Consider the following 57,671-nt stretch of genomic DNA (forward strand, 5'->3'; position numbering starts at 1 on the left):
ATCATGGCCGCCCCGCGAAGACCTATCCGGCGCGGTTCCCGCTGCTGCGCCTGGACCGGATCTACCTGCGCAACGCCAGCAGCCATGACCCGCGGATATTGGGCACCCGACCGTGGACGCACCTGTCGGATCATTTGCCGCTGGCGGTGGAAGTGCACCTCTAAAGCCCCGAAGCTATCTAGCTCACCTGTCATTTGTGACAGTAGTCGCACTGTAAATCTATTGCTACGGTGGCAACGTTCGTCTCTGTTTGGGTACGGACACAGAGCCACAGTAGCCGTCGTTGCCGAAGGGTTTAGATTCGGGTAATCGCCTTCCCGATGCTGTCTCGCAACTCGCGCTGCCGAATGCGTCCTTGCCTGTGTGACGAATGAGGCCTGGTCGCCGATCAATACGCGGAGACAAGCATGAAGCTTACGACAACGATGCCAAAATACCGTTACGGCGCCTGCGCTGTTTCAATCTGCATTTTTCTCGGTTGGCCGCACACCGCCCACGGGAGTTGCACGCTGACACCCGGCGCCGGCAACGACAATTACCGGTGTGACAGTGCCAGCAGCGGTCCGCTAACCGACCTGTCGGGCAATAACAGTCTGACCTTTCCCGCCAATGGCAGCGGCACCATCAATGGCAACGTGACCTTCGGCGCGGGCAACGACAGCGTGGAGATGCATTCCGGCCTCCTCGCCGGCACCCTCAATCAGGGCGACGGTGCCGACACGTTGACGATCAGTGCCGGTCAGATCACCGGGGCTGTCAACCAGGGCAATGGCGTCGACGTTTTCAGCATGACCGGCGGCACCCTGCAGTCCCTCGCTCAAGGCGACAGCCGCGACACTTTCCGGATGACTGGCGGCACCATCGTCGGTGCGTTCGAGGATGGTGATACGGCAAGAATGACCGGGGGCAGCATCGGCCGGGTCGACATGAAACTCGATAACAACCTGTTCGATCTCTCCGGCGGGCAGATACTTGGCAACCTGGTGACCGGGTTCGGCACCGACACGATTATCGTCTCCGGCGGACGGATTGGCGGCAACGTCTCTGTCAGCGGAGGCAACGACAGCATCAGGGTGACGGGGGGCGAAATCGTCGGCGAGATACGCGCCAGTGCCGGTGATGACACGCTGCTCTGGGACGGCGGCGGCATCATTCGCTCGGCCATCCTCTTGGGGGAAGACAATGACAACGCAACCTTGCGCAATCTCGGTGAAAGCACCCTCGCCCTCAGCCCGACGCTCGATGGCGGCAACGGCAACGACCTGCTGACCTTCGATGGGACCACCTCGGCCGGCAGCAATCGCTACAGCAACTGGGAAACGGTCAACCTGAACAACGGCTCGCGCTTCGACCTGGACGGCACTTTCCGGCTGGGGGACAGCGTCAGCGGTACCGGCGTGTTCACTATCGACGCCAGCAGCACCTTGACGTCGGCCCAGGGCAGCATCACGCCTTTCACCGCTGGCCAGCGGGTAACCTTGAACAACGCCGGGGTGATCGACCTGAGCGGCGGCAATACGCGCACCAGTGACACCCTGACGGTTCAGGGCAATTACGCGGGAAACGGTGGTCAGCTTTTTTTACAAAGCGCGCTGGGTGACGACAATTCCGCCACCGACAAACTGGTGGTCAACGACGGGACATTGACGGGCAATACCCTTATTTCCGTCACTAATCTTGGCGGTGCAGGCGCCCTGACCCGTCAAAACGGCATCCAGTTGGTGCAAGCCCAGGGAACGGCTATCAGCAACAACGATGCCTTCGCGCTCAAGGGCCTGGTTTCGGCGGGCGCATACGATTACCGCCTGTTCAAAGGGGGCGTTACCGCCGGGAGTGAAAATAGTTGGTTCCTGCGTTCGGCCGTTGTCGCGCCAGCGGTGACGACCATTCCCAACCCTGATCCGCAATTGCCACCGATCACGGTGCCGGTGGTCGCCACACCGGTAGCGGCTCCCGCCCCGGCCGGTAGCCCCGAGATGCCGGCGTTGCCTGCCGCTGTGCCAGGTGCCGCGCCGATTGCCCTTTACCGTCCGGAGGTCCCGACCTGGTCCGTGCTGCCGCCGGCTGCCGCGCAATTGACCCTGGCGGCTTTAGGCACTTTCCATGATCGCCAGGGGGATCAGCGTCTGCTGACTGAAACCGGTACCTTGGGCGCTGGCTGGGGCCGGGTCTACGGCAAAAACTTCGACCAGACCTGGGCCGGCACTGTGACCCCGCGGCTCGACGGGTCGCTCAACGGCTTTCAGGTCGGCAATGACCTGTTTGGTTCACAACTGGCGGGCGGGCAAACCTGGCGCACGGGTTTCTTCGTTGGCCACAACCGCCTGAAGGGCGATGTCGACGGCTTCAACCAGGGCTTCAAGGGCAAGCGCGCCGGCAAGGTAGAGCTGGAGGGAAACAGCCTCGGCCTGTATTGGACGCTGACCGATCCCAATGGCGGTTACCTCGACACGGTGGCGATGTACAGCTGGCTCGACGGTGACAACCATTCCGAACGGGGCCTCACGCTGGACACCGAGGGCCATGTCCTGACCCTCTCGGCGGAGGCCGGCTACCCGTTCCCGGTCGCGGCAAACTGGGTGGTGGAACCCCAGGCGCAGGTGATCTACCAGAAAGTTGCCCTCGACAGCCAGGATGATGGAGTTTCACACGTGTCGTTCGACTCCGACAGCGCCTGGACCGGACGCCTCGGGGCGCGGCTCAAGGGTCACTACACAGTCGGCGGCCAGCCACTGGAACCTTACCTGCGCGCCAACCTGTGGCACACATTCTCAGCAACCGACAGGGTCACGTTCGACCACGCCGATCAAATCGAGACGCAGCACAAGTCCACACAGGCCGACATCGGAGTCGGGGTGATACTCAGTCTCGCGCCGTCGGTCAGCGTCTATGCCAGTGCCGACTACAGCGGCAATATAGACAGCAACCAGCAGCGTGCCCTGTCCGGCAATGCCGGTGTCAGGTTTAGCTGGTAGCGTTACACCGGGGTTACAGTTCGCGCTTTTTTGACGATTCGACGAACAAACAAGAGGTTAGAGAAGCGCCATAATTCAGTCACTTATAAACCTTAAAAATAGCAGTACCGCTCATCGGCCAATTTCTTGACGCAATGTCAAGGGTCTTCTTAGCTACAGGTTACTACCCCCGGAACCATACCAGGGGCAAGCCTCCAGGCACCCGCGACAACGGGCGGCCAGAGGTTTGCCCAACCCATTCGGTCGCCCCTCATTCGGGGTAGGAGAGACGCCAAAGCGAGATAAGGCATGCTATTGCAAGGAAGACCGCCATGAAAAAGTCACTCGGCCCACAAGCGATCAAATTCACGTTTTGCACGGTTTCGGGCTCTCTCCTGCTGTGCTCAGCCATGGAAATCCATGCCTCGCCTGAAGGTCGAGCAGTCACCCCCTGGTATGACCAGGAGGTTCAACGGCAGACCTTGCCCGCCCTCGCCGCAACCGATCCTGGCCGCTTCAATGCCCATCCCGACTTGCGCAGCTCACACCTCACTGTCGAAGATGCCGCGCCGTTGGCCTGGGATCAGCTGTATGGTCAGGCATCGCGGCAGGCACAAAACGATTATCTGGCTCAGGGCTATTCCATTCCGGACGCCAACATCCTCAAAGGCCCGGCGATCCTCACCCTGCAAAATGGCAGTGGTCATACCCAACGGGTCGGACTGATCGGCGGCACGAGTCAATTCCAGGGCACCGCCAATGGCTTGCTGACCAGTCGCGCCCTTGCCGATCCCCACACCGAAACCCTCAACCTGCAAGGCGAGAGCCTGGGCGCCTACTGGAGCCTGACCGGCCCCAAAGGCTGGCACGTGGACTTGAGCGCCAGTGGCGGCCGGGTGAACGGTTACAGCCGTGACGGCCAGGGCGCCCGGCAAGCGGCCGAAGGCAGCGCAGTGACGCTGTCGGTGGAAGGTGGTTTCCCGATCGGCCTGAGCGAAAACTGGGTGATTGAACCCCAGGCGCAGTTGATCAATCAACGGGTCACCCTGGACACCCCAAACCGGGACTCAAGAGACCCGTCGTCCAGTGACCTGACGTCATGGAGCGGTCGGGTCGGTGCAAAGTTGAAAGGCAGTTATGACATCAATGGCCTGCCCGTCGAACCTTACGTGCGGACCAACTTGTGGCACACGGTTTACACCGGCAATACCCTGACCCTCGATCAAGTCGACAAGATCAGCAGTAGCCGCTATTCATCGTCCGTCGAAGTGGGATTGGGGCTGGTGGCCAGGGTGACGCCCGCGATGAGTCTCTACGTCAGCGCCGATTACAGCAGTGATGTGGATGACAATGATTTGAATGGGTTGATCGGGAGTCTGGGGGTGCGGATGCGCTGGTGAAAAAATCGGGTGCTACCTGTTACTTTTTACAGTAGCCAGGATTCGGGTGGACAGGCATTGTAACAAGCAGTCCACCTTGATCAGGGCCAGGTATCAACTCGAAAGGTCAGGCATGACCTTTATGAGATAGTCAGTGACATTGTCTTCATCAACTCTCACTTCGACTTTCGTAGCGATTAACCCAAAGTCGTTCAGTATTCTTTGTGTGGATCGACCATTTTGCGTTTCATTCAGGAATACGTTAAGCATTTCGTCAGATCCACTTTCCAGGTTGTTTGTTTTTTTCAGTATGGCTTTATTCGACACATAGGACCTGACTATCGTAGAAGGAAGACATCCAAAAAAATGTTCTTTGTTCGCGATTCTAGTGTATTGGTAACGTACAACATCGTTCGCATAGTAGTCAGTGTTTGAGGGCGTTCGATAGTTCCCCATGAATGTCCACGTGTCTGGCTGGAATTCATTGGTGAAGCTATCGTCTTTGTACCTTGTCACAATTGAGTATGTTCCAATTTCGCTTCTCATATTATTTGTAACAAAATCAAAGCGTTTTCGTGAGTCTTTTATAGAATCAAGGCGCGCTTTTAAATTTTCGTTGAAATGGACCGCATGCCTCCAGGTCATTGACCCGCGATCGAGAAAAAGCGTCGGACCAAGACCCAACTCGGATGCCAAGGCCGCCCGATACACACCGGTCAAGGGGTCTTGTCGAACCAGCGCTATCCCGCCTTGGGCCAAGTCGACGTAATGGCGTCTTCCCAATGCCCTGAAACCTTGGGCATCTGCTGGCTGAAGGAGAGCCGGAGGGGTGAGTTGATAGCGCTCCAACGGCATCATACTGGAACGAATCTGCGCACCGTCTGCAACCGGCAGATCGGTAACGATGATTGCAGGGGCAACGGAGACGCTTGCCTGGAGCGGCTCGCCGTCCGCTGCTACAGGTACAGACTCGTGCGTAGACGCAGCACGCGGGACCTTGGCTACAGGCCCATTCTCATCATTGGTGAAGCCTCTGTCTTGCCGTACACGAGCGGGGGTTCGATCCTCGGGCGCCCGGGTTGGGGGCGTGAGTATGGGAGGTTTGCGAACAGTAATTTTCGGGGCCATAAAAACATCCTGGTGTTGAATGACATCCATCGCAAGAGCAGGATAGACGGCGCGGATGATGGTCTACCGCACGAGCGCTATTACAACAGCGGACAAGCCGGTTTTCGCAATGCATATGTACCGCACGAGATGAATATTTACGGTTGAGCATGGAGGCCCGCTGTATGCAGCCTCGACGAAGTTCACTGTTACTTCTTACAGTAGGCAGGAGCGTGGAGCTCGTGCATTGTGATGTGTAGTCCACTTTGATCAGGGTCAGCAGGGATGCCAACAAGCGCTTCGTCATACCCGCATACTGGCACACCGACCGTTCAGGCATATAAACGAAGATACGGCATCAGGCTTGAAGCGATTGCGGGCAAGTCGGATCACCCCACCGCCTTTCCACATTGGTTTTGTGTACGGCATCTATCCAATGTGAAATCGACGGTGCGGCGTTCCGACCTGCTCGCGAAAGACGCGACGCAGTGTTAGATTAACCCTCCGGTCGCAACATCAACACCGCCAACGGCGGCAGATTCAACACCAACGACAACGCCTGCCCATGGCTCGGCTCATCCTCGGTAAACGCCCCGCCACTATTGCCGTAGTTCGACCCGGCATAAGTTGCAGCATCGCTGTTGATCACCTCGCTCCAGCGCCCGGCAAACGGCACACCAATGCGATAACCCTCGCGCGGTACCGGCGTGAAGTTCGCCACCACCAGCACCGGCCGCCCGTCCTTGCTCCAGCGCATGAAGGCATAGACGCTGTTGACCGCGTCATTACCGATCAACCATTGGAAACCCTGCGGCGCGTCGTCCTGCTCGTGCAGAGCCGGCTCTTCGCGGTACAGCCGGTTCAGATCGCCGACCAGTTTCTGCACGCCCTTGTGTTCAGAGTACTGCAGCAGGTACCAATCGAGTTGCTGGTCGTGGTTCCACTCGCGCCACTGGCCGAACTCGCAGCCCATGAACAGCAGTTTCTTGCCCGGGTGCGCCCACATGAAACTCAGGTACGCCCGCAAGTTGGCGAATTTCTGCCAGCGATCGCCGGGCATTTTGTCGATCAGCGAATGCTTGCCATGCACCACTTCATCGTGGGAAATCGGCAGGATGAAGCGCTCGGACCACGCATACACCAGGCCGAAACTCAGTTCGTTGTGGTGATGGGCGCGGTACACCGGGTCCTGCTGGATGTAATGCAGCGAATCGTGCATCCAGCCCATGTTCCACTTGAAGTCGAAGCCCAGGCCGCCCTCCTGGGTGTTCTGGCTGACACCTGGCCACGCGGTGGATTCTTCGGCAATCACCAGCGCGCCAGGGGCTTCGAGGTTGACCACATCATTGAGATGACGCAGGAAGTCGATGGCTTCAAGGTTCTCCCGGCCGCCATACCGGTTGGGCACCCACTCGCCGGCCTTGCGCGAGTAGTCGCGATACAACATCGAGGCCACGGCATCGACCCGCAGGCCGTCGACGTGGAAATGCTTGAGCCAGTGCAGCGCCGACGCCAGCATATAGCCGTGCACTTCGGTGCGGCCCAGGTTGTAGATCAGCGTGTCCCAATCCTGGTGAAAGCCTTCCTGCGGATTGCCATATTCATACAGCGCGGTGCCATCGAACTGCGCCAGGCCGTGGGTATCGGTCGGAAAATGCGCCGGCACCCAATCGAGGATCACGCCAATTTCCGCCTGGTGGCAGGCGTTGACGAACGCCGCGAAGTCATCCGGCGAGCCGTAGCGGGCGCTCGGGGCGAATTGCGAGAGCAATTGATAACCCCAGGAACCGCCGAAAGGATGCTCCATGATCGGCATCAATTCGATGTGGGTGAAGCCCAGTTCCTTGACATACGGAATCAAGCGCTCGCCCAGTTCGTGCCAGGTGTACTGGCGGGCTACCTCGCCCAAATCATCCAGCTCGCACTGCCAGGACCCGGCATGCAGTTCGTAGATCGACAGCGGCGCGTTCGAGCGATGACGGTCGCCACGCGACAGCATCCAGTCCTGATCCTGCCAGTCGACGTTCAGTGGTGAAGCGACTTTCGACGCGGTGTCCGGCGGCAGCGAAGTGGCCAGGGCCATCGGGTCGGCCTTGAGTGGCAGGATGCCGTGACTGCCGAGGATTTCGTATTTGTAGGCCTCCCCCGCTTGCATGCGCGGGATAAAGACTTCCCAGACGCCGGTGGGATGGCGCAGACGCATGGGATGGCGGCGACCGTCCCAGTTGTTGAAGTCACCGACCACCGACACTCGCTTGGCGTTCGGTGCCCACACGGCGAAGCGCACGCCGTCGACCCCGTCGACGGTCTTCAGTTGCGCACCGAGGCACGCACTGAGATCGCGATGGTTGCCCTCGGCGAACAGGTACAAGTCCATCTCGCCGAGCAAGGGGCCAAAGCTGTAAGGGTCTTCGGACAGTTGTTCGCCACCGGCCCAGCGGGTGCGCAGCAAATACGGCTGGGCCCGATCGAAGTGGCCGACAAACAACCCGGGTGTCTGGGTGGCCTCGAGGTTGCCGAGTTCCTCCCCGGAGTCCCTGGCCACCACCTGCACGCTCAAGGCGTCCGGCAGATAGGCCCGAATGAATTGCCCGCCGGCGCCATCGCCGTGGGGGCCGAGTATTGCAAAAGGGTCATGATGCTCGGCACGTACCAGAGCATCGATATCCCGTGCCTTGGGCAGCAGCGCTTCTTTAGCGTGACCCTGTTCCCTGTTCGAGAAACTCATGACTACTCTCCATCAAAATCGGAAAAGGGTTTAAGCCCACTCAAAAGCCCATACAAACCGTGCAGCGGCACCGGCAACCAGGTGGGTCGATTTTCAGCTTCGTACGCCACCTCATAGGCCGCCTTCTCCAGGCCGAACAACGCCAGCGCGGCGTCCTCGCCTTCCGGATCTTGCCACGCATGAGCAAGACTAGCTGCCGCCAGCCGATAAGCGTCGACAAATGCTTGTCGCGCTTCATTCAAATAGCGTTCGGCGACACGCTGGCGAGCGGCCTGGGCTACATCGGTGTTGTCGACGTTGTGCACGTTGATCGTCATCGCCGCAGCGTAGTCGAAGGAACGCAACACTCCACTCACATCTTTATAAGGGCTGTGTTTGCCACGTCGTTCATGCAGCGGGCGCGCCGGTTCGCCTTCGAAGTCGATCAAGTAAGCGTCGCCCTTGATCACCAGCACCTGCCCGAGGTGCAAGTCGCCGTGAACCCGGATCCGCAGGCCACCGGCCGCCTTTTTGCCCAATTCCTGGACGTGGCTGAGAATGGCTTTTTTGTTGTCCAGTAAACGAGTGACCAGGGTTTTGTCCGCCGGGTTCAGTTCGTTTTGGTGCTGTTTGAGCAACTTCAGGGCGTTCTCCAGCTGTGCCGCCACATCCTTGGCCGAAGCCAGTGCCTCCTTCTGCGTGGTGACTTGCGGCGCGAAGTCAGGGTTGTCGGTCGGTGCCGCCAGCACCTGGTGCATTTCCCCCAGACGCTGGCCGAGCATGCCGGCGAAATCCCTCAGCTCGCCGAGGGCGTTGTAATGCTGCTCCTGTTCGGACATGGCATCGGCCAGTTCATCGCGCAACGCCCGTTCCAGATTGTTCTGCGTCCATTCCCAGGCATCGCCCTGATTGCTCAGATAGCCCTGGGCAATCATCAACAGATTGTCTTCGCCCGCCCCATCGCGGCGAATCACCGAGCCCAGCAGCGGCGAAATATTGGCGAAGCCGGCTTCGGTCAGGTACGCACTCATTTCCAGCTCCGGGTGCACACCCGACGCCACTTTGCGGATCAGCTTGAGCACCATGCTGCTGCCCACCACCACCGAACTATTGGACTGCTCGGCGGACAGGTAACGCACTTCCGGCTCAGCCGGGAGGCCAAGCCTGGCCAGTTCGTCGGTGGCTTCGAAACGGATCTCGCCACCGTCCGAAGGCAGCAGGGTATTGTTCTGCATACCCTGCAATACCGCGCGGATGAAGTTTTCCAGGGCGAACGCATCGGTGATCAAACCCACCTGTGGTCCGCGTCGCACCCGAGACAGCGCCAGTTGCTGAGGCAACGCAGGGCCGACCTGATCATCGGCAATGAAGCCGAACGGCAATTGGTAGCGACTGGTCTGGCCGCCGCTGGTGACTTCGATTTCGCTGAGCAGCACCGGATGCTGCGCATCACCGAAGCGCACGCCGTAGGCCAGGTGGACCTTGTCGATGGCCGCGTCCTTGCCCGCGAACCAACGGCGGTTTTGCAACCAGTTGGGCAAGATGCCCTGCTCCATCGTGCCGCGTGACGGCGCTTCGAGCAGTTCTTCCATGCGTTTTTTCAGTACCAGCGTCGTGAAGTCCGGAAGACTTTGCGCCGGTTCTACGTGCCAGCTGGGCATTTGATTCTCCGCAGCGAGTCCGAACCAGTAAAAACCGTAAGGCGCCAGGGTCAGCAGGAAATTCAGCTGGCCGATCGGCGGGAAGGCGTTACCGCCCAGCATCTCCACCGGCACCATGCCGGCGTAGGCGGACAGGTCCAGTTCCGCCGCTTGCGCGCTGCGCGAGACGTTGGCGACGCACAGGATGATTTCGTACTTGCCATCAGGCCCGCTGTATTCACGGGTATACGCCAGGATCCGGCGGTTGCTCGGCGAGAGCATTTTCAATGTGCCGCGACCGAAGGCCTTGGACTGCTTGCGCACGGCGAGCATGCGTCGTGTCCAGTTCAACAGCGAGTGCGGGTCGCCGGCCTGGGTTTCGACGTTGACCGACAGGTAGCCGTATTGCGGGTCCATGATCGGTGGCAGCACCAGGCTGGCCGGGTCGGCGCGGGAGAAGCCGCCGTTACGGTCGATCGACCACTGCATGGGCGTGCGCACACCGTCGCGGTCGCCGAGGTAGATGTTGTCGCCCATGCCGATTTCATCGCCGTAATACAGGGTCGGCGTGCCGGGCATCGACAGCAGCAGGCTATTGAGCAGCTCCACGCGGCGGCGATCGCGCTCCATCAACGGCGCCAGGCGGCGGCGAATACCCAGGTTGATTCGCGCCCGACGGTCGGCCGCGTAGTAATTCCACAGGTAATCGCGCTCCTTGTCGGTGACCATTTCCAGCGTCAGTTCATCGTGGTTGCGCAGGAAAATCGCCCACTGACAGTTGGCCGGAATTTCCGGGGTCTGGCGCAGGATGTCGGTGATCGGGAAACGGTCTTCCTGGGCCAGCGCCATGTACATGCGCGGCATCAACGGGAAGTGGAAAGCCATGTGGCACTCATCGCCATTGAGGCCCTTGGCGTCGGTGTCACCAAAGTACAGCTGGGTGTCTTCCGGCCACTGGTTGGCTTCGGCCAGGAGCATGCGGTCCGGGTAGTTGGCGTCGATTTCGGCACGAATCTGCTTGAGGACGTCGTGGGTCTCGGGCAGGTTTTCGTTGTTGGTGCCGTCTCGTTCGATCAGGTACGGAATCGCATCCAGGCGCAAACCGTCGATCCCCATGTCCAGCCAGTAACGCATGACCGACAGCACGGCTTTCATGACTTGCGGGTTGTCGAAGTTCAGGTCCGGCTGGTGCGAATAGAAGCGGTGCCAGAAGTACTGGCCGGCCACTGGATCCCAGGTCCAGTTGGATTTCTCGGTGTCGAGAAAGATGATGCGGGTGCCGTCGTATTTGTGATCGTCATCGGACCAGACGTAGAAATCCCGCGCCGCCGAACCTTTCTTGGCCTTGCGTGCGCGCTGGAACCAGGCGTGCTGATCGGAAGTGTGGTTGATGACCAGCTCGGTAATGACCCGCAGGCCACGCTTGTGGGCCTCGGCAATGAATCGCTTGGCATCGGCCATGGTGCCGTAGTCGGAATGCACGCCTCGGTATTCGGCGATGTCGTAGCCATCGTCGCGCCGTGGCGAGGGGTAGAAGGGCAACAGCCAGATGGTGTTGACGCCGAGGTCGGCAATGTAATCGAGTTTGGCGATAAGACCGGGAAAGTCGCCGATCCCGTCATTGTTGGAGTCGAAAAACGATTTGACGTGTACCTGGTAGATCACTGCATCCTTGTACCAGAGCGGATCCTTGATAAAGGTGGCTGCCTTGGGTTTCTTCGCCATTTGAAACTCCTGTTGAATTCAGTAAAGCCACTGGACCGGTCCCCGGTCTTGAACGCGATGATGATCCTGTGGGAGCGAGCTTGCTCCGGGCGGCGATCCGACGATAGCGGCATTACATTCAGCATTATTGTTGCCTGGCCCACATTCAGCATTATTGTTGCCTGGCCCGCCGCCATCGTCGGATCGCCGCCCGGAGCAAGCTCGCTCCCACAGGTTCTGCGTTTAAACAGTGAAGCGCCAGATCCCGAACGGCAGATGCGCCGGATCGATTCGCATGAACTGGTCCTTGCCGTGCCATGTCCAGCGATGGCCGCTCATCAGGTCCTCGCCCTGGCTGCTGGCGTCGTCGGGTAATCCCATTTCCCACAACGGTAATTCGAAATTCGCTTCCTGGACGTTATGCGGATCCAGACTCACCGCCACCAGAATGAAATTGCTGCCGTCGGCACTGCGTTTGCCGAAATACAGGATGTTGTCGTTCCAGGCGTTGTAGACCTTGAGTCCCAGGTGCGTCTGCAGGGCCGGGTTCTGTCGACGAATCCGGTTGAGCTGGGCGATCTCGGCAATGATATTGCCCGGTGCGGTGAAGTCCCGTGGGCGGATTTCATACTTCTCGGAGTTGAGGTATTCCTCCTTGCCCGGCACGGGTGCCGCTTCACAGAGCTCGAACCCCGAATACATGCCCCACAGGCCGGAGCCCATGGTCGCCAGGGCCGCGCGAATCAGAAAACCGGCGCGCCCGCTTTCATGCAGGAACGCCGGGTTGATGTCCGGCGTATTGACGAAGAAGTTCGGCCGATAGCACTCGCGCCACGGCGATTCGTTCAGTTCGGTGAGATAGGTCGCCAGTTCGGCCTTGGTGTTACGCCAGGTGAAGTAGGTGTAGCTCTGGGTGTAACCGACCTTGCCCAGTCGCGCCATCATCGCCGGGGTGGTAAAGGCTTCGGCGAGGAAAATCACTTCCGGGTGCAACGCCCGCACATCGGCGATCAACCATTGCCAGAACGGCAACGGCTTGGTGTGAGGGTTGTCGACGCGAAAGATCTTCACGCCCTCCTCGACCCAACCGACCACGATGTCGCGCAATTCCACCCAGAGGCTGGGAATCGCATCGGTGGCATAGAAGTCGACGTTGACAATGTCCTGGTATTTCTTCGGCGGGTTTTCGGCATATTTGATCGTGCCGTCCGGCCGCCAGTTGAACCAGCCCGGGTGCTGTTTGAGCCACGGATGGTCCTGGGAACACTGGATGGCGAAATCGAGGGCGATTTCCAGCCCGTGGTCAGCGGCAGCAGCGACCAGGCGGCGGAAGTCTTCGCGCGTGCCCAGCTCCGAGTGAATCGCCTCGTGCCCGCCCTCTTCGCTGCCAATGGCATAGGGGCTGCCCGGATCATTCGGGCCGGCGGTGAGGGAGTTGTTGGGCCCTTTGCGGTAACTGCGGCCGATCGGGTGGATCGGCGGGAAGTACAGCACGTCGAAGCCCATGTCCTGGATCATCGGCAGCCGCGAGTGCACATCGTTGAAGGTGCCGTGGCGGGCCGGGTCATCGGTGATCGAGCGTGGAAACAATTCATACCAACTGGCGAACTGCGCCAATCCGCGCTCGACGTCCAGCGGATATTCGGGGCTGAGACTCAAATAGGCGCGGTGATCGGCCTGGGCCATCAACTCGGCACTACGCTGGTGCATGAACAGCGCGACCTGCTCGGTTTCGAGCAGCCCGGACAATTCATGGTGCAGCGCCGCCAGGTCTTCGCTCAGCTGGCCTTCCGCACGCTCCGCCGCTTGCTGGACCTGGTTGCGGCCTTCTTGCAATTCCAGACTGACGGGCACGCCCGCCAGATGCTTTTTCTCGAGTTCATAGCGGAAGCTGGCGAACTGGTCGATCCAGGCTTCGATACAAAACACGTAACGGCCCTGCTCTACCACATGAAACTGGCCCTTCCAGCCATTATTGCCCAGGCTGGCCATGACCTCGCTTTGCCATGTCTCGTCGCCATCGGCACGCCAGCGCACTCGCACGGCCAGTTGATCGTGGCCATCGGCAAACACCTTGCTGGTCACCACCACGTCCTGCCCCGCCACGGCCTTGACAGCAAACTGCCCGCCATCGAGGATCGGCATGGTGTTTTCGATTGCGATGCGCGGTAGCAGTAAAGCCTGCGAAAGCGGCATATGCGGGTTGTAGTTGAGCTCTGTCGGTTTTTCAGCAGTCATCGAGCATCTCTCCTTTACGCCCCATGGACGCTCTTGTGCTTGGTTGCCATTCCCGCAGGGCCATCGGCCCCGGAATGAACTCACTTAGGTTCCGAGCGACGGGCGCGGGTAAAAGTTCACGGGGATTTGCTTGAGTCTTCGCGGGAATCAATTCGTTTGTGCAAGGGTCAACCTACTTAAGCACGTCTTACGCCATGTGCCACAAGGAGGCTTCAACGATGGTTATTCCCGTCCCGGCTAAAACACCCGATCCGAACATCGATGACCCGACGATTCCACCGACCGAACCGGAACCGGTGCCTGAGCAGGAGCCGCCGGGCACCACCCCGCCGCCGCGGGAAGAACCACCGGACACGATGCCGCCGGTGATCGTCACGCCCGAGTAAAAGCCCCGGCGCAATGATCGTTGCCACGCTGGTGCCGAGGGAACGATCTACTGCGCTAGGGCTTATCCTCGTCACCGTTTTTATCAAGCAGTTTCACGATCTTCGGCATCACACCCAGGATCATCAAGGCCAGCAAGGTACTGAGCACCGCCGTCGCCTCGCGTCCCAACCCGGCTGAAACGCCGATGGCCGCGGTCATCCACAAGCCGGCGGCGGTGGTCAGGCCCCTGACGTGGCCTTCATCGCCTTCCTGGTTTTTCAGGATGGTCCCGGCCCCGAGAAAACCGATCCCGGCGATTACGCCCTGTACCACCCGGCTCATGGCGTCGGCCTGGGAGCCGGACATCTGCGGCACCAGCACAAACAGCGCCGCCCCCAGCGCCACCAGCATGTGGGTGCGCACCCCGGCGGCCTTGCCCTTCTGCTCGCGTTCGAAACCGAGAATCCCGCCCAGCAGCGCAGCCATCAACAGTCGCACGGTAATGCGGGTCAGCTGTGATGCATCCGTGATGTCGGCGAACTCCGCTTGCAGGGTCACCCAAACCTCATGCCACCAGGCGTTCATGGTGCAGTCCTTGTAATGAATGGCTCGATTGGAGGATGGACCGCGGCGACCATTAATCGGTTGCACAGAACGATGTCCGCCCATGACGCCCTAACAGTCTAGAACCCGCCAAAAAAAGGACACCTCCCATGACGGTACGCATCGAAAACCAGACCTGCTTTTTTACCACCGAGAACGGCGAAGAAATTCGCCTGTGCCCCGATGTCACTGTTATCACTGACCCTGAAAAGGCTATGTCGGCGGTAGACATCAATGGTCAGCACATCTACATCACCGAAGCCGAAGCCGATGCATTGACCGTAGCAGGTGCCGTGGACGGTCGCAGGCATTTGAAGGCCACCGACAGTGATTCGGTGATTTGACAGATCCGCATCGAGAACGCCTCCCCGGCGCCTGATACAGGCGTCGGGATCGCGCTGCGCCAGCTGCTTCAAGTTGTCGCAGGCAGCGGCCTCCAGCCCATCTGATCCGCTTTTTATTGCAATAGCTGAGTCTGTTATGCAAACAGATCGGCGCTCATAGTGCTCCCGCCTGATGGAGGCTGATGAGCGACAGACCATGAGCGATAGAATCCCCGTCCGAACCCTGGAAAGCGTCCCGCCAGTACAAAGCTACGAGCCTTCGCGTCCAAAGATGAAGGCCAAGTCCAGCGACAACCTGATCCACACCCGCAGCTTCACCGGCCTGTTCCGCACCTTGCGCATGAGCGGCGCCGGTTTTCTGTTCCTGCTGTTCTTCGGCACCGTGTGGTTGAACTGGGGCGGCCGCCAGGCGGTGCTCTGGGATCTTTCCGAAAGCAAATTCCACATCTTCGGCGCGACCTTCTGGCCGCAGGATTTCATCCTGCTCTCGGCACTGCTGATCATTGCCGCGTTCGGCCTGTTTGCGATCACCGTGTTCGCCGGGCGGGTCTGGTGCGGTTACACCTGCCCCCAGAGCTCCTGGACCTGGATCTTCATGTGGTGCGAGAAGATCACCGAGGGTGAACGCAACCAGCGGATCAAGCTGCAAGCGGCCCCCTGGGGCCTGAACAAACTGTTCCGGCGCTCGATCAAACACACCTTGTGGCTGGCCATCAGCCTGCTGACCGGCCTGACCTTTGTCGGCTACTTCACGCCGATCCGGCCTTTGGCCGAAGAGTTGCTGACCCTGCAGATGGGCGGTGTGAGCCTGTTCTGGGTGCTGTTTTTCACCGGCGCCACTTACATCAACGCCGGCTGGCTGCGTGAAGCGGTGTGCATGCATATGTGCCCCTATGCACGGTTCCAGAGCGTGATGTTCGACAAAGACACCCTGACCATTTCCTACGACGTCGCCCGCGGCGAACACCGTGGGCCACGCAAGCGCGAGGTGGCACCGGTAGAAGTCGGACTTGGCGATTGCATCGACTGCCAGCTCTGCGTGCAGGTCTGCCCCACCGGTATCGACATCCGCGATGGTTTGCAGATGGAGTGCATCGGCTGCGCCGCGTGCATCGACGCCTGCGATTCGATCATGGACAAGATGGGCTATGCCCGTGGGCTGATCAGCTATACCTCCGAGCATGAATTGCAGGGGGGCAAGACCCGGCTGCTGCGGCCACGGTTGATCGGTTACACCGCCGTGCTGCTGATAATGATCGGCGCCCTCGCCCTGGCGCTGGTAGAACGGCCGATGGTGTCGCTGGACGTGAGCAAGGACCGGGGTCTGTTTCGGGAGAACAGTCAGGGTCAGATTGAAAACATCTATAGCTTGAAGGTGATCAACAAGACTCAGCAGCGGCAGGACTACCGCCTGACCCTGGTCGATGGCGACGGCTTCCAGCTCCAGGGCAAGACCGAGCTGAGCCTGGCGCCGGGTGAGATCGTCGATGTGCCAGTGTCGGTGGCGATGACGGCGCAACGGCCGAGCAGCAGCTCGCAGACCATCAGCTTCCAGATTGTCGACGGTGATGAGCCCGATATTTATAGCGTGGGCAAGAGCCGTTTTGTTGCGCCGATGAACAGATGATCCCTTAGACTGCGGTGCTGCTATTCGCGGGCAAGCCTCGCTCCTACGGGCGAGGCTTGCCCGCGAACAAATCACCTCGATATTTCTGAATGACACCCCTCCAGGCACCCGATGAAACGCTACGAAAAATTCGCCGACGACATCGCTGAACTGATCCGCTCCGGTGTCCTCGGCCCCGGCCAGCGTGTGCCTTCAGTGCGCTACGCCAGCCAGACCTACGGCGTCAGCCCATCCACGGTGTTCCAGGCCTATTACCTGCTAGAACGCCGCGGCCTGATCCGCGCCCGGCCGCGTTCCGGCTACTTCGTCAACGCCCATGCCCCGAGCCCGTTTTCCGAGCCGGTGATCAGCAGCCAGGTCAACGAATCCACCGAAGTCGACGTCAGCGAACTGGTGTTTTCCGTCCTCGACTCGATCAAGGACCCCAACACCGTCCCCTTCGGCTCGGCCTTCCCCAGTCCTGCCCTGTTCCCGCTACAACGTCTGTCGCGCTCCCTGGCCAGTGCCACACGGGACATGGACCCGCGCATGGTGGTCACCGACATGTCCCCGGGCAACCCGCAGCTGCGCCGACAAATCGCCCTGCGCTACATGGTCGGCGGGCTGATGCTGCCCATGGAAGAACTGCTGATCACCAACGGCGCGCTGGAAGCCCTGAACCTGTGCCTGCAAGCCGTCACCGAGCCTGGCGACCTGGTGGCCATCGAGGCGCCGGCGTTCTACGCCTGCCTGCAAGTGCTGGAACGCTTGAAGCTCAAAGCCGTGGAAATCCCCGTGCACCCGCGTGACGGCATCGACCTTGGCGTGCTCGCGCAAACCCTGGAGCGCCACCCGATCAAGGCGTGCTGGTGCATGACCAGTTTCCAGAACCCCATGGGCGCGACCATGCCCGAAGCCAAGAAGCGCGAACTGGTGGAGCTGCTGCGCAGTCATCAAGTGCCGCTGATCGAAGACGACGTTTACGCCGAGCTCTATTACGGCCAACAGGCACCGAAACCGGCCAAGTTCTTCGACACTGAAGGGTTGGTGATGCACTGCGGCTCCTTCGCCAAGAGCCTGGCCCCTGGCTACCGCATTGGCTGGGTTGCCGCCGGGCGTTATGCGCAGAAGATCGAGCGGCTGAAACTCATGACCTCTCTGTGTGCGTCAATGCCGGCTCAGGCAGCGATAGCCGATTATCTGCAACACGGCGGCTACGACCGGCACCTGCGCAAACTGCGTTACGCGCTGGAGGAACAGCAAAGCGCGATGCTCGCTGCCATTGCACGTTATTTCCCGGCACAGACTCGGGTCAGTCAGCCGGCCGGCGGGTATTTTTTGTGGCTGGAATTGCCGGCACAGATGGATTCGTTGAAGTTGTTCCAGATGGCCTTGGCGCAAGGGATCAGCATTGCGCCGGGGCCGATTTTTTCACCGGCGCAGCGGTTCAGGAATTGTATTCGGCTGAACTATGGCAGCCCCTGGGATGAGGCTGCAGAGAAGGCGATGGAGACGTTGGGCAGGATTGTCAGGTCATTCTGATCGTCAGATGTCGTTTGAACCGCCTTCGCGAGCAAGCTCGCTCCCACAGGGGTGCGCGGTCAACTGTGGGAGCGAGCTTGCTCGCGAAGAGGCCGGGTCAGGCCACGCAAATCTGCAACCTTAACGGCCCCCCCCCAGATCAACGAACGTCCCCGTCGCATACGAAGCCTTATCCGACAACAACCACACAATTGCCTCCGCCACTTCATCCGGCCGCCCGCCCCGCGCCATGGGGATCGCCGATTCCAGCTTGCTGACCCGGTCCGGATCGCCGCTCAATGCATGAAAGTCGGTATAGATGAATCCCGGGCGCACGGCGTTGACACGAATGCCCTCGCCCGCCACTTCCTTGGCCAGGCCGATGGTGAAGCTGTCCAATGCCCCTTTGGACGCCGCGTAGTCCACGTATTCGTTGGGTGATCCCAGGCGCGAGGCGACCGAGGACACGTTGACGATGCTGCCGCCCTGCCCGCCATGTTTGGGCGACATGCGCAGGAGCGCATGCTTGGCACAGAGGATCGGCGCCAGGACGTTGGTCTTGAGCGTCTTGAGGATGCGGAATTCCGACATTTCCTCGACCCGGGACTTGTGCCCGACGGTGCCTGCGTTGTTGACCAGGGCCGTGACCCTGCCCAGTTCGCTGTCCACCCGCTGAAACAGGGCGATCACTTCGTCTTCGATGCTGACGTCGGCGCGTATCGCAATGGCTTGGGCACCGAGGGCGCGGACTTGCTCGAGCACTGTCTGGGCTGCTTCTTCGTCAGCCAGATAGTTGATGCAGATCCGATAGCCTTGTTCGGCGGCCAACAAGGCAGTGGCGGCGCCGATGCCGCGGCTGCCGCCGGTGATGACGATGACTTTATCCATGCTGGCGTTTCCCCCGTTTCAAGCGTAAGCAGTCGGAGCAAAGAATAACCGTCATTGTCGATTTTTGCATGACCTGTAGGAGCCAGGATTGCCGGCGAAGAACGATAACGCGGTCTAACAGATGCACCGCGGCGTCTGCTTCGCGGGCAAGTCGGATCGCCGCACCGCTCGCTCCTACAGGGCGAAGAACGGTTACGCGGTGCAGCAGGTACATCGCAGCGCCTGCTTAACCGGCAGCCAGTTGCTCGCCGCGCAGAATATCCGCCATGAAGCGCGCCGCCGGCAGCGGTTGGCCGAGCAGGTAGCCCTGCAACGCATCGCAGCCGAGTCTCGTCAGGAAGTCCTGTTGCACCCCGGTTTCCACGCCTTCGGCGACGATCCGCAAACCCAACGCCTGGCCGAGGGCGACGATGGCTGAAACGATGGCGGCGTCGTCGCTGTCGTGTTCCAGGTCGCGGACAAACCCACGGTCGATCTTCAGCTCGTTGGCAGGCAGGCGCTTGAGGTACATCAAGCTCGAATAACCGGTGCCAAAGTCATCGATGGACAGGTCGACGCCCATTTCCGACAACGCCTGTAGCACCGTCATGCTCACATCGGCGTCGTACATGGCGGTGGTCTCGGTGATTTCCAGGGTCAGGCTGTTGGCCGGCAAATGGTGCGTGGCCAGGGCTTTGGCGACGCTCTGCACCAGGCCGACGTGGCAGAACTGCAAGGCCGAGAGATTCACCGCGATGCGCCAGTCTGTGTAACCGAGCAGATACCACTCGCGCATCTGCCGGCAAGCTTCATTGAGCACCCAGCTGCCAATGGGAATGATCAGCCCGGTTTTCTCCGCCAGGTCGATGAACTTGTCCGGCAGCAGCATACCCTGGGTCGGGTGCTCCCAGCGCAGCAGCGCTTCGGCGCCGACCGGATGGCCATTGGCAGCGTCGAACTTGGGCTGGTAATGGAGACTGAACTGCTGCTGCTCCAGTGCATTGCGCAAGTCTTGCAGCAGTTGCAGCTGTTTGCGGGCGTTGCTGTTCATCGATACATCGAAAAAGCTGTAGCCGTTTTTCCCGGTGCCCTTGGCGTGATACATCGCCGCGTCAGCGTTCATCAGCAACTCTTCAGCGGTGTAGCCGTTACCGGGATAAATCGTGATACCGACGCTGGCTGAGATCTGCAGGTCATGTTCGGCCACCTGGAAGGGGCGCCCGATCAATCCGACCTGGCGGGCCGCCAGGTTCAAGGCGTCGCTCTCCTCGCCCAGTTGCACCAGCAGCACGAACTCATCGCCACCGATCCGTGCCAGGGTGTCCTGGCTGCGCAACTCCTCGCGCAGCCGCAGGCCGACCGCGCGCAGCAACTGATCGCCCATGTGATGACCGAAGGCATCGTTGACCGGCTTGAACCCGTCCAGATCGATGAACATCAACGCAAAACAACCGCCCCGCTCCTGCACCTTCGACATCGCCTGATCGATTCGGTCAGCCAGCAACACCCGATTCGGCAGGCCGGTCAGGGTGTCATGCAGGGCCAGTTGGGTCAGTTCGCGATTGGCTTCGGTCAGCGATTGGGCCAGGCCGGCCGTGCGCGTCTCCATGCGTGCATCGAGCACCGACGTCAGCAAGGCAATGGTCAATATGGCCAGGGTGGTGATCAGCACCAGGTTGTCCAGGCCCTTGCCGTTCAAGCCGTCGATGGCCGCGCCACAGAAACTGCCGTCGGCGAAGCGCGCCGCGGCCATGGCGGTGTAGTGCATGCCGACGATGGCCATCCCCATGATGACCGCCGCACCGCCACGGATCAGGATCACATAAGGGCTGTGCTGGCGCAGGCGGAAGGCGATCCATAACGCGGCACCTGACGCACCGACGGCAATAAGCAGCGATGCGCCGAACAGCGTCGGGTCGTAATCGATACCCGGCTGCATGCGCATGGCGGCCATGCCGGTGTAATGCATGGCACTGATTCCGGCGCCCATGACCAACGCACCGAATGCCAGTTGCCAGGCGGGCAACCGCGGCTGACTGACCAGCCACAAGGCGAAGCCGCTGGACAGGATCCCGATCAGCAGTGACAGCAAGGTCAGGCTGACGTCGTATCCGAGCTCGATGGGCAGTTTGAACGCGAGCATGCCGATGAAATGCATCGACCACACACCTGTGCCCATGGCAAAGGCGCCGCCCGCGGTCCATAAGTGCACGGCGCGACCTTTGGCCGTGGCGATGCGTTCGGTGAGGTCGAGCGCGGTATAGGAAGCGAGAATCGCTACGCAGAGCGAGATGATAACCAGTGTGGGGGAATAGGTACCAATAAGCATGGGACTTCTCGCGACCGCCCCATCGTACTGCTTCCATTCTCGAGGGGGAAAATCCGGCGATTGTACCCAATGGGCAAAAGAACGCACTGACAAAATTAGCAAAAGGCCATCAAGCCGATGAAACGCTTGTTTGAAGTGCTGTGCAGGCCCCAGTGGGTCACATTAATGGTGGCGAGGGAGCCAAACTCCCACGCCACAAAGTGAGGTTATTGCTTGTCGCTGACCTGCAGCGCCCCGTCCCATCCACCGCCCAGCGCCGCGATCAATTGCACACTGGCAATCAACCGACTCTGCAACAAATTCAACACGTTACGTTCATTATTTAATGCCGTTGCTTGCACCACCACCACGTCGAGATAAGCAATGACCCCGGCCTTGTATTGATTCTGGATCAGGCGAAGCGATTCACGCGCCGCGTCCAGTGCTTCCTGGCGTACGCCCGCTTCGTTTTCCAGCACCTTGAGTTGAACCAGATAGTTCTCCACTTCCCGGAAGCTGTCGAGCACGGTCTGGCGGTATTTGGCCACGGTTTCATCGTAGGCGGCCTCGCTGCGGTCGACTTCCGCCGAGCGCTGACCGCCGTCGAACAAAGTCATCGCCAGTTGCGGTCCGACCGACCAGAAGCGGTTAGGCACGCTGAACCAGTTGTTGGAGGTGCTGCTGCTATAACCACCGTTCAAGCTCAACGTCAGGTCCGGGTAATACGCGGCCTTGGCCACGCCGATGTTGGCATTGGCTGCCATTACCGAGCGTTCGGCGGCGGCGATGTCCGGGCGGCGTTCCAGCAATTGCGAAGGCAGGGCCAGCGGCACCTGGGGCAACGCCGGGATGTCCTTGGTTTCAGCCAGGTCGAACCCGGCTGGCGGCAGCCCGACCAGTACGGCAATGGCGTTCTCAAACTGGGCACGCTGCCAGATCAGGTCGACCAGTTCGGCCTCGGTCGTTTTGAGCTGAGTGGTGGCCTGGGCCACCGCGTCCTTGCCGGATACCCCAGCGCGATACTGGTTTTGAGTCATTGTCAGCGAGCGTCGATAGGCTTCAACTGTCGCTTCAAGCAGGCGTTTCTGTTCATCGATCACCCGCAACTGCAGGTAGTTCTGCACCAGTTCCGACTGCTGGCTCAGGCGCATCGCCGCCAGATCGGCACAACTCGCCTCGGCGTTGGCCGTGTCGGCTTCAAGGCCTCGGCGCAGTTTGCCCCAGACATCGGCCTCCCAACTGACCCCGGCCTGAGCGGTGTAAGTATCACGGATACCGCTGGAGGTACTGGTCAGGCTCGAGCTGCTGCTACCGGTGCCCTGGCTGGAACGGTCTTTTCCGACCGTCAGGTCCACGGTGGGGAAAAACGCCCCACGGGCACTGCGAACCAAGGCTTGGGCCTGACGGTACTGGGCCTCGGACTGCGCGACGGTCTGGTTGGCGCTGTTGAGTTTCACGATCAGGTCATTGAGCTGCTGATCGCCATACAACTCCCACCAGGCACCGCGAGCCAAAGAATCGCTCGGATTGGCCTGGCGCCAGCCGGCTGCTTCCTTGTACTGAGCGGGCGCAGCGGCTGACGGGCGCTGGTAGTCCGGGCCGATGGCGCAAGCACCAAGCAGCGCCACGCACAGCGACAGGCCGAGTAAACGCGAACCTCGGGCCGTGACCACGGGTGCAGCCAGGTTGAACAGCGAACGGTCAGTCATAGCGGAGTTTCCAAAGCAGCATCGGTACGCACCCCACGCCAGTGATTGAAGCGATGGCGCAGTTTGTCGAGATAGAGGTAAACCACCGGGGTGGTGTAGAGGGTCAGCACCTGGCTGAAGATCAACCCGCCGATGATGGTCAGGCCCAGGGGTTGACGCATTTCCGCCCCTTCGGCGCGGCCCAGCAGTAATGGCAATGCGCCAAGGATGGCGGCCAGCGTGGTCATCAGAATCGGCCGCAGACGTTGCAGGCAGGCGCTGCGGATCGATTCCAGCGGTTCCAGGCCCTGATGCCGTTCAAGCTGCAAGGCCAGGTCGATCATCAGAATGGCGTTTTTCTTCACCACGCCAATCAGCAAAAACAGGCCCAGCAACGAAATCAGGCTGAACTCACCACCCAGCGCGTAGATCGAGAGCAGCGCGCCCACCCCCGCCGACGGCAAGGTCGAGAGAATGGTCAGCGGATGGATGTAGCTTTCATACAGCACGCCCAACACCAGGTACACCGCCACCAGCGCCCCGAGAATCATCCACGGCTGGCTCTTCTGGGTGGCGGCAAACGCATCGGCGGTGCCGGACATTTTCGCGATCACGGCTTCAGGCAAGCCGACCTTGGCAATCGCCCGCTCGATGGCGGCCGTGCCCTGCTCCACCGTCACGCCTTCGGCCATGTCAAAGGAAATGCTCTCGGAGGCGAACTGCCCTTCGTGGCTGACCCGATCGTCTTCCAGGCTGTTTTCATAATGAGCGATGGTCGACAGCGGAATCCGCGCGCCGTCGGCGGTGATCACCTGGACCTGATTGAGGGTGATCGGATCCTGGGCATACTTCGGATTGACCTCCATCACCACCTGATACTGGTTGAGGCTGTCGTAAATCGTCGAAATCTGCCGCTGGCTGTAGGCGTTGTTGAGCACCGACGTGACCATGTCCATGTCGACGCCCAGGCGTTTGGCCTGGTCGCGATCGACAATCAGCGTGACTTGCTGGGCGCCACGGCCCTCACGGGCGTCAATCGCCGTCAGCTCCGGCAACGCCTTGAGCGCGGTCACGACTTTGGGGTACCACTCGCGCAACTCTCCCAGGTCGCCGCTTTGCAGAATGTATGAATACTGCGAAGTGGTCTGCTCACGGCCCCCGCCGAACTGCAGGTCCTGGTCGGCCATCAGCATCAGCTGCGCACCGGGGACCTTGGGCATTTCCTTGCGCAGGCGCTCAATGACTTTCTGCGCGGACAGGTTACGTTCCTTGATCGGTTTCAGGCGCACCAGCATGAAGGCGTTGTTGGTGCCGTTGTTGCCGCCGATGAAGCCGGCGACACTTTCCACCGCCGGATCCTTGAGCACTTCGCGCCGGAAGATTTCCATTTTCGGCTGCATCACGGTGAACGACAGACCGTCGTCACCGCGCACGAAACCAATCAGCTGACCGGTATCCTGCTGCGGCATAAATGTTTTGGGAACAACAACATACAACGCAATGTTAACGCCGACTGTCACAAACAGACTGAGCAGCGTCAGCAGCCGGTGACGCAGCACCCAGTCGAGGCTGGTGGCGTATTTGCCGACCATCCAGGCGTTGGCCCGCTGGCTCCAGCGTTGCAGGCGGTTTTCCTGACCCGGCGTATGGGGCTTGAGCCAGCGGGCGCAGAGCATCGGCGTCAGCGTCAGCGAGACCAGCAGCGACACCACGATGGACGCCGCCAGGGTGATGGAAAACTCCCGGAACAGGCTTTCGACGATCCCGCCCATGAACAGGATCGACAGGAACACCGCCACCAGCGAGACGTTCATCGACAGCAAGGTGAAACCCACTTCCTGGGCACCAAGGTAGGCCGCCTTCATCGGCGGCACACCTTTATCGATGTGCCGGGAAATGTTCTCCAGCACCACGATGGCGTCGTCCACCACCAGCCCGGTGGCCAGGATCAGCGCCATCAGCGACAGGTTGTTCAGCGAGAAGCCGTAGAGGTACATCACTGCGAACGTACCGACCAGCGACACCGGTACGGCCAGAGTCGGGATCAATGAAGCGCGGAAATTACCCAGAAACAGAAACACCACCAGGATCACCAGGGCCACGGCAATCAACAGGGTCATCTCCGCTTCGTGCAGGGTCGCCTTGATCACCGGTGAACGGTCCATCGCCAGGTTCAGCTTGACGCTGGCCGGCAGCACCGCCTGCAGCGCCGGCAACTGGGCCTTGATCTCATTGACCGTCTCGATGATGTTGGCACCGGCCTGGCGGTTGATCACCAGCAGCACCGCCGCGTCGTCGTTGAAGAAGCCGCTGTTGTAGCGGTCCTCGACGCCGTCGCTGACCTTGGCCACATCCTTCAGGCGCAAGGCCGCGCCATCCGCGTAATGGATGATCAGCGACTCGTAATCCTTGGCTTTCTCCAGTTGATCGTTGGCCTGCACCTGCCATAGCCGCTGACCGTCTTCGACCGAGCCCTTGGGGCGGCGCACATTGGCATTGGCGATGGTATTGCGCACATCGTCCAGGGCCACGCCGTACTGGTTCAGCGCCTGGGGCTCGAGCTCGATACGTACTGCCGGCAGGGAGCTGCCGCCGATTTGCACTTCGCCGACGCCCTGCACCTGGGACAGGCTCTGGGACAGGATGGTCGAGGCCAGGTCGTAAAGCTGGCCTTTTTCCAGTACGTCCGAGGTCAAGGACAACACCATGATCGGCGCCTGGGACGGGTTGACCTTCTTATAGGTCGGCATGCTGCGCATCCCGCTCGGCAGCAGGTTGCGCGAGGCGTTGATCGCCGCTTGCACTTCCCGCGCCGCGCCGTTGATGTCGCGGTCGAGGTCAAATTGCAGGATCACCCGGGTCGAGCCCTGGCTGGACCGGCTGCTCATGGTGTTCACCCCGGCAATCGCCCCGAAGGAGCGCTCCAGTGGGGTGGCCACGGTCGAGGCCATCACCTCCGGGCTCGCGCCGGGCAGGTTGGCCTGGACCACGATCACCGGGAAGTCCATATGCGGCAGCGGCGACACGGGCAACAGGCCGAAGCTGACGCCGCCCAGCAGCATGATCGCCAGGCTCAGCAACATGGTCGCGACCGGGCGCTTGATGAAAGGTCCGGAGAGGTTCATGGCTGTTCGACCACTTCCACGGAACCGGGCTTGCGCCCCCAGCGACGACCCAGGCGGTCGAAGTACAGGTAAATCACCGGGGTGGTAAACAGCGTCAATACCTGACTCACCAGCAAGCCGCCGACCATCACCAGACCCAACGGCTGGCGCAGTTCAGCGCCGGAACCGGTGGCCAGCATCAACGGCACCGCACCGAACAACGCGGCCAGGGTGGTCATCAGGATCGGCCGGAAGCGCAGCAGCGCCGCCTGATAGATCGCCGTTTCCGGGTCCAGACCCTGATTGCGCTCAGCGTCGAGGGCGAAGTCGATCATCATGATCGCGTTCTTTTTCACGATACCGATCAGCAGGATGATGCCGATGATCGCGATCATCCCCAGGTCGTTGCCGCTCAGCAGCAGCGCCAGCAAGGCGCCGACTGCCGCCGAGGGCAAGGTCGAGAGGATGGTGATCGGGTGGATATAGCTTTCGTACAGCACGCCGAGCACGATGTACATGGTCACCACCGCCGCCAGGATCAGCAGCAAGGTGCTCGACAGCGAGGCCTGGAATGCCTCGGCCGCGCCCTGGAACTGGGTCTGCACGCCGATCGGCATGCCGATGTCCTGTTGCACCTGTTCAATGATTTCCACCGCATGCCCCAGCGCCACACCGGGTGCCAGGTTGAACGACATCATCACCGCCGGGAACTGGCCGATGTGGGTGATCGCCAACTGCGCCTGACGCTCTTCGAGGCGCGCGAGGCTGGACAGGCGCACTTGCCCGCCATCGGTGGTCTTGACGTGAATCTGATTGAGCGCGTCCGGGCCGATCTTCTCGCCGGCCTGCGATTGCAGGACCACGCGGTACTGGCTGGCCTGGGTGTAGATGGTAGAAATCTGCCGCTGGCCGAAGGCGTCGTACAACGCGTCGGTGATGTTCGACACCGATACCCCGACCCGCGACGCCGCGTCACGATCGATCACCAGGTAGACCTGCAAGCCTTTGTCCTGCAAGTCGCTGGCGACGTCGGTCAGCTCCGGCCGTTGGGCCAGGGCGTCCACCAGGCGGCCACTCCACAGGCTCAGCAACTCCGAGTCTGGCGATGACATGCTGAATTGGTACTGGGTGCGGCTGACCCGGTCTTCGATGGTCAAATCCTGCACCGGCTGCATGAACAGGCGAATGCCGGTCAGCTTGTCCAGCTCGGGTTGCAGGCGCGCAATCACTTCGGTGGCGCTCAGATCACGGTCGCTGTGGGACTTGAGGTTGATCAGCAACCGGCCGCTGTTGAGCGTCGAGTTATCGCCATCGACCCCGATGTAGGATGACAGGCTCTCCACCGCCGGATCGGCAAGGATCACCTTGGCCAGTTCCTGTTGCCGCTCGCTCATGGCCGCAAAGGAAATCGACTGCGGCGCCTCGGAAATGCCCTGGATCACCCCGGTGTCCTGCACCGGGAAGAAGCCCTTGGGCACCACCATGTACAGGAACACGGTCAGCGCCAGGGTGCCGATGGCCACCAGCAACGTCAGGGGTTGATGCTTGAGAACCCACTTTAACTTACGCCCGTAAGCCGCGATCATCCAATCAATTGTTGCGCCACTGGCCCGGTAAAAACGGCCCTGTTCTTCTTCCTTGGGTTCACGCTTGAGCAGCCGTGCGCACATCATCGGCGTCAAGGTCAGGGACACCACCAGCGAGATGAGGATGGCCACCGCCAGGGTGATCGCAAATTCGCGAAACAGGCGCCCCACCACGTCCGCCATGAACAGCAATGGAATCAGTACCGCGATCAGTGACAGGGTCAGGGACACCAGGGTGAATCCGATCTGCTTGGCGCCCTTGAGCGCCGCATTCAGCGGGCTGTCACCCTCTTCGATGTAGCGGGAAATGTTCTCCAGCATCACGATCGCATCGTCCACCACGAAACCGGTGGCGATGGTCAGGGCCATCAGGGTCAGGTTGTTGACCGAGAAACCGGCGAGGTACATCACGCCAAAGGTACCGATCAACGACAGCGGCACGGCCACCGACGGAATGATCGTGGCGCTGGCGCGGCGCAGGAACAGGAAGGTCACCATCACCACCAGGGCAATGGCGATCAGCAATTCGTGCTGCACGTCGGTCACGGAGGCGCGGATGGTCTGGGTGCGGTCGGTGAGCACCACCACATCGAGGCCGGCCGGCAGGTTATCGGTGATGCTCGGCAGCAAGGCCTTGATCCGGTCGACCACCTCGATGACGTTGGCGCCGGGTTGGCGCTGGATGTTCAGCAACACCGCCTGGTTTTCATTGGCCCAGGCCGCCAGGCGTTCGTTCTCGGCGCCGTCGACGATCTCTGCCACGTCCTTGAGCCGCAATGGCGCACCGTTGGCGTAGGCCAGGATCAGGTTGGCGTAATCCTTGGGCGAGGTCAGCTGGTCGTTGGCATCGAGCATCGACACCCGGGTCGGGCCGTCGAAGTTGCCCTTGGGCTGATTGACGTTGGAGGCGCCGATCAGGGTCCGTACGTCGGACAGGTTCAGGCCGTTGGCCGCGAGGGCTTCGGGGTTGACCTTGATACGCACCGCCTGACGCTGGCCACCGGCAATGCTGACCATGCCGACGCCACTGATCTGGGCGATCTTCTGCGCCATGCGGGTGTCGACCAGATCGTTGAGCTTGGGCAACAGCATGGTCTTGGAGGTGATGGCCAGGGTCAACACCGGGGTGTCCGCCGGGTTGACCTTGTTGTACACCGGCGGCGCCGGCAGGTCCGTGGGCAGCAGATTGGTCGCGGCGTTGATCGCCGCCTGCACCTGCTGCTCGGCGACGTCCATGTTGATGTCGAGACTGAAGCGCAGAGTCAGCACCGATGCGCCGCCGGAACTGGTCGAGGCCATCTGGGTCAGGCCGGGCATCTGCCCGAACTGGCGCTCCAGTGGCGCGGTCACAGCGCTGGTCATGACATCCGGGCTGGCGCCGGGGTATAGCGTCATGACGCGAATGGTCGGGTAATCGACCTGGGGCAAGGCCGACACCGGCAACAATCGATAAGCGATCACACCCGCCAGAATAATGGCCAGCATGCTCAGGGTCGTGGCGACCGGGCGAAGGATGAACAGCCGCGAGATGTTCATGCGCCGCCCTTTTTCGCCTTGTCGGAGACGGTCGCGTCAGGCGCGGTGGCGGCCGACTTGCCCTGCAGATGCTCGGTGGGGGTGGTCGGCACATCCTTGCTGTCATTGACCACTTCCACTTCGCTGCCTTCCTTCAGGCGGTCGGTGCCTTCGAGCACTACCCGATCACCGGCGGCCAGGCCCTCGGTGATTACGGTGTTGTCGCCGTCGCTGGCCCCCACTTTCAACTGACGGATCGTGACCTTCTTGTCGCCTTCCATCGCGTAGACGAAGGTGCCGTTGGTGCCGAACTGGATCGCCGCCGAGGGTACCAGCACGACATCTTTAAGGGTGTCGGCCAGCAGGTGGACGTTGACGAACTGATTGGGGAACAACGCCTGGTCACGGTTCTCGTAGCGCGCCTTGAATTTCAAGGTGCCGGTGGTGACGTCGATCTGGTTGTCCAGGCTCTGCAACACGCCGGTGGCCTGCAACTTGGTGTCGCCACGGTCCCAGGCTTCGGCAGGCAGTTTGGCGCCGGAGCGATAGCGGGCCAGTACGACGTCAAGGCTGTTTTCCGGCAGGGTAAAAGCCACGCTGATCGGTTGGGTCTGGGTGATGATGGCCAGCGCCGTGGTGTCATTGGCGGCGACGAGGTTGCCGACGTCCAGCTGACGCAGGCCCACGCGGCCGGTGATCGGTGCGCGGATCCGGGTGAATTCGAGATTGAGCTTGGCGTCGTTGACCGCCGCCTGGTTGGTCTTGACCGTGCCCTGGTACTGCCCCACCAGTGCTTCGGCGGTGTCCAGGGTCTGCTTGGCAATGCTGTCCTCGCGATACAGGCCGCGGTACCGTTCGACATCGACCTGGGCGTTCTTCAGTTGCGCCTGGTTCTGCAGCAAGGTGCCTTCGGCCTGGAGCAAGGCGTTCTGGTAAGGACGCGGGTCGATCTCGGCCAGCAGATCGCCCGCCTTGACCATCTGCCCTTCTTCAAACGCAATCTTGATCAGCTCGCCGCCGACCCGGCTGCGCACATTGATGGTGTTCTGTGCCGTCACGGTGCCCAACGCCTTGTAGTACAGCGGGAAGTCGCCCTTCACCGCCGGCGCCACCCGCACCGGCACCGGGCCGGCCGCGCCACCGAAACCCGGACGCATCCCCCCGGACCGACCGGTCTGCCCGGTCACGGCTTTTTGCCCCGCGCCTTGTTTTGGCACATCTCCACCGGGCCAGAATTTCCAGCACAGGACGGCGATGACCAACAGCACAAGCAGGCCGAACAGCCAGCGACGAGGACTACGGGAAGCAGAGGATTGCATTGAATGATCAACCATTGGGCGCGTGGGCTTTTTCTACGGGAGGCTGAACGATAAGCACTGGGGGGCGTTTAGCAAAGCGCCTTTACCGGCTATTTACCTTTGGCTTACGTATCAGGAGGTTTGTCTAAGACACTGAAGCACAAATGAAAACGGCCTGGACAGGGCCAGGCCGTTAACAATTGTAAGCGTTTGCTTATTTCAGAACGGCAAGTGCGGCTTCGTAGTTCGGTTCTTCAGCGATTTCCTTGACCAGTTCGCTGTGCAGCACGTTGTCGTTTTCGTCCAGCACCACGACGGCACGGGCGGTCAGGCCTTTGAGCGGACCATCGGCAATCGCCACGCCGTAGTTCTGGATGAACTCGGCACCGCGCAGCGTCGACAGGTTCTGCACGTTATCCAGGCCTTCGGCACCGCAGAAACGGGCCTGGGCGAATGGCAGGTCAGCGGAGATGCACAGCACCACGGTGTTGGCGATGTCGTTGGCCTGGGCGTTGAACTTGCGCACGGAGGTAGCGCAGGTCGGGGTGTCGACGCTTGGGAAGATGTTCAACACTTTACGCTTGCCGGCGAAGTCTGCCAGGGTCTTGTCGGACAGATTGCCCGCCACCAGGGAAAAGGCTGGCGCCTTGGAACCGGCTTGTGGCAGTTCGCCGTTGACTTGAACCGGGTTGCCTTTAAGAGTGACTTGAGCCATGAACGTAGTCCTTCTGATCGTTGATGTGGAGATTTTTGACGAGGCCGAAGTTAACCATGAAATGGTCTGGCGACCTATGCCCAGATACAAATCTGTCATTCAGTTAGCCGCAAAACTGGATACAAAAATCCGCGGCTCATCCGGCGCCTACAGGAAGCCTGGGTCTCAGGACAATTTGCAGTGATCTTTCGTTTGCAGTGTTGTCGATTCAGGACAGGGTCATTCGACTAGAACCGAGTCACTCAACTCCAGCGGAGACAAGACCATGCGATTCATGATTTTTGTGAAAGCCAGCCCGGAGTCCGAAGCCGGCATCCTGCCCAGCGAAGAACTGATGACCGCGATGGGCAATTTCAACGAGGAACTGGCCAAGGCCGGCGTCCTCATCGACTGCGACGGCCTGCAGCCCAGCAGCAAAGGCGCCCGCGTGCACTTTTCGGGTGACCGGCGCTTGGTGATCGACGGACCGTTCGCCGAAACCAAGGAATTGATCGCCGGCTACTGGCTGTGGGAGGTGAAGTCGAAACAGGAAGCGATCGACTGGGTCAAGCGCTGTCCCAACCCGATGCCGGGCACCGACGCCGAGATCGAGATTCGCCAAGTGTACGAGGCCGAGGATTTCGGTGACGAATTTTCACCAGCGCTGCGCGAGCAGGAAGAACGACTGCGCGAGCAGATGAAAAAGAGCTGAAGTTCGCACTAATGCCCGGTATAGACCTGATCCCACTGTAAGAGCAAGCTTGCTCCGGGCGGCGCTCCGACGATGGACGTTAACGATGACGCATGTGAATTGGCGAAACGCGACACTTTTGAGTCCATCGTCGGAACGCCACCTTGGAGCGAGCTCGCTTCTACAACCTAGCAGTTCTGCTAGTAGACAGTTTCGCTACCAGCAACGAACCTGAACCCACTGCCCTTCCAACACTCAGTGGAGTTCATCCATGCCTTCCAGCCATGAAATCATTCGCTGCCGCTATAATTATGATCCGCTGGACCGGCTTGTTTGTGTTTCTCCATCAGCGGATGCCGCGTCTCAACTCTTCTACTGCAAAACCCGGTTGGCCACAGAAATACATGGCCTGTTGCAGCGCTCCATCTTCCAACACGACGATCTGCTTCTCGCGCAACGAAGTGTCGGGGCAAGGGTGGAAACCACAATGCTTGTCACTGACTGGCAACGGTCGGTGCTGCATACCGATAACACCGATTCACCCCAACTCATCGCTTATTCGCCCTACGGCCATCGGCCCGCCAGCAGCGATCTGCTGAGCTTGCTCGGGTTCAACGGCGAGCGGCGGGAACCAGTGACTGGACACTATTTCCTGGGGAGTGGATACAGGGCGTTTAACCCGGTATTGATGCGCTTTAACAGCCCGGACAGTTGGAGTCCGTTCGGGGATGGTGGATTGAATTCGTATGCGTATTGTCTGGGCGATCCGGTTAATCGCAGGGATCCGAGTGGGCATGCTGCCTTATTGGGCGCTTTCGTCCGTTTTGCAGAAGCCTTTAATGCCAGAGGCAATGTTGTATCGCGTTTGGCAGGTTCGAGCAGTCTGGGACGCCTGTCGAATTCAAGCATCGTTGCACTACCCGCGCTAGATCCTATCAGGATGCCATCTTTTAGTTATCATCCACTGGGCAGAAGCTTGGGTACTCAGAGCAGATCCAGATTGACTGGTTCGCTAGACTCAATCGACTCTTTCAATTCAAACAGATCAACAGAGTCGATTCCTTCCCTGCTAGCTGACCAATCATTCGGATCGAACAGCTCCATCGTTTCGTCTGGGTCCACGAGTTCGACTGCCACAGCATCAAGCGGCTCGGGACGAGTATCGATCCCGTCAGATTCGGATTGGTCTGGTTCTGGCAGACGCAGAGGCGCTGGATGGCACTCAAACGAGTCTTTAAGCTCAATATCTTCATACTCTTCTGAATCAACTCCTCGGCTAACCTTTGAGGACACTATGTTGTCACTGGATGATCAAGGAAATATTTCATATCGTTCGAACCCCATGCCTACCCACGTCGCTCGGATAAGGCGTCAATCCGGCCAGTAACGATGCAGCCATACCGAAGGCCCATTCGCCGAAACCAAAGAGTTGATGAAGAAGCCCTGACTCATTGAGCCTGAATGGTGTTAAACGATAGCGCGATCACGCCCGAACCATTGCAGTTGGCGATGGGCGTGATCGAACGCTTCGTACTCCACCGGTTAAACCGAATGCTCACCGTCGATTGGTGAATATCACGTACAGCGGATCGAGCTCTGATTCAAAAGGGAAAACGACGATATAGTCGTCGATCCGTAGGTCTTTCCCTTCGCCCGCGAGAGGCTCAAGGGCGGGTAGTGGCGAGGAATGAACAAACCCCAGGCGATGCGATGCCGTCGGTGCTGCGGGAACACTTCTTTCCAGAGTGACCGGCTCAGCCCAGCGAACGGTGATCGGTGCGGTGCCGTCAGTGGTGAAACTGTAAGCGTTGAGTTGCTCGTCATACTGCGCCACTCTGACCCTTACCCGGGCGCTCGGCGTATTTCGCGGCGACGGCGTAATGTAAACCTGTTCCAGCACCTTGATCTCGCGCAAGCCCTTGAACATCGTTCCGGGTTTACCGGGTACGACAGCGGTGCCCATTCTGAAAAAAACCTCGACCTCGCTCCCCTCTGCTGCCAGCGCCTGCCAATCCTGCCCCTCTAGCGGCTGCAACTCGGACAAGGGAACGCTGAGGCCGAAAATCTTCGTATCCGCGCGGCTGGAGAATTCGAACTGCAATACACCGGCGCATTGGTTTTCATCACTCAGCTCGCCTGACGTATTGCGCCAGGTAAATTCTGCGACGGCCGAACGAATGGCTTTTTGCAGGTCAACCTGTTGAGAAAACAGCAACGTCGACGGCGCGCGATCCAGCAAAATGTCGGGGCGTTTATTGGCTACGACCAGTGACGCAGGCATCAAGTGAGCGGTTTGCGCCGGCCCGACGCCGGCCTGGGTACGAGAACGAATCAATTGCTCCTGAGCCTCCTCTAATAATGCTTCGGCCTGGTCATGAAACGCACGATGCCGTTGAGCAATGGTGGCCAATAGCGCAATGTAACGGTCGTGCGTGGCATTGATCTGTTGTGTGATGCCCTGCCACTGCGCTTGCTCTGACCGCGCATAATTCAGGTTGCTCTGAGCACTGTTTTTGGCGAATTGAATGCGCATTTTATGGAATTCGAACTTCCTGACGGCTATTAAGGTTTCGTGCTGAGCAAGCTCCAGGGCACGTATGCGCGTCTCCTGTTCAGATATACCCAGCGGAGCGCTCTGTTGACTTCGCGAATGCTGGATACCCCGTTCAAAAACGCCGAATGCCATTTCTACGGCTTGTTCTGAAAGGGCCACGTCCGCAGCAATTTTTTGCACCTCCATCAGGCTGCGGGCGACAGGGCTTGTCGGCACCGATGGACGCGGTACTGCGACAGTCTCGTCCTGAAACGCCGCGACGCCTTGTTTTTTATGCCAGCTTCTGACGTTATGCACGACCAGCTCCGCGCTGTTCGAAATGAATCTGTCGTTGGCGTAAAACAGCAAGTCTGCGCCTTGGGGGTGACCGACGATCCGGTCAAAATGATTGATCAGCCGATCATGGTCCTGTTTTGGTAAATCGACGGCCCAGATCCTGTTAACCAGCGCCTGAAATTCCGATGTGGTGTATTCCTTGAGTGTTGCTTTAAGTTCCATCTTTGGTTCTTCCTTGTTGCTCTTGGGCAAGACAGCCGAAGAAGCTGACATCTATACGGGTAAGATGCCAGCTAACGATTGTGAATACGCGAGTTACTCCAGCTTGAAACCAGATTTGTTATTGGCTGCGCGCCATTCTTTGACTTCTTTCAAGATTCCTTCAGGACTGTCCTCCTGGCCTTCCTTAGGATAGAAGATGACGTCTGAGCGGTCGGGGTGTTCTGTGATGAGTTCAAAGTGCGTAAGAAGACGGTCTAAATATACCTCCAGCGCTCTGCCGTGCAATCCATCGGGATAATCGCGAAATCTTCGCAGAAACGACAAAAACTCAGCTTCGGTGTAGTCCTCTAATTTCTCTTTAAAGATCATGATTTTTTCTTTCCTTGTGTAGCTGTATATGACGCTGTGGAGTCATAACCGAAATATTTTCAATTCCATAAACGTCGCCGCCCATTGCCACTTCCACATCATGATGAAGTTCGAACGTTTTACGCCCGCCGCTTTGATCGACGAGCCGAGGGTACGGAGCCAGGCCCTCGCGCATTCTGCGTAGGTTGTGGTCACTGAACTGCTGACTCAGTCTCGAATCCGCCGCCACAGCCTTCCAAACAGCCTCTCTGAATCGATGGAAATTGGCAAACTCCTTCCCTCTTAACTGATCAGCAATTTGCGAAGGTATAGGAGCTCCCTTCTCCCGCGCAGCACCGCCTAACCATACCCCTGAAATTGCCTGCCCTACCCCTGTTGCGACACCCGGATCGTCTCGCCGATCACGAAACAAAGCATCCGGCGAAGGCAGCTCCATATCCCCCGGAAACCCGGGAATTCTCGCACCAATCTCCCCTTCGTCAACAGCCGGAAACGTCTCGTTTTGCGGTAGGACCGGGATGGCCGGGTTGCCGGGATTAACCACTGGTACGGTTGGAGTGATGGGCGACGTCGTCGACCCGAGGTGTTCGCTGCCCGGCGGCACCAAAGGTTTCCAGCTAGTGGCGGGTGGAATAGGCCAAGGAACCACTGCAGGTGCAATCCCGAGCCAGCCTTCAGAATTATTCGGTGTCTTGATACTGATCTTGTCGAGATTGAACGGATCAGACCAGAATTCCGACCGCTCCTGATAACGCAATTCGAACTCACGGTTTTCACCGACCCACATGCTTTTCGGCGCGTAGGGGGCGAAACCTTGTTCGATGCGTTTTTTGTTCACCTCATCGAATGCAGCGGCAAGCAGACGATGCTCTCCGAGCGTTTGCCACACGGCTTTGTCGAAGGCTTCGAACGACTTGAATTCCCGACCTCGAAACTGATCGCCGATCTGAGCGGGAATGGCTGCCCCCTGAGTCTGGGGGGCAGAGTTCCACCAGTCAGTCGTTGCCGGTTGTCCGGTGCCGGTGACGACGCCTGCCCCCATCGGTGGCAAACTGAAGGACAGATAGGTCGGCGGCAGGCCAGGCACGCAAACGATGCAGTCCTGAATGCGTAAATCGACACCTGACGGGATGTCCAGAACCTCGGACGGTGTAACAGCCAGCCGAGACGGGTTCGTCATGGCGGGCTGAAACGTGGTATCAGGCGTGATCTGCAAGTGCCGGGGCGGCGCTCCAGGGATCTCGGCGGTGTAGAGACCGGACAGGGGATCGAGTACCGCATTGATGACTGAAATGCGAGAATCAACGTCACCCCCGGTACTGACGGCGATGATCGCAGTACCTTCCGGTATGGCGACGATTTTGAGCCGGGACTCCACCTCTGCCTGACCGCCTGCGTCAGCGATCGTTTGCAGCTCTTGACGGTCGTAAAGCCCCAATGCTTGAACCGGCACGCTGACAGCGTGGAACAGCCGCCTGCGTTGTTCCGCAGTCAACTCGCCATTGCCCAGGGTGGGTGAATACACCATCGCCGTGACGAAAACCGGGCCTGTCCTTGCTCCAATGCGCAGGACATCGATGAGCGTATCGGTGGCCGCCTGAACTGCTTTTTCCAGCGCTGCGGCGACCTCTTGTGCAACATGTACGGCTTCCTGGGACAGGATCATCCCGCCATGGGCAAGCGCAGTGACAGGTACTGTCAGCGTGTTGGCCTGCCTGACCCGCTCTATGCGCGAATCTGCATCGGCTTGCTGCTTGAAGCGAATGCGCGCATCGCGTTGCTCGGCAGCCTGCCGATGACGCTCCGAGACGGCTTCTCTTTCGCGCCAGGCGATGGTCTGTTCGGCATGGTGCCTGGACAAGGCAGTGGATTTTTCGGTCAGCGCATTGATTTGTGCCGACAACAAATTCGCTTCATGGGCGGCGTTGTAGGCGTTTTCCCAAATCTGATGACCAGTACCGAGTGCTTCGCCGAACTGGTCCAGGCGCGCCAGGTAATCACTCGCTGAACGAACGAGCGCATTGTGACCATCGAACGCATGGGCAGACGCGTTCTTTGCGCTGAGTTCTGAAGTTTTACGGGCGATCAGCCCGTCAATTTCGTTTTTCGCTTTGGTGATGAGATACAGCTGCCAGCGTTCGGTCGAATCGTTGTTGGGTGCGCGTTTAGCCGCCAAAATTTCGTCCTGAAGCGATGACGTCAGTTGCGCGGCTTTGGCAGAGAAGCTTTGGTCGACAGCAGTCCTTAAGTTGTGATGACGCTGCATCCACGACTCGAGCACTTGCTGTCGCGCCTGCACTCGGACGTGTTCCTGCGCTTGTGCCTCGGCGGCCGCTGCCTCAATTCGCTGTTGTTCCTGGGCCCGCAGGTACTCCTGTTTGACCCGCCTCCTGGCCTCTTTTGTGCTTCGACTGGGGCCACTGAATACCCCGGACGCGCCTACGCGGTTACCTCCAGAACCGCCGCCCCCTGAACCGCCACCGCCACCCGAAGCCGGCGGGCCGGATCTGATGACTACATCTCCTGTTGATCCATCGTTGAGTGTTTGTTGTGCCATACAGTCTCTCCTTGTCTGTAGGGCACAGCATGTCGATGGGGGGATAGTCAGGTGCGGTACATATTTATTGGGGGTGATTTATTTCGAGGATCGGTGCTCTCCGAGCATGTGAGAGCGGGGGTGTTTAGCGTCAGGTTGCCTTTTCCGGACTGGATAACCCTCGTTTAACTGCTAAGTTCTACAGACGCGTCCTACAGGCTTGATAAGAAAGAAATAACACGGTCACGGCCACCAAGTGCCGAGTCGTCATCTGAGCCACCATGGAACCGGGGGAATCATGTCGAAAAATCCAGGAGCGAGCGTCCTGTTGTTGGCGGCTTCGCTGGCGTCTGCCTGTTGTGCACACGCCGACGACGCCGACACAGCCAATAAAAGCAACAACCCCCTGAACATCGCGCCGGGGATGAGCCTGCAGGACTACTACACCCCCAGGTACTACGACTCCAACATCCATAGCAATGACCTGCTGGTGCGCGGCACGTTGCCGATTGCGCCCAACGATTTCATCGGCGTCCCGCAGCTGCTGCGCGCCACCGCGCCGATCAGCACCCGCGCCGACCCCAGCGGCGGCTACAGCACCGGTGAAGGTGATCTGAACCTGTTCGATATCTTCCTGCTCAAGTCCGACGGCGTGCAATTGGGCATCGGACCAATGATCACCATGCCCAGCGCCGATCAGGACGAACTCGGGACGGGTAAATGGCAGGCCGGCCTGGCCGCCGTGGCGATCGATGCATCGCCACGCGGCTTGCTGGGTGCCCTGGTGCAATACCAGAGCTCCCTTGCCGGCGACAGCGACCGCGAGCATGTCGAGTCGGCCACCCTGCAGCCGTTCATCATTCACAACCTGAACCAAGGTTGGTACCTGCGCTCCACGGCGACCTGGACGTTCGACTTGAAGAACGACACCCATTACATCCCTCTCGGGTTAGGTGCCGGCAAGGTGTGGAAATCCGGCAGCAACATTCTCAACGCGTTCGTCGAACCGCAGTGGACCGTGGAGCGCAAGGGTGACGTCCTGCCGCAATTCACGCTGCTGGCCGGGATCAATGTCACGTTCGGTAAATGAGGACTTTTATATGCATGGTGCAATTCGCGCAGCCGGCTTCAGCCTGATGACGATGTTTGTCAGCTGCGGCGTCGGTGCCCAGGACCCTGGCAACCCGTCTTCGACCCGTTTCACCGCCACTGCGCAAGTAGCCAGCGACCAGTGGAAAATGCCGCTGCTGACACCCGTCAACCCATAACCCCAGTAAGCGGAGTCGGTCATGGTCAGGCCTTTTGTTGTAGGTTCCTTGCTGGCCCTGTGCATGCTCGGTGGCAGCCCGGCGGTCCTTGCCGCCGAAGGCGGCGTCGGCCGGCCGATCACCGGGCAGCAGGTGTTTTCCAACGCCGGCATCGTGCCGCCGGAGCCGGGCTGGGTGATGTCCCTGACCAGCATCTGGTATGACGGCGATCTCAAGGGCGGAAAGGGTGTGCCGATTGTCGGCGAGATCGGTGCGGACCTGGACATGAAAGTGTCCTACACCATGGCCAACTTCACCAAAGTCTGGGACACCGGCAAGGGTCGCTGGAACTATGCCTCGGCCATCGGCGTGCCGGTGCAGTACACCGACGTCAACATCAGCATTACCGGCCCGCGCGGTCGTACCCTGGGCACCGAGGACAGCGGCACACAGTTCGCCGACATGCTGGTCACGCCGATTGCTGCCGGTTATCACTTCGACGAACTCAACCACCTCTCGCTGTCCCTGCCGATCTATGTGCCGACCGGTGCCTATAACGACGACCGACTGGCCAATCCCGGCCAGAATACTTACACCTTCATGCCGACGGTCGCGTTCACTCACCTCGACGGCAAGGGCGGCGAATTCACGCTATCGGGCGGGCTGGAGTTCTATACCGAAAACGACGCCACGGATTACCGCAACGGCAACATCTTCACCCTGGACGCGCTGTGGACCCACGGTTTCGGCAGCGGCTGGAGCGCCGGCCTGGTCGGCGGGTACGTGCAGCAGATCACCGATGACAAAGGGGATACCGCCGACACCCTCAACGGCTTCCGCGGCCGCTCGGTGGGTGCCGGGCCGGTGGTGGGCTGGGCCGGAAAATTCGCCGATGCCCAAGCCAGCGTCAGCGCCCGATGGGTGCCGGAGTTCGACACTAAAAACCGGCCTGAGGGCAACTGTTTCAGCGTCAACCTGACCTTGGCGTTTTTCTAGGTGTGAACGAACCTGAGCGGCCTCGGGCCGGATCTTCAACTTGAGGAAGTGAGCATCCCATGACCGCACTCAACGACCTTAACGCCCTGCAGGCCAGCATCGCCGAGGCCGTGCTGGGCCAGGACCAGGTCATCCGCCAGATCCTCCTCGGCCTGTTGGCCAACGGCCATTTACTGCTGGAAAGCTTGCCCGGGCTGGCCAAGACCCGCACGGTCAAGGCCCTGGCCAAGCATCTGGACGCGAAGATGAGCCGCATCCAGTTCACCCCGGACCTGCTGCCCTCGGACATCACCGGGGCCGAGGTGCTGCATCAGGTCGATGGCAAAAACCAGATCCAGTTCCAGCCGGGGCCCTTGTTCGGCAATCTGATTCTGGCGGATGAAATCAACCGTGCACCGGCCAAGGTCCAGGCTGCGCTGCTGGAAGCCATGGAAGAACGGCAGATCACCGTGGCCGGCAACAGCCATGCGCTACCGGAACTGTTCATCGTGGTCGCCACCCAGAACCCCATCGAGCAGGAAGGCACTTATCCGCTGCCGGAAGCGCAGATGGACCGCTTTCTGATGAAAGTCCTGCTGGATTACCCCAATGCGGAAAACGAAAGCCAGGTGCTGCGACTGCTGCGGGTCGAAGAACAGGCCCTCGGCTCCAGGACGGCTGCGGTCCAGGGTTTTGCGCTGTCCCAGGAGGTGATCTTCGCTGCACGGCGCGAAGTCAGCGCGGTTCATGTATCCCCGGCCATCGACCGCTACTTGATCGACCTGATCAACGCCACCCGCTACCCCGCCGATTACGACGCCGACCTCGGCCGCTGGATCACTCTCGGCGCCAGTCCCCGCGGCGGCATCGGCCTGGACCGTTGCGCCCGGGCCGACGCCTGGTTGCAGGGGCAGGACTTCGTGTCGCCGGACAACGTGCGCGCCGTGGTGCATCCGGTGCTGCGCCACCGCCTGCAACTGAGCTATGACGCGGTGGCCGACGGCGTCACGGCCGATCAGGTACTGGATCGTCTGCTCGACAAAGTCGCGATTGTGGCATGAACGTCGACGGGCTGGTCTATGTCTCTCTGGCGCAGTTGATGGCCCTGGAGTTCAAGGCCCGTGACCTGAGTTTCCTCGCGCGCCAGCCACGAGGCAGTATCCTAGCCGGCAACCATGCTTCGCGGTTGCGGGGCCGTGGCTTGAACTTCGATGAGCTGCGCCGCTATCAGCCGGGGGACGATTTGCGCCACCTGGACTGGCGCGCTTCGTTGCGCACCGGCAAACCGGTGGTCCGTACCTTTACCGAGGAGCGCGACAGACCGGCGTTGATCCTGGTGGACCAGCGCATGTCGATGTTCTTTGGTTCACAACGCAGCTTCAAATCCGCGATCGCCGCCGAACTCGGCGCACTGGCCGCATGGATGGTGTTCAACGCCGGCGACCGGGTCGGCGGGCTGGTATTCAACGATCAGCGCATCGACAGCATTGCCCCGTTGCGCAGTCGCAAACGAATCCAGGCGCTGTGCAGCCGCATGGCCCAGCAGAATCAGGCGCTGAACGCCGGCAACCCGGATGCCGAGGGCGAAGGCCAGCTCGATAAGGTCTTGCAACATTGCCTGGCCGTGGCCGGTCACGATCATCTGATTTGCATCATCAGCGACTTTGCCGGCGCCGGCCCGCGCACCTTGCAGTTGATGCGACAGTTGGCGGCGCATAACGATGTGATTGCCATGCAGGTGTACGACCCGTTGGCGTTGAACCTGCCAAAACAGGGTCGGCTGCTGATCACCCAAGGCCAGTTGCAAGTGGAACTGGCGGTGGAGCAACGCAGTGTTTATCAGCCATTGGGGGATTTTCTCGGCGGTCGGCTCAAGGACGTCGCCACCTTGCTGCGCCGCAGCCAGGTGCCGTTGATGATGTTCAGCACGGCCACCGATGCCCAGGAGCAACTGCGGGCCGAGTTGGGCAAGCTGGGTGGAGGTCGGCGATGAACCCGAATGTGCCCAGCATCGAGCAACTGAAGGAAATCGGCCTGCCGGCGGCGGTCAGTTATGCGCCCCAGACGTGGGGTTGGTGGGTGTTGCTGGCATTGCTGGTGATCACTGTGTTGCTGATCGGTGCGCGACGGTATTGGCAGTGGCGGCGGGATCGGTATCGGCGGGAGGCGTTGGTGCGGTTGGCTGAGCTGCAAAACAGCGAGGATCGATTAAGTGCCTTGCGCGAACTGCCGGAACTGCTCAAACGTGTCGCCATTTCAATGCCTGCCGCGAACCCTGTGGGAGCGGGCTTGCCCGCGATGGGGGCCTCGCATTCAACAATCATGTCCACTGAGCGGACGCCATCGCGGGCAAGCCCGCTCCCACAGGGTCCTGCGGCGTCAGGTAAAGCCGACTGGCAGGCGTTTCTGGAACAGCACAGCTCACACCCCCTCCCCGCCGACTTCAGCCAGCAACTGGCGCAACTGGCCTATGCCCCGGATGCGACATTGCTCGCACTGCCTGAAACGCAACGCCAACACCTGTTCACCACCTGCAAATACTGGGTGGAGCATCACCATGTGGCAGCTTGATTACCCCTGGCTGCTACTCCTGCTGCCGCTACCCTGGCTGGGCTACCGCTACCTGCCCGACTACCGCGAAGCCCGCAGCGCCGTACGCGTGCCATTTTTCGGCGCCATGAGCCGCGCGGTCGGTCAGGCACCCAGTAAAGCGGGTACCCATGGCAACCGATGGCAGTTGCTGTTGAATCTGCTGGTCTGGACCCTGGTCCTGGTGGCGGCCGCCCGCCCGGTGTTCGTGGAAAAACCCATCGAACGCCAGCAACCGGTGCGTGACCTGATGCTGGCCATCGACATTTCCCAGTCTATGGAAACCACCGACTTCACTGGCGCCAACGGCCAGAAGATCGATCGCCTGGCGGCGGTCAAGGAGGTGGTGCATGGCTTTATCGACAAGCGCAAGGACGACCGCCTGGGCCTGATCGTATTCGGCAGCGGCGCCTATCCGCAGGCGCCATTGACCCTCGATCACGCCAGCCTGTCGCTGTTGCTGGACGACACCGGCATTGGCATGGCCGGCCCCAACACGGCCATCGGCGATGCGATCGGCCTGAGCCTGAAGTTGCTCGATCAGGCCCATGAACAGGAAAAAGTCCTGATCCTGCTCACCGACGGCAATGACACCAGCAGCGCCATCACCCCGGATCACGCCGCGTCCATGGCGGCGGCCAAAGGCGTGGTGATTCACACCATCGGCATTGGCGACCCGACGGCGGAAGGCGAAGCCAAGGTCAACCTGCAAGGTTTGCAGCACATCGCCGAGGCCACCGGCGGGCGGTTCTTCCGCGCCGAAGACCGCAACGCGCTGGATCAGGTCTACGGCACCCTCGACAAACTCACCCCGCATCAGGTGCACACCCTCAGCCATCAACCCAAGAAGGAGCTGTTCTGGTGGCCGTTGGCGGCGGCGATCGCTGTACTCGCGCTTTACCATCTGGGCGCCCTGCTTCGTTCGCACCTGACATCCGCGCGTCAGCGGCAGGAAGCCTGAGATGGAGATCAACCTCGGCGACTTCCATTTCCTGCGCCCCCTGTGGCTGTTGCTGCTGCCGTTCGGCGCCCTGCTGCCATGGCTGTGGCGTCGCAGTCGTGATGTGCAACGGCGCTTGCGCAGCAACATTGCCGAGCACCTGTTGCCGCATCTGTTGATCACGCCGCAGGATCAACAGCGCCTGCGGCCGGTGCATCTGGTCTGCGCCCTGTTGATGCTGGGGGCCATCGCCACCGCCGGACCGACCTGGGAACAGGACCGTCCGCCATTCCTGGAGAACCGGGCGCCGCTGATTATCGCCATCGACCTGTCGCCTTCCATGGATGCCAATGATGTGCCACCGAGTCGCCTGGAAGCGGCCAAGCACAAGCTCCACGACCTGATCCAGCGCCGCGCCGGTGCCCGCAACGCCCTGATCGCCTATGCCGGCAGTGCCCATCTGGTGTTGCCGCCGACCGACCATCCGGCGTTGCTCGACAGCTTCATCCAGGCCTTGAGTACCGACCTGATCGGCAAACCTGGCAAGGCTGTCGGCCCGGTGATCGAGCAAGCCAAACGCCTGCTGGCGGCCGAGAAAACCCCGGGCACGCTGTTATTGATCACCGACGGTGCCGACACCACGCAGCTCGACAGTCTGGATCAATCACTCAGCGACGGCGCGTTGCAAGTGCTGATTCTGGCGGTGGGCAGCGAGGATGGCGGCATCATCCACGACGCCAACGGCCAGCCGCGTACCGACAGCGACGGCCGCCCGGCGCTTGGCAGTTTCGATCAGGCAGCGCTCAAGCAGCTCGCTTCAGCGTTGGACGCGCCACTGGGCAGCCTGACGCTCAATGACGACGATCTGGACTGGGTTGAAATGCACGCGCAGCAGCATTTCCAGAGTGCCAGTGACGAACAGCGCGAGCTGCACTGGAAAGACGCCGGTTACTGGCTGTGCTGGCCGTTGCTGTTGATCGCTTTCTTCGCCGTGCGCAAGGGCTGGAGCCTGAACTGGATGGCCGGGTTGCTGCTGGCACTGGGTCTCGGTTTTGGGCCGGCACCGGCCGAAGCCAATGCCCTGACCGACGCGTTCTTCACCCGGGACCAACAAGGGCGTTGGGCATTCGAGCATGAGCACTATCCGCAGGCCGCCGCGCTGTTCGTCGATCCGTACTGGAAAGGCATCGCCGCTTATAACGCAGCCGATTTCGACCTGGCACTGGCCAGCTTCGCGCGCCTGGACACTGCGCAGGCGTATTTCTATCTGGGCAACATCCATGTGCGGCGTTTCAAGTTCGATGAGGCGATCGCCGCCTACACCCGGGCGCTGAAATTGCAGCCGCAGTTCCCTGAAGCCACGGCCAACCTGGCGCTCGCCATCGCCTTGCAGAAAGACACCGAAAGCGCCGAGCAGAACACGCCCGAGGTCAAGCCCGACGAAATCAAAATGGACAAGGCACCGGGCAAGGGCCAGAGCAAAACTGTGCAGACCGAGCAGGCGACCTCGGATGAGCTGTGGCTGCAGAACCTGAGCACTTCGCCGGCGAAGTTCTTGAAGCAGAAGTTCAGTTTGCAGGATCAGGCGGGGGGTAAGCCATGAGCTTCCTGGTAGACCGCGTCGTGGCCTTCGCGAGCAAGCTCGCTCCCACATTGGATGTGTGTACAACGCAAGTCCCCTGTGGGAGCGAGCTTGCTCGCGAAGGCGTCCGGTCATTCAACACAAAACCATGTGCCTTGCTCATTTGTCTGCTCAGCACCATTGTCTCTGCCGCCGAACCCGAACTACGCCTCCAGACCCGCCTGAACCCCACCACCCCCACCATGGTCGGCGGTCTGCTCGAACTGCAACTCGATGTCCTCACCGACACCTGGTTCACCCGCGCCCCCACCCTGCCCGACCTGAAGCTGCCTGGCGCACTGGTCCTGCCCCCCGACGGTCACGCCGAACACTTGAACCAGACCCTGGACGGCAAGTCCTTCAGCGGCCTGCGCTACAGCTACCTCATCACCCCGAACCTGGCTCGGGGCTTCGACATCCCGGCGCTGATCGTGCGCGCCACACCGGGCCAGGCCAGCGCCGAGTTGAGCGCTCAAGGCCAGCCACTGCACTTCACGGCGGCGCAACCGCCGGGGTTCGAACCGGGAGAACCGGTGCTGGTCGCCCAAGCACTGCGCTTCACGCAACAGACCCTGAAACCGGCAAACCCGCTGAAAGTCGGCGACAGCCTCACCCGGCAACTGACCCTGCAGGCCGATGGCGCCCTGGCAATGGCGCTGCCGACACCGTCACTGGGCGATGTCCCGGGCCTCAGCCGCTACCCGAAGGCGCCACAGATCAGCACCCTCGGCGACGGTCGTGGCCACTTCACCGGCGGTCAGCGCATCGACACCGCGGTCTATCGTATCGACAGCGAAGGCCGTCATGACCTTCCGGCCATCGAGCTGAAATGGTGGGACGCCAGCAGCGGACAAACCCGCATGGCGCAAGTGCCTGCCGTGACCTTCGACGCCGTGGCCAACAGCGCCTATCGGCCGGTGTTCTCGATCACCGAAGACCTGAACAACCTCGGCCGGCAAAGTCGGCTGCACTTCTCCAGGCATTGGCTGGGGCTGTCGGCGTTGCTCTTGGGCGTGACGCTGTGCGCCTGGTTCGCGCGCCCCGTCATGCATCGTGCCTACCTGAAATGGCAAGCCCGGCGTCGCGCCCGACACACCGCTTGGCTGGCGTCCGCCAACTGCGCCTGGCGGCAGATCCCGCCACAACTGGATGCCCGCCCCGCCCAATTGAGCGCGCTTTATCTATGGGTAAGACGCAGCCGCATGGGCCTGAAACTCGGCAGCCTCGGCCCTCCTCTGCAAGACCTGTTACGTGCCTGTTACAGCCGTGAACCGACCGAAGATCAGGCGCTGCGTCACCTCAGGCAATCCTTGTCTACGCTGAAAAGTCAGGCCAAACCCAACAACGAATCAACCGCCCCCGCGCTGCGGCCACTCAACCCCGTTCACGAGAAGGATTTCCCATGACGAACCCGTTTTCGATCCGCCAGGGCTACGGGCTGATGTTCCTGCTCACCCTGGCGCTGAGCCTGCCGGTACTCGCCCAGACCGGCGAGCCACTGCCCTCGTGGAACGACGGCCCGGCGAAAAAGAACATCATCGAGTTCGTCCAGACAGTGACCGATCAAGGCAGCAAGGACTTCGTCAAACCCGCCGATCGCATCGCCGTGTTCGACAACGACGGCACCCTGTGGAGCGAACAACCGGCGTATTTCGAATTGCTGTTCGCCTTCGACGAGGTCAAGCGCACCGCACCGCAGCATCCGGAATGGAAAACCACCCAGCCGTTCAAGGCCGTGCTGGAGAACGATCACAAGGCCCTGGGCGAATCGGGCATGGAGGGCCTCCTGAAGATTGTTGGCGCGACCCACACCGGCATGACCACCGCGGCGTTCGATGACTATGCCAAGACCTGGCTCGCCCGGGCCCGCCATCCGAAAACCGGCAAGCCTTACACCGAGATGATCTACCAGCCGATGCTGGAAATGCTCGATTACCTGCGCAGCCAGGACTTCAAGACCTACATCGTCTCCGGTGGCGATACCGCGTTCATGCGTGCCTTCGCCGAACAGGTCTACGGCATCCCGCCGGAGCAAGTCATCGGCACCACATTTATCACGGCCTACCAGCTCAAGGATGGCCAGCCATCGATCGTGCGCACGGCCAAACTGGCCCACAACGATGACGGGCCCGGCAAACCGGAAAGCATCGATGCCGTCATCGGGCGCCGACCGATCCTGGCGTTCGGCAATTCCGATGGCGATCTGCAAATGCTGCAGTGGACCGCCGCCGGGCCCGGCAAACGCTTCATGGGGCTGGTGCACCACACCGACGCCAAGCGCGAATGGGCCTATGACCGCCACTCCGATATCGGCCGTCTGGACAAAGCCCTGGACGAAGCAAAAACACGTGGCTGGACCGTCGTCGACATGGCCTCCGAATGGCGCCGGATCTATCCGTTCGAGCCCGCCACAGCCGAGCAAGTGCAATGAAAAGCCTTACGCAGGATCGCAAACATCGTTTGTCCAACCTCGCGACACTCGCTAAAAAGGAGCAGGTCAGATGACTCGCATACGCAAGTGGCTACCGCAGCTCGCCCTGGTGGCGGCCTCGGTCATGGCGATTTCGGCGACTGCCGGGGCCGCCGAAAAACCCAATATTCTGGTGATCTTCGGCGACGACATCGGCCAGACCAACATCAGCGCCTATTCCATGGGCGTGGTCGGGTACAAGACGCCGAACATCGATCGCATCGCCAAGGAAGGGATGATCTTCACCGACTATTACGCGGAGAACAGCTGCACCGCCGGACGATCGTCGTTCATCACTGGCCAGACGCCGTTGCGCACCGGTTTGTCGAAAGTCGGCCTTCCGGGTGCAACCGTGGGCCTGCAAAAGCGTGACATCACCATCGCCCAGGCACTCAAATCCCAGGGCTACGCCACCGGCCAGTTCGGCAAAAACCACCTCGGCGACCGGGATGAATACTTGCCGACCAACCACGGTTTCGACGAATTCTTCGGCAACCTGTACCACCTCAACGCCGAAGAAGAACCTGAACGAGCGAACTGGCCCAGAGACAATCCGGAATTCACCAAGGCCTTTACGCCCCGTGGCGTGATCCACAGCTTCGCCGACGGCAAGATCGAGGACACCGGCTCGCTCAACACCAAGCGAATGGAAACCATCGACGACGAAACGACGGCGGCAGCCCAGGCGTTCATCGAGAAGCAGGCCAAGGCAGACAAACCGTTCTTCGTCTGGATGAACACCACCCGCATGCACTTGTTCACCCACGTGCGCGAGTCGATGAAGGGTCAGAGCGGCATGGCTGGCAACGATTACGCCGATGGCATGCTCGAGCATGACGGTGATGTCGGCAAACTGCTGAAAACCCTCGATGACCTGAAGATCGCCGACAACACGATCGTGGTCTACACCACCGACAATGGTCCGAACCAGTTCTCCTGGCCTGATGCTGCGACCACGCCGTTCCGTAATGAGAAAAACTCGAACTGGGAAGGCGCATTCCGGGTACCGGCGATGATCCGCTGGCCGGGCAAGATCAAACCGGGGGAAGTGTCCAACGAAATGTTCTCGGGCCTTGACTGGTTCCCGACCCTGCTGGCTGCCGCAGGCGACACAGAAGTGAAGAACAAGCTTCTCAAAGGCTGGGCGCCGACTTCCGGTGGCAGCAACTACAAGGTGCATCTGGACGGCTACAACCAGCTGCCGTACCTGACCGGCCAGCAACCGAAAAGCGATCGCAAGGAGTTCTACTACTTCAACGACGATGGCGTGCTGGTCTCGATGCGCTACGACAATTAGAAAGCAGTGTTCTGCGAACAACGTGAGCCCGGCGGCTTCAAAGTGTGGAGCGAACCTTTCGTGTGCCTGCGGGTACCGAAGATCTTCAATCTGCGCATGGACCCTTATGAACGCGCCGACGTGGTTTCCGATCAATACGCTGACTGGACCACCAAGAATGTTTACCTGACCGAGGTCGCGGTGGTGAAGTCGGCAGCATTCCTGCAGACCTTCGTTGACTACCCTCCGAGCCAGAGGCCCGCGAGCTTCAGCATCGACCAGATCCGGCAGGCGGTGGACGCCAAGATCGCAGAAAAAATGAAAGCTGCACAATAAGACCGCTTGACCGCCGCTCGCCATCATTGGCGAGCGGCCCCTTTTCCTGAATGCCCACGCATTCAAAAACTGTAGGAGCTGCGGTGCAGCGATCCGACTTGCCTGCGATGGTCGTTAACGAAAACGTGTTTTCACAGGATAAACGCGGCGCCGGTGAGTCCTTCGCGAGCGAGCTCGCTCCTACAGGGTCTCGTATCCAGTTCGAATTTTATGCAAGGCAATGAATCCATGTCTTCACGTGTCGCCAGCAAGACCTCGGCAATCTCCGCCCCTCACCCGGTTGCCTCCCCTGCGCTGCTGATCCCCGCCCTGTTGCTGTTCGTCTCCGGTGCTGCGGCGCTGGTGTACCAGGTGCTGTGGATCAAGCAACTGTCGTTGGTGGTCGGTGTCGAGGTGTACGCCATCACCACCGGGATCAGCGCGTTCTTTGCCGGCCTGGCCTTGGGCGGCTGGCTGTTCGGCCGTTGGGCGGATCGCTTGTCGCAGCCGGTTCTGCTCTATGCGGGGCTGGAAGTGCTGGTCGCCGTGCTCGGCGTCGGCGCGACGTTCACCATGAGCCTGGCGGCCAGCCCCTTTGCCTGGCTGGAACAACAAATCGGCCTGCTGGCCTGGGCGTTGCCGTTTGCCTTGGTCGGGATTCCGGCGCTGCTGATGGGCGGCACCCTGCCGGTGCTGGTGCGCTCGTTGGCCGCCGACCCGCAGCAACTGGGCAAGGCCGGCGGTCAGCTTTATGCGGCCAATACTGCCGGGGCCATTGCCGGCACACTGCTGGCCGCGTTCGTACTGATCGCGACCCTCGGCGTGCGCGGCAGTGCCCTGGCGGCGGCGATGCTGAACTTGCTGGCGGCCGTCGGTGCCCTGTGGCTTCAACGCCAGCGTTCGGTGCCGCTCCAGGCGCCCGCAAGGCACCCCTCCAGCACCGCGCCGGACCGCCTGGCCTTGTGGCTGTATTCGATCGCCGGCGGCGTGGCCCTGGGTTACGAAGTGGTCTGGTCGCAATCCATCGTGCAGTTCATGAGCACCCGCACCTACGCCTTCGCCGTCGTGCTGGCGACTTACCTCACCGGGCTGTTCCTGGGCAGCGCCCTGCTGGCCCGTCGGGTGGATCGCCTGCGGGATCCCTGGGGCGTATTCGGTTTACTGATCGCCGGCGCCGGGTTGATCGCATTGCTGGAAATTGCAGTGCTGGGACGCTGGCTGGTGGTCGCCCAAAGCCTGGCCGAAAGCTGGGTGTTGTCGCTGGGCGCGAGCGAACTGCTGGGCATGAGCGCCCGGTTTGCCGTCGCAGCGTTGAGCATTGTCTTCATTCCGACACTGATGCTCGGCGCCGCTTTCCCCTTGGCCCTGCGCCTGAGCGTCGGCCATGAGCGGGTCGGTCGGGATGTCGGCGCGGTGGTGGCGTTCAACACTCTGGGGGGGATTATCGGGGTCATGCTTTGCGGGTTTGTATTGATCCCGCTGCTGGGACTGGTCCATACCCTGGGGCTGTTGGCGATGGTCGCCGCCGGGATCGGTTATTGCGCAGTGCGCAAGGGCCATGGTGTAAAGAAAGGCCGGCGTCAGGCCGTGGTCGCCGTGGGCTTGCTGTCGGTGGCCGTGGCGCTGCTGACCCCGGCGGACAAACTCGCCAGCCTGCTCCCGGGCGCGCGCAACGCCACCCTGGCCTTCTATGAAGAAGGACGCGGCGGGACCGTGGCCGTGGTCACCCAGGGCAAAGGGCACAAAGCGTTCCAGCGCCTGTACATCCAGGGCGTGTCCAACACCGGCGACGCCATGCCATCGTTGCGCTACATGCGCATCCAGGCGCTGCTCCCGCTGTTGATCCACAATGGCGAACCGCGTTCGGCGCTGGTGATCGGCTTTGGTACCGGCATCACCGCTGGCGCCCTGACCCGTTATCCCGGGCTGGAACGCCGGGTCGTGGCCGAGTTGCTGCCCTCGGTGGTCAAAGCCGCGCCATTGTTCAAAGGTAACTTCGATGCCGCCGCGGATCCGGCCGTCGATGTCCGGCTACGGGACGGTCGCCAGGAACTGCTGCGCAACCCGCAGCGCTACGACCTGATCACCCTCGAACCCCCACCGCCCTCCGCCGCCGGGGTGGTGAACCTGTACTCCCGGGACTTCTACCAACTGGCTGCCAGTCGCCTGGAACCCCAGGGCCTGGTCGCCCAGTGGTTGCCGCTGCCGACCCAGAACATCGACGACTCGCGCTCGCTGGTGCGCAGCTTTCTCGATGTCTTCCCTTACGCCACCTTGTGGACCAGCGAGTTCCACGAAATGCTGCTGGTGGGTTCGATGGCACCGATCGAGCTGGATGCGGCGAAAATCAGCGAACGTTTCCAGCGCGGCGGCGTACGCAGCACCTTGCAGGACGTGGGCATCGGTTCAGCCGCGGCGTTACTGGCGACCTGGGTCACCGATCGTGCCGGCCTTGAGCGCTTTGCCGCTGATGCACCCGCCGTCACCGACGACCGGCCACGGATCGAATATGCGCAGTGGGTTCGTCCCAAGGAGATTACCCGGGTGTTGCCGGCGCTGCTGGATCTGCGTCAGGCCCCGGTGCTGGTGAACGCGGACGCGGGATTCCATGAGCGGATGAAGGCGCACCAACAGCGGTTGATGCAGTTTTATCGGGCGAGTCTGCATGCCTATGACGGCGACCGGGATGCCTGGGCCAGGGATATTCGCGAGGTGATGCGCGGGGATGGGGGTAATCCGTACTTTCGGTGGTTTGTCGGGGAGTGATGTGGCGCCTGAGCAACCGCTATCGCGAGCAAGCTCGGCTCCCACAGGGATTGGTGTCGTTCACAACACTTGGGTACGACACTAACCCTGTGGGAGCGGCGGTGCGACGATTCGACTTGCCCGCGATGGGGCCGTCAGCCCCCCCTACATCACTTGGACTTGAGCTTCAGAAACGCCTGGTGCAAATCCGAAGCCCAACCATCGATCACACCCTTCACATCATCGGCCTTCATTACCTGCTCCTTGTTCTCCAGCGGTTTGCCGGTGCCCTTGCGCACCACTTGGGCCAGGACCTTGTTGTTGCCGCCGTCAAGGAACACCGCTTCCGTGGCCAGGTCGGTTTCCTGATCGCGAATGCCGCTGGCCGTGCTGACCGCCGCTGCTACAAGCGCAATCGGGATCACTTCATAAGGTTTCAGGCCCTCGGTCTTGCTGCTGACGGCGGTAATCGCTGCACGCACGACGATCACACCGGGCCCAGGTCCAGCCGCCAGCGGCAGGGATCGACCCACTTCGCGCTTGAGCGCCTGATCGTAATAGCTGGTGATACCGTTCAGAGTGCCCTGAGGGATCGTTGCAGTCGGTTGGGGCTTGGGGTAGAGCTGGGTCGGCTCAATGTAGACACTGCGGTACTTGTTGATGTCGAGCTTGGGATCGACCCAGCGCATCACGGTAGCACCCGAGGGTGACTCGGCTTCCTTGAGCTGGCTGTAGTCCTTGAGGAATCCCGAATACTGATCCGGCTCCACGACTTTACTGGAGCAGCCCACCATTGAAATCGAGGCAATGCACAGAGTGCTCATCATTAACGCAAGCTTCATGCTGTAACTCCTGTAAGCGGTTCGACAAAGGTACGAACAAGGGTCTTACATGTATAGCCAATGCAGCGCCTTTTGCAGTGAAAATCATAATATTCAGCCTTACAGCCATTGATCACTGCCATTATTTGACAGACGCCGCCCATCCGGCAAAGCTGCATCGAGCTGTACAGCGCGCCTGACGGCAAACGCACCCGGACCATGGAAGTCGCAATGCCGACACATAAAAATAAAGTGCCTGCACCGAATACTGATTCCGCACCGTCCCGGATCGCCCGTTATCTGTTTCCCGTCACCATCGGTATATTGCTGGTGGCCGTCTTGGGCATCGGCTGGTTTTTATTCAGCAGCCAACCCGCCCCCATGGCCCCGGCCAGTACGCCCGCTGCCGCGCCGGCCAAGCCGCAACCGGTAGCCCAGGCACCGGCACCGGCACCGGCGACAATGGTCGATGAGCAACAGTGCCAAGGCTGCCACAGCGAGCAGGTCAAGGATTGGCAAGGCTCCCATCACCAATTGGCGATGCAGCCCGCCACGGCGGAAACGATGCTGGGTGACTTCAATAACGTCACCTTCAAGGCCGAAAACGAAACCACCCGCTTCTCGCGCAACAAACACGAATTCTGGGTCAACACCCCCGGCATCGATGGCAAGAACGCCGACTTCAAGGTGGCCTACACCTTCGGCATCGCGCCGTTGCAGCAGTACCTGATCGAGGTCGGCGAAGGTCGATTGCAAGCCCTGGGTGTGGCTTGGGATAGCGAAAAACACCGCTGGTTTCATCTGTACCCGGGCCAGGGTGTGAACTTCAAGAATCCGCTGCATTGGAGTAAACCGAGCCAGAACGCCAATTTCATGTGTGTCGAGTGCCACACCACCGGCTACAAACGCAATTTCGATCCGGTCAAAAACACCTTCGACAGTCACTGGAACAGCCTCGGTGTCGGCTGCCAGGCCTGTCACGGCCCGGCGTCCAGTCACCTGGCGTGGACCGCCAGCAAAGGCAACCTGATCCACGCCGGTTTTGCCGTCGATCTCAAGGACAAGGACGCCACCGTCGAGATCGAAACCTGTGCCCGCTGCCACGCTCGCCGAGCCCCCTTGGGCGATGGCTTTACCGTTGGCAAGCGCTTGATGGACGATTACCTGCCGAGCACCCTGACCCGCGAGTTGTATGCCCTGGATGGCAAGATCAAGGACGAAGTGTTTGAACACGGGTCCTTCGCCCAGAGCAAAATGTTCGACAAGGGCGTGCGCTGCAGCAACTGCCACAACCCCCATAGCACTCAACTCAAGGCACCGGGCAACGGCGTCTGCCTGCAATGCCACAACAGCGCCGGCAACACTTCGGTGGCGGGCGTCGACGGCAAGGGCCTGCAGGCGAAGAACTACGATTCGATCGACCACACTCGCCACACTGTGGGCCAGCCCGGTTCACAGTGCGTGGATTGCCACATGCCGGGCAAGTTCTACATGGGCAATGACTTTCGCCATGACCACAGCTTCAGCATCCCCGACCCTGTGCGAGCGCAAAAACTCGGCACACCCGACGCCTGCCTGACCTGCCACCAGGGCAAGGCCGGCGACAAGGTCACCGAACAGTTCAAGCTCTGGAACAGCGCCACCCCTATCCAGGCCGCGCGTTACGACGAAAGCCTGTGGTTGATCCGTAATGGCCGGCCTGGCGCGGCAGACGCCTTGTACGAGCAATTGCAACGCAGCGATCTGCCGGCGATTCAGCGGGCGACCTTGCTCGCCGAACTGCCGCTTTACCCCAGCGAGCAGGCGTTGAAACTGGCGACCAGGGACTTGAGCGACCCGGCGCCGCAAGTGCGCGAAAGCGCCGTGCGGGCGATCAGTGCGTTCCTGCCGCCGGCGGAGCGTGCGCCCCTGCTGACGCCATTGCTGGGGGATCCGGTGAAGGCCGTGCGCATCGCCGCGGCCCGGGACTTGCTCAGCGTGGCCCGCTCTGGTTTGGGCAGCGCCCAGGCCAACTGGAATGCGGCCATCGCCGAGTACGAAGACGTGCAAAAAAACCTCGCCGAACGCGCCGAGGCCAACCTCAACCTGGCCATGCTCTATCAGGCCAGCGGGCGCGGCGGCGACGTCGAACCGCTACTGCGCACAGCCCTCGAGCGCGATCCGGACTTCTACCCGGCGCTGGTGACCCTGGTGCAATGGCTGGAAGCCGGCGGGCGTGGTCAGGAAGCCCAGGCGCTGCTGCAACAGCGTCTGAAAGAACACCCGGACGCCGCCCTGCTGCAACATACCCGGGGCTTGGCGCTGATCCGTGGCGGCAAGACGGACCAGGCCATGCCCGCCCTGCGTGAAGCCGCTCGACTGGAGCCGCAGAACGCCCAGTATGGCTACGTCCTCGCAGTGGCGCTGCACGACAGCGGCAAGGCCGATGAAGCCTGCCAGGAACTGGAAAGACTGTTGAAAGAGCAGCCGGCGAATCGCAACGCGCGGCTGGCGCTGATCCAGTATTACCTGGAAAGCGGGCAGGAGCCGAAGGCGCAGGTGCTGTTGCAGGGCTGGAAGAAGATGAACATGGGTGATCCGGCGTTGAAGTGATCGGTGGTTGACCTGAAGGCCAACTCCTGTAATTGGATGGACTCGCCCAAGCCGAGGCGTCAACGATGACGCGGCAAATCTGAAACGCCGCGTCGTTCTCGGATTTTTCGTCGGAACGCCGCCCGGAGCAAGCTCGCTCCTACAGGAGTTCAGCTTGCCAGCGATGGGGCCTTCGGATCAGCCGCGATCGCGGGGGATCAGGCTCTGCAACTGTTGCGCCAGGAAGTTTGCATCGAAGGCAAAGGTGTCCGGGTCTTTCAGGCCGTTAGTCTTGCGCCACTGCCAGCTGCTCGACGGCGGCAGGCACACCAGCGAAATGCTGCCATATCGCGCGGCGGTCAAGCCCATCACTGCCAGGGATATCTGGCCACCGGCCCCCATCACATCCGGCACGAACTCCACCGGTTTGCCGGCAATCACGATGCTCAGCTTTTCGGTCTTGAAGGTCGAGACCTCGACCGGGACGCTCGGCCCCGATGCAACGTAGGCCTCGCGGCTCACTTCCAGCAGGGTTGGTGTCTTGACCGGTTCCAGCCACAGCTGAATCTGATCGAACAGCTCACCAATGCGCATCTTCCACACGGCCGATTGCGACTCAAACAGTTGTTTCTTGTGCGCTTCGCTTTCTGCGTAGTGGCGAAGCATCTCACCCAGTTGCTGTACGTCGTCCATTGCGGTGTTCCTTTGGTTGAAGCAGTGCTGCGGACTTTGAGCATGGCAGATGCGCGCTGCCGACGTACGACTAAAAGCGTGAGCGGTACTGGCCGGGGCTGGCGAGCAACGCATTCTCAGCCTTCGAACCACTCCCGCCGCTCGTCGAAGGTGTTACGGATCAACTCGACGATCATCTGCACCCCGGCCTCGTCCCGGGAATCGGCATTGACCGCCATCCACACGTGGCGCTGCATCGGGTGCCCGAACAATCCCGGCAATGCCACCAATGCGCGGTCAAACCGGCTCATGTAGTGCGGCAGCAGACCAATGCACGCGCTGCAGCGGATCATCTCCAGCATCAGTTCATAGGAATGCAACTGCACCACCCCCGCCAGACGCTGGTCCACCACGCTGTTCCATGCCCGAAAACTCTCGATCTGACAATCATGTTGCCACTGCACCAGCATGAAATCGGCCAGATCATCGAGGCAGTCCGGCCGCGCCGCGACCCGCGAATAGCGCTTGGCGATGTGCGGCAGGTAATCGAGCCGCGCCAGTCTCCGGGGTTCGCTGGTGGCAAAACTCGGACCAGGCAACGGCGAATCGGTGCCGGCCAGCCAGACCACCACGTCGGCAGTGATGGCTTGCAGGGACAATTCGCTGTCCAGGGAGATGATGTCCAGGCGCACACTGGCGTTGCGCCGCAACAGCGAGACCAGGTCGCGGCCGAGAATGTCGTGCAGGATGGTTTCGCTGACGGCCAGGCGAATCAACGGCTGTTCGATCACCGGCAAGTCGCGTTCATGGGCCAGGGCGATCAACTGCGCCTGCAGTTGCAAACCGTCACGGCTGAGGGCAAGACCCTTGTCGCTATGGCTGAACAGCGAACACTGCAGTTGCGCTTCAAGTTGCGCCAGTTGTTTACGCAGCAGTGTCGCCTTGATGTTGAGGCTACGGGCCGCCTGCATGAAGCAGCCGCACCGGGCAATGACCCTGAACGCCTGCGCGAGCTCTGGATCGAGCCCCGTCGCCAGCGTACGCCAGGGTGTGGTTTGTGCTACAGGCGCGCGGTAATCGGCCATCTGTTGACGGCCCGAGGTTTCCATAAGTGGCATCGTTGACTCCTTGTCGATCCGCTTGTCAGAGGCCTCCCATCCTGGCCATCTTTCATGAACCTGGTGTGACAATGGCCTCAGTCGCCAGGGGTTTGGCGAAAGCTCACCGCCAAGCGATTCCAGCTGTTGATAGTTGTGACGGCGATCGTCAGGTCAACCATTTCGCTTTCGCTGAACTGCTCCCGCGCCTGGGCATAGACATCGTCGGGCACATGGCTTTCGGAGAGCAGGGTCACCGCCTCGGTCCAGGCCAGTGCCGCGCGTTCACGGGCGTTGAAGAAGCCGCTGTCGCGCCAGACCACGATCGAGTACAACCGGCGATCCGTCTCGCCCAGGCGCCGGGCATCCACCGAGTGCATGTCAGTGCAGAAGGCGCAGCCATTGAGCTGCGAGGCGCGGATCTTGATCAGATGCAGCAAGGCCGGCTCAATGCT

40 protein-coding genes and 2 pseudogenes (2 of these 42 cut by a window edge) are annotated in these 57,671 nt (G+C 60.7%); 22 read left to right on the forward strand and 20 right to left on the reverse strand.

What is annotated here, in order from left to right; all coding sequences use genetic code 11:
* The 3 genes from PMA3_RS14945 to PMA3_RS14955 form a co-directional block, all read left to right on the forward strand.
* Positions 1-164 carry the 3' end of an endonuclease/exonuclease/phosphatase family protein gene (locus PMA3_RS14945; RefSeq protein ID WP_064677880.1) on the forward strand. The gene continues 637 nt to the left of window position 1, outside the view, so the window shows 164 of its 801 coding nt (coding positions 638-801); its start codon lies beyond the left edge, outside the window; it ends in the stop codon at positions 162-164.
* 243 nt (positions 165-407) lie between these two features.
* Positions 408-2,975, forward strand: a complete 2,568-nt coding sequence (locus PMA3_RS14950) for an autotransporter family protein (RefSeq protein WP_064677881.1) — start codon at positions 408-410, stop codon at positions 2,973-2,975.
* Positions 2,976-3,286: 311 nt separating this feature from the next.
* Positions 3,287-4,354 carry an autotransporter domain-containing protein gene (locus PMA3_RS14955; protein ID WP_064677882.1) on the forward strand — a complete coding sequence of 356 codons (1,068 nt, stop codon included), beginning with the start codon at positions 3,287-3,289 and terminating at the stop codon, positions 4,352-4,354.
* 93 nt (positions 4,355-4,447) lie between these two features.
* Here the strand turns inward: PMA3_RS14955 and PMA3_RS14960 are convergent, their stop codons facing one another.
* The 4 genes from PMA3_RS14960 to PMA3_RS14975 form a co-directional block, all read right to left on the reverse strand.
* Positions 4,448-5,461 carry a hypothetical protein gene (locus tag PMA3_RS14960; protein WP_064677883.1) on the reverse strand — a complete coding sequence of 338 codons (1,014 nt, stop codon included), beginning with the start codon at positions 5,459-5,461 and terminating at the stop codon, positions 4,448-4,450.
* Positions 5,462-5,936: 475 nt separating this feature from the next.
* Positions 5,937-8,168 (reverse strand): 1,4-alpha-glucan branching protein GlgB, encoded by a 2,232-nt coding sequence (glgB, locus tag PMA3_RS14965; protein WP_064677884.1) that lies wholly within the window; start codon positions 8,166-8,168, stop codon positions 5,937-5,939.
* Positions 8,169-8,170: 2 nt separating this feature from the next.
* Complete coding sequence (gene treS / locus PMA3_RS14970) at positions 8,171-11,512, reverse strand: maltose alpha-D-glucosyltransferase (RefSeq protein WP_064677885.1); 3,342 nt, start codon at positions 11,510-11,512, stop codon at positions 8,171-8,173.
* A gap of 222 nt (positions 11,513-11,734) precedes the next feature.
* On the reverse strand, positions 11,735-13,729 hold the full coding sequence (locus tag PMA3_RS14975) for an alpha-1,4-glucan--maltose-1-phosphate maltosyltransferase (protein ID WP_064677886.1): 1,995 nt from the start codon (positions 13,727-13,729) through the stop codon (positions 11,735-11,737).
* 218 nt (positions 13,730-13,947) lie between these two features.
* Between PMA3_RS14975 and PMA3_RS32830 the strand changes: the two genes are divergently transcribed.
* Complete coding sequence (locus PMA3_RS32830; protein WP_167355119.1) at positions 13,948-14,115, forward strand: hypothetical protein; 168 nt, start codon at positions 13,948-13,950, stop codon at positions 14,113-14,115.
* A gap of 55 nt (positions 14,116-14,170) precedes the next feature.
* Here PMA3_RS32830 and PMA3_RS14980 read toward each other — a convergent pair whose 3' ends face one another.
* Positions 14,171-14,680 (reverse strand): MgtC/SapB family protein, encoded by a 510-nt coding sequence (locus tag PMA3_RS14980; RefSeq protein ID WP_064677887.1) that lies wholly within the window; start codon positions 14,678-14,680, stop codon positions 14,171-14,173.
* 128 nt (positions 14,681-14,808) lie between these two features.
* Here PMA3_RS14980 and PMA3_RS14985 point away from each other — a divergent pair, with 128 nt between their 5' ends.
* The 3 genes from PMA3_RS14985 (at position 14,809) to mapR (ending at position 18,190) form a co-directional block, all read left to right on the forward strand.
* The gene (locus PMA3_RS14985) at positions 14,809-15,042 is read left to right on the forward strand and encodes a DUF3203 family protein (protein ID WP_064677888.1); all 234 of its coding nucleotides are present in this window, start codon (positions 14,809-14,811) and stop codon (positions 15,040-15,042) included.
* Positions 15,043-15,238: 196 nt separating this feature from the next.
* Positions 15,239-16,669 (forward strand): cytochrome c oxidase accessory protein CcoG, encoded by a 1,431-nt coding sequence (gene ccoG, locus PMA3_RS14990; RefSeq protein ID WP_064677889.1) that lies wholly within the window; start codon positions 15,239-15,241, stop codon positions 16,667-16,669.
* A 111-nt stretch (positions 16,670-16,780) separates the two neighbouring features.
* Positions 16,781-18,190 (forward strand): GntR family transcriptional regulator MpaR, encoded by a 1,410-nt coding sequence (gene mapR, locus PMA3_RS14995; protein ID WP_064677890.1) that lies wholly within the window; start codon positions 16,781-16,783, stop codon positions 18,188-18,190.
* 120 nt (positions 18,191-18,310) lie between these two features.
* Here the strand turns inward: mapR and PMA3_RS15000 are convergent, their stop codons facing one another.
* From PMA3_RS15000 to tpx, 7 genes are all read right to left on the reverse strand, one after another.
* Complete coding sequence (locus PMA3_RS15000; protein ID WP_064677891.1) at positions 18,311-19,057, reverse strand: SDR family oxidoreductase; 747 nt, start codon at positions 19,055-19,057, stop codon at positions 18,311-18,313.
* A 226-nt stretch (positions 19,058-19,283) separates the two neighbouring features.
* The gene (locus tag PMA3_RS15005; protein ID WP_064677892.1) at positions 19,284-21,365 is read right to left on the reverse strand and encodes a putative bifunctional diguanylate cyclase/phosphodiesterase; all 2,082 of its coding nucleotides are present in this window, start codon (positions 21,363-21,365) and stop codon (positions 19,284-19,286) included.
* 206 nt (positions 21,366-21,571) lie between these two features.
* Positions 21,572-23,053 carry an efflux transporter outer membrane subunit gene (locus tag PMA3_RS15010; protein WP_064677893.1) on the reverse strand — a complete coding sequence of 494 codons (1,482 nt, stop codon included), beginning with the start codon at positions 23,051-23,053 and terminating at the stop codon, positions 21,572-21,574.
* The gene (locus PMA3_RS15015; RefSeq protein WP_064677894.1) at positions 23,050-26,157 is read right to left on the reverse strand and encodes an efflux RND transporter permease subunit; all 3,108 of its coding nucleotides are present in this window, start codon (positions 26,155-26,157) and stop codon (positions 23,050-23,052) included. The genes PMA3_RS15010 and PMA3_RS15015 overlap by 4 nt, the downstream gene beginning before the upstream one ends.
* The gene (locus PMA3_RS15020; protein WP_064677895.1) at positions 26,154-29,258 is read right to left on the reverse strand and encodes an MdtB/MuxB family multidrug efflux RND transporter permease subunit; all 3,105 of its coding nucleotides are present in this window, start codon (positions 29,256-29,258) and stop codon (positions 26,154-26,156) included. The genes PMA3_RS15015 and PMA3_RS15020 overlap by 4 nt, the downstream gene beginning before the upstream one ends.
* Complete coding sequence (locus PMA3_RS15025; protein WP_064677896.1) at positions 29,255-30,571, reverse strand: MdtA/MuxA family multidrug efflux RND transporter periplasmic adaptor subunit; 1,317 nt, start codon at positions 30,569-30,571, stop codon at positions 29,255-29,257. The genes PMA3_RS15020 and PMA3_RS15025 overlap by 4 nt, the downstream gene beginning before the upstream one ends.
* 178 nt (positions 30,572-30,749) lie before the next feature.
* Entirely contained in the window at positions 30,750-31,250 is a 501-nt protein-coding gene (tpx, locus tag PMA3_RS15030) for a thiol peroxidase (protein WP_064677897.1), read from the reverse strand.
* Positions 31,251-31,515: 265 nt separating this feature from the next.
* On the opposite strand from tpx, the gene PMA3_RS15040 reads away from it, so the two are divergent.
* Both PMA3_RS15040 and PMA3_RS33780 read left to right on the forward strand, forming a co-directional pair.
* Positions 31,516-31,941, forward strand: a complete 426-nt coding sequence (locus PMA3_RS15040; protein ID WP_064677899.1) for a YciI family protein — start codon at positions 31,516-31,518, stop codon at positions 31,939-31,941.
* A 250-nt stretch (positions 31,942-32,191) separates the two neighbouring features.
* Positions 32,192-32,704: pseudogene (locus PMA3_RS33780) on the forward strand (RHS repeat-associated core domain-containing protein); the annotation flags it as partial.
* Between the two features lie 200 nt (positions 32,705-32,904).
* Here PMA3_RS33780 and PMA3_RS33135 read toward each other — a convergent pair.
* From PMA3_RS33135 to PMA3_RS15055, 4 genes are all read right to left on the reverse strand, one after another.
* Complete coding sequence (locus PMA3_RS33135) at positions 32,905-33,213, reverse strand: hypothetical protein (RefSeq protein ID WP_237140754.1); 309 nt, start codon at positions 33,211-33,213, stop codon at positions 32,905-32,907.
* A 262-nt stretch (positions 33,214-33,475) separates the two neighbouring features.
* Positions 33,476-34,972 (reverse strand): bacteriocin immunity protein, encoded by a 1,497-nt coding sequence (locus tag PMA3_RS15045; protein ID WP_064677900.1) that lies wholly within the window; start codon positions 34,970-34,972, stop codon positions 33,476-33,478.
* A gap of 93 nt (positions 34,973-35,065) precedes the next feature.
* Positions 35,066-35,341, reverse strand: a complete 276-nt coding sequence (locus PMA3_RS15050) for a bacteriocin immunity protein (protein ID WP_064677901.1) — start codon at positions 35,339-35,341, stop codon at positions 35,066-35,068.
* Entirely contained in the window at positions 35,331-37,898 is a 2,568-nt protein-coding gene (locus tag PMA3_RS15055; protein WP_064677902.1) for an S-type pyocin domain-containing protein, read from the reverse strand. The genes PMA3_RS15050 and PMA3_RS15055 overlap by 11 nt, the downstream gene beginning before the upstream one ends.
* Before the next feature lie 277 nt (positions 37,899-38,175).
* On the opposite strand from PMA3_RS15055, the gene PMA3_RS15060 reads away from it, so the two are divergent.
* From PMA3_RS15060 to PMA3_RS15110, 12 genes and pseudogenes are all read left to right on the forward strand, one after another.
* Entirely contained in the window at positions 38,176-38,967 is a 792-nt protein-coding gene (locus PMA3_RS15060) for a hypothetical protein (protein WP_064677903.1), read from the forward strand.
* Positions 38,968-38,977: 10 nt separating this feature from the next.
* Entirely contained in the window at positions 38,978-39,145 is a 168-nt protein-coding gene (locus PMA3_RS32835; RefSeq protein ID WP_167355120.1) for a hypothetical protein, read from the forward strand.
* A gap of 21 nt (positions 39,146-39,166) precedes the next feature.
* Entirely contained in the window at positions 39,167-40,120 is a 954-nt protein-coding gene (locus tag PMA3_RS15065; RefSeq protein ID WP_064677904.1) for a SphA family protein, read from the forward strand.
* Between the two features lie 59 nt (positions 40,121-40,179).
* Positions 40,180-41,160 (forward strand): AAA family ATPase, encoded by a 981-nt coding sequence (locus PMA3_RS15070; RefSeq protein ID WP_064677905.1) that lies wholly within the window; start codon positions 40,180-40,182, stop codon positions 41,158-41,160.
* Positions 41,157-42,092, forward strand: a complete 936-nt coding sequence (locus PMA3_RS15075; protein WP_064677906.1) for a DUF58 domain-containing protein — start codon at positions 41,157-41,159, stop codon at positions 42,090-42,092. The genes PMA3_RS15070 and PMA3_RS15075 overlap by 4 nt, the downstream gene beginning before the upstream one ends.
* Complete coding sequence (locus PMA3_RS15080) at positions 42,089-42,670, forward strand: DUF4381 domain-containing protein (RefSeq protein ID WP_064677907.1); 582 nt, start codon at positions 42,089-42,091, stop codon at positions 42,668-42,670. The genes PMA3_RS15075 and PMA3_RS15080 overlap by 4 nt, the downstream gene beginning before the upstream one ends.
* The gene (locus PMA3_RS15085; protein ID WP_064677908.1) at positions 42,657-43,649 is read left to right on the forward strand and encodes a vWA domain-containing protein; all 993 of its coding nucleotides are present in this window, start codon (positions 42,657-42,659) and stop codon (positions 43,647-43,649) included. The genes PMA3_RS15080 and PMA3_RS15085 overlap by 14 nt, the downstream gene beginning before the upstream one ends.
* Before the next feature lies 1 nt (position 43,650).
* On the forward strand, positions 43,651-45,231 hold the full coding sequence (locus PMA3_RS15090; protein ID WP_064677909.1) for a VWA domain-containing protein: 1,581 nt from the start codon (positions 43,651-43,653) through the stop codon (positions 45,229-45,231).
* Entirely contained in the window at positions 45,228-46,655 is a 1,428-nt protein-coding gene (locus tag PMA3_RS15095) for a BatD family protein (RefSeq protein WP_064677910.1), read from the forward strand. Before PMA3_RS15090 ends, PMA3_RS15095 begins: the two co-directional genes overlap by 4 nt.
* Positions 46,652-47,680 (forward strand): HAD family hydrolase, encoded by a 1,029-nt coding sequence (locus PMA3_RS15100; protein ID WP_064677911.1) that lies wholly within the window; start codon positions 46,652-46,654, stop codon positions 47,678-47,680. Before PMA3_RS15095 ends, PMA3_RS15100 begins: the two co-directional genes overlap by 4 nt.
* Positions 47,681-47,750: 70 nt before the next feature.
* Positions 47,751-49,331 (forward strand): annotated as a pseudogene (locus tag PMA3_RS15105) (arylsulfatase).
* 228 nt (positions 49,332-49,559) lie between these two features.
* A complete protein-coding gene (locus tag PMA3_RS15110) occupies positions 49,560-52,076 on the forward strand; it encodes a fused MFS/spermidine synthase (protein ID WP_064677912.1) in 2,517 nt (838 codons plus the stop codon).
* 149 nt (positions 52,077-52,225) lie between these two features.
* On the opposite strand, the gene PMA3_RS15115 is transcribed toward PMA3_RS15110, so the two are convergent.
* Positions 52,226-52,897, reverse strand: coding sequence for a DUF3313 domain-containing protein (locus tag PMA3_RS15115; protein WP_064677913.1), 672 nt, complete (start codon positions 52,895-52,897; stop codon positions 52,226-52,228).
* Positions 52,898-53,107: 210 nt separating this feature from the next.
* Between PMA3_RS15115 and PMA3_RS15120 the strand changes: the two genes are divergently transcribed.
* Positions 53,108-55,468 (forward strand): tetratricopeptide repeat protein, encoded by a 2,361-nt coding sequence (locus tag PMA3_RS15120; protein WP_064677914.1) that lies wholly within the window; start codon positions 53,108-53,110, stop codon positions 55,466-55,468.
* Between the two features lie 177 nt (positions 55,469-55,645).
* Here the strand turns inward: PMA3_RS15120 and PMA3_RS15125 are convergent, their stop codons facing one another.
* The 3 genes from PMA3_RS15125 to PMA3_RS15135 all read right to left on the reverse strand — a co-directional run.
* Positions 55,646-56,140, reverse strand: a complete 495-nt coding sequence (locus PMA3_RS15125; protein ID WP_064677915.1) for a hypothetical protein — start codon at positions 56,138-56,140, stop codon at positions 55,646-55,648.
* A 116-nt stretch (positions 56,141-56,256) separates the two neighbouring features.
* Complete coding sequence (locus tag PMA3_RS15130) at positions 56,257-57,237, reverse strand: LysR family transcriptional regulator (protein WP_064677916.1); 981 nt, start codon at positions 57,235-57,237, stop codon at positions 56,257-56,259.
* Positions 57,238-57,314: 77 nt separating this feature from the next.
* On the reverse strand, positions 57,315-57,671 hold the 3' portion of the coding sequence (locus tag PMA3_RS15135; RefSeq protein ID WP_064677917.1) for a carboxymuconolactone decarboxylase family protein. It continues 84 nt past the right edge of the window; only the last 357 of its 441 coding nucleotides appear in the window; the start codon falls outside the window, past its right edge — the gene reads right to left on this strand; its stop codon occupies positions 57,315-57,317.

This window comes from Pseudomonas silesiensis, assembly GCF_001661075.1.
Taxonomy (GTDB): Bacteria; Pseudomonadota; Gammaproteobacteria; order Pseudomonadales; family Pseudomonadaceae; genus Aquipseudomonas; species Aquipseudomonas silesiensis.

Excerpts from the sequence above, each read along its gene's own strand:
- PMA3_RS14950 (WP_064677881.1), top strand. The coding sequence starts at position 408 with ATGAAGCTTACGACAACGATGCCAAAATACCGTTACGGCGCCTGCGCT.
- PMA3_RS14955 (WP_064677882.1), top strand. The coding sequence starts at position 3,287 with ATGAAAAAGTCACTCGGCCCACAAGCGATCAAATTCACGTTTTGCACG.
- PMA3_RS14960 (WP_064677883.1), bottom strand. The coding sequence starts at position 5,461 with ATGGCCCCGAAAATTACTGTTCGCAAACCTCCCATACTCACGCCCCCA.
- glgB (WP_064677884.1), bottom strand. The coding sequence starts at position 8,168 with ATGAGTTTCTCGAACAGGGAACAGGGTCACGCTAAAGAAGCGCTGCTG.
- treS (WP_064677885.1), bottom strand. The coding sequence starts at position 11,512 with ATGGCGAAGAAACCCAAGGCAGCCACCTTTATCAAGGATCCGCTCTGG.
- PMA3_RS14975 (WP_064677886.1), bottom strand. The coding sequence starts at position 13,729 with ATGACTGCTGAAAAACCGACAGAGCTCAACTACAACCCGCATATGCCG.
- PMA3_RS32830 (WP_167355119.1), top strand. The coding sequence starts at position 13,948 with ATGGTTATTCCCGTCCCGGCTAAAACACCCGATCCGAACATCGATGAC.
- PMA3_RS14980 (WP_064677887.1), bottom strand. The coding sequence starts at position 14,680 with ATGAACGCCTGGTGGCATGAGGTTTGGGTGACCCTGCAAGCGGAGTTC.
- PMA3_RS14985 (WP_064677888.1), top strand. The coding sequence starts at position 14,809 with ATGACGGTACGCATCGAAAACCAGACCTGCTTTTTTACCACCGAGAAC.
- ccoG (WP_064677889.1), top strand. The coding sequence starts at position 15,239 with ATGAGCGATAGAATCCCCGTCCGAACCCTGGAAAGCGTCCCGCCAGTA.
- mapR (WP_064677890.1), top strand. The coding sequence starts at position 16,781 with ATGAAACGCTACGAAAAATTCGCCGACGACATCGCTGAACTGATCCGC.
- PMA3_RS15000 (WP_064677891.1), bottom strand. The coding sequence starts at position 19,057 with ATGGATAAAGTCATCGTCATCACCGGCGGCAGCCGCGGCATCGGCGCC.
- PMA3_RS15005 (WP_064677892.1), bottom strand. The coding sequence starts at position 21,365 with ATGCTTATTGGTACCTATTCCCCCACACTGGTTATCATCTCGCTCTGC.
- PMA3_RS15010 (WP_064677893.1), bottom strand. The coding sequence starts at position 23,053 with ATGACTGACCGTTCGCTGTTCAACCTGGCTGCACCCGTGGTCACGGCC.
- PMA3_RS15015 (WP_064677894.1), bottom strand. The coding sequence starts at position 26,157 with ATGAACCTCTCCGGACCTTTCATCAAGCGCCCGGTCGCGACCATGTTG.
- PMA3_RS15020 (WP_064677895.1), bottom strand. The coding sequence starts at position 29,258 with ATGAACATCTCGCGGCTGTTCATCCTTCGCCCGGTCGCCACGACCCTG.
- PMA3_RS15025 (WP_064677896.1), bottom strand. The coding sequence starts at position 30,571 with ATGGTTGATCATTCAATGCAATCCTCTGCTTCCCGTAGTCCTCGTCGC.
- tpx (WP_064677897.1), bottom strand. The coding sequence starts at position 31,250 with ATGGCTCAAGTCACTCTTAAAGGCAACCCGGTTCAAGTCAACGGCGAA.
- PMA3_RS15040 (WP_064677899.1), top strand. The coding sequence starts at position 31,516 with ATGCGATTCATGATTTTTGTGAAAGCCAGCCCGGAGTCCGAAGCCGGC.
- PMA3_RS15045 (WP_064677900.1), bottom strand. The coding sequence starts at position 34,972 with ATGGAACTTAAAGCAACACTCAAGGAATACACCACATCGGAATTTCAG.
- PMA3_RS15050 (WP_064677901.1), bottom strand. The coding sequence starts at position 35,341 with ATGATCTTTAAAGAGAAATTAGAGGACTACACCGAAGCTGAGTTTTTG.
- PMA3_RS15055 (WP_064677902.1), bottom strand. The coding sequence starts at position 37,898 with ATGGCACAACAAACACTCAACGATGGATCAACAGGAGATGTAGTCATC.
- PMA3_RS15060 (WP_064677903.1), top strand. The coding sequence starts at position 38,176 with ATGTCGAAAAATCCAGGAGCGAGCGTCCTGTTGTTGGCGGCTTCGCTG.
- PMA3_RS32835 (WP_167355120.1), top strand. The coding sequence starts at position 38,978 with ATGCATGGTGCAATTCGCGCAGCCGGCTTCAGCCTGATGACGATGTTT.
- PMA3_RS15065 (WP_064677904.1), top strand. The coding sequence starts at position 39,167 with ATGGTCAGGCCTTTTGTTGTAGGTTCCTTGCTGGCCCTGTGCATGCTC.
- PMA3_RS15070 (WP_064677905.1), top strand. The coding sequence starts at position 40,180 with ATGACCGCACTCAACGACCTTAACGCCCTGCAGGCCAGCATCGCCGAG.
- PMA3_RS15075 (WP_064677906.1), top strand. The coding sequence starts at position 41,157 with ATGAACGTCGACGGGCTGGTCTATGTCTCTCTGGCGCAGTTGATGGCC.
- PMA3_RS15080 (WP_064677907.1), top strand. The coding sequence starts at position 42,089 with ATGAACCCGAATGTGCCCAGCATCGAGCAACTGAAGGAAATCGGCCTG.
- PMA3_RS15085 (WP_064677908.1), top strand. The coding sequence starts at position 42,657 with ATGTGGCAGCTTGATTACCCCTGGCTGCTACTCCTGCTGCCGCTACCC.
- PMA3_RS15090 (WP_064677909.1), top strand. The coding sequence starts at position 43,651 with ATGGAGATCAACCTCGGCGACTTCCATTTCCTGCGCCCCCTGTGGCTG.
- PMA3_RS15095 (WP_064677910.1), top strand. The coding sequence starts at position 45,228 with ATGAGCTTCCTGGTAGACCGCGTCGTGGCCTTCGCGAGCAAGCTCGCT.
- PMA3_RS15100 (WP_064677911.1), top strand. The coding sequence starts at position 46,652 with ATGACGAACCCGTTTTCGATCCGCCAGGGCTACGGGCTGATGTTCCTG.
- PMA3_RS15110 (WP_064677912.1), top strand. The coding sequence starts at position 49,560 with ATGTCTTCACGTGTCGCCAGCAAGACCTCGGCAATCTCCGCCCCTCAC.
- PMA3_RS15115 (WP_064677913.1), bottom strand. The coding sequence starts at position 52,897 with ATGAAGCTTGCGTTAATGATGAGCACTCTGTGCATTGCCTCGATTTCA.
- PMA3_RS15120 (WP_064677914.1), top strand. The coding sequence starts at position 53,108 with ATGCCGACACATAAAAATAAAGTGCCTGCACCGAATACTGATTCCGCA.
- PMA3_RS15125 (WP_064677915.1), bottom strand. The coding sequence starts at position 56,140 with ATGGACGACGTACAGCAACTGGGTGAGATGCTTCGCCACTACGCAGAA.
- PMA3_RS15130 (WP_064677916.1), bottom strand. The coding sequence starts at position 57,237 with ATGCCACTTATGGAAACCTCGGGCCGTCAACAGATGGCCGATTACCGC.